Genomic DNA, 53,914 nt, shown 5'->3' on the forward strand with positions numbered 1-53,914 from the left:
CCTCAAGGGTGCCGTCGGCGTGCTGCGATTCCGGGTCCGCGTCCGTGGCGTCGGCGGCTGTGAAGCCCTGCCAGCCCTCCGGGACGAAGTGGTGGACGTCGACCCGGTCGGCCCGCTGGCCGTGGCGGTCGATGCGGCCGTTGCGCTGCTCCAGGCGGTTGGGGTTCCACGGGATCTCCCAGTGGAGGAGCCGGTGGCAGTGGGCCTGGAGATTGATGCCCTCGCTGGCGGCATCGGTGGCGAGCAGGATGCGGACGGGAGAGAGGTCCGGGTGCTCCTGGAACACCGTCTTGATGTGCTCGCGCTCCTCCGGCTTCTGGCCGCCGTACAGCTCGGAGATGCGCTCTTTCGGATACCCGGCGGTGATCAGCCGGTCGTACAGCCAGCGCTGGGTGTCGCGGTACTCAGTGAAGACGATCACCCGGTCCGGCTCCCAGTCACCCGCCGGGCCCTTCTTGCACACGATGGGATCCAGCCAGGCGCGGAACGCCGAGAACTTCGCGTCGGGCCGCCGGGCCGCCTCCCGCGCCCACGCGGACAGCTCCTTCAGCTGTGTGTGCTCCTCGGCGGTGAGGGTCCGCGACGCCTGCCGTACGGCGGTCAGGGCGCGCTCCGCGGCCTCCGCGTGCGTCTCGTCGCTCTCCGAGGTCTCCTCGACCCGGTCGATGAGCGGACGAAGTACCTTCTCGCTCGGAGCCTGCTCCGCGACAGGCCCCTTGGTCATCGTCGCCAGGTGGACGTCGATGGTCTCCGCGAATGCCTTGGGGGAGGACAGGAACCGCTTCTTCAGCAGCGTCGTGACGAAGTCGGAGGCGGTCCGCGCGGCGTTGTTCCCGCCGCCCTCGCGCCGGGAGCGGGCGTACGCCGACAGCTTTCCGTACGCCGCGCGGGCCTCGTCGGCGTACCGGACCTCCAGCGCGTGGGGCACCCGCCTGGGGAAGCGCGGCTTGCCGTCCCACGTCGGCGGCAGTTCGGACTTGAGGCGGCGCACCATCACGCGGCGCAGCTGCTCGTCGGACGGCTTCACGCCGCGCGCGAAGCGGTGATCGTCCAGCAGTTCGAGCAGTGCGGTGAAGGACTCGAGGAAGCCGTTGTGAGGCGTCGCCGAGAGGAAGAGCCGGTGCTCGCAATGCGGAGCGAGGGCGCGGATGGCCTTGGTGCGCTGCGAATCGACGGCGTACTTTCCCGTGCCGGAAGGCGCGCAGGTGTGCACCTCGTCGACGACGAGCAGGTCGAACTTCCTCGGGTACTCCGGGATTTCGGGGAGGAGATCGCGGAGCATCCGCATCGGCCGCTCGCGCTTCAGCCAGTCCACGGAGACGATCAGGCGCGGGTAGTGCGTCCACGGATTGGTGTACAGGCCGCGGGAGCGGCGCAGCTCGCGCAGCAGAGTGCTGTTCACGATCCGGAAGTCCAGGCCGAACTTGTCCCGCATCTCGTCCTGCCACTGGAGCGTGAGCCCGGCGGGGCAGACGATCAGCATCGTGCGGGCGCGGTGGCGGAGCATGAGCTCTTGCATGACCAGGCCGGCCTCGACGGTCTTGCCCAGACCGACGTCGTCGGCGATCAGCAGGTTCGTACGGGGCATGGACAGGGCCCGTACGACCGGGTCGAGCTGGTACTCCTGGATCTCCACGCCGGAACGGAACGGTGCCTGCAGGGCGGTCTTGTCGGCGGAGGCGATGGCGCCCCAGCGGACCGCGTCCAGGAAGGCGTCCAACCTGTCGGGGGCGTCGATTCCCGCGGTGGGGGAGGGCAGCGTGTACTGGTTGTGGACGACCGCTCCCTGCTCCAGCTCCCACACCACCCGCAGCTCCTCGTCGCGGGCGTCGTCCTCGACGGAGACGAGCGCGACGAGATGCGGGGCAGAGGTGTCGGCGATACGGGCGGGGTCTTCCCCGGCGACCGACGAGCGGGTGACCTCTGTCACTACCCATTGGCGGTTGCGTACGGTCACGAGCTGGCCGTGAGCCGGGACCGCCGGCTCGATCCGGGCCTCGGCCTCCGCCGCCTCGGGCTCGGTTCCGGACCGGTCAGTCCGTAAGGTCACGTCCGTCATCAGCCGCACACCCGCTCTCATCGGCGGCGGACCACCCGTGCGCCGCACTGTCACACCGTCCGGGAAGCTTACGGGCGCGGGCGCGACCAATGTGCTTAATGGTGCAGATCTTGTGAGCGACTCATGCGGTAGTGTCTCCGGCTTGATTGGCGCGCGGTGTGCCCCATATGGCAGACTGTCGGGGTTGCTCGGTTGAGTGCCGATGCTGCGCGCCTCCCGTCGGGAGGACCGGAAGCGAGTCCCACAGTACTCGTCGCCCTAACTGCCCCTCCGGGCAGCGCTGGGGCGGACGTACGGGAATCTTTCGGGAAGCGTGAGCGGGGCTGATACCAGGCACCCGGTGGGTGTTCTGCCCTCGGCTTGCGGTCGCGGACCGCATCCCCTACTGCAGGGAAAATCTTCACGGATTTCTATGTGGCGAGGATGCGACACGCCCGACCGCGTGGGTCGGAGAAGAACCGTGCTGACACAGGCAGCCCCCGGGTCCCAGAGCGTTACGAGAGAACAGGACTACTAGGTAGCCATGGCGGGACAGAAGATCCGCATCCGGCTCAAGGCCTACGACCACGAGGTCATCGACTCTTCGGCGAAGAAGATCGTCGAGACGGTGACTCGCACTGGTGCGTCGGTCGCGGGCCCGGTGCCGCTGCCCACAGAGAAGAACGTGTACTGCGTCATCAAGTCGCCGCACAAGTACAAGGATTCTCGCGAGCACTTCGAGATGCGCACGCACAAGCGCCTCATCGACATCCTCGACCCCACCCCCAAGACCGTTGACTCGCTGATGCGCCTGGACCTTCCGGCCGGCGTTGACATCGAGATCAAGCTCTGAGGGGCGCGGAGATGGCTAAGCAGATTAAGGGAATCCTGGGCGAGAAGCTCGGCATGACCCAGGTCTGGGACGAGAACAACCGGGTTGTCCCGGTGACCGTCGTCAAGGCCGGGCCGAATGTCGTGACCCAGGTCCGCACGAATGACTCTGACGGCTACGAGTCGGTCCAGATCGCCTTCGGCGAGATCGACCCTCGCAAGGTGAACAAGCCCCTCAAGGGCCACTTCGCCAAGGCCGACGTGACCCCGCGCCGCCACCTGGTGGAGCTCCGTACCTCCGACGCCAGCGAGTACACGCTCGGCCAGGAGATCACTGCCGAGGTGTTCGAGTCCGGCGTCAAGGTTGACGTCACGGGCAAGAGCAAGGGCAAGGGCTTCGCCGGTGTCATGAAGCGTCACAACTTCGCCGGTGGCAAGGCTTCGCACGGTGCCCACCGCGTGCACCGCAAGCCTGGTTCCATCGGTGGCTGTGCCACCCCCGGCCGTGTCTTCAAGGGCATGCGCATGGCGGGTCGTATGGGCAACGAGCGGGTCACCACCCAGAACCTGACCGTCCACGCCGTTGACGCCGAGAAGGGTCTGCTGCTCATCAAGGGCGCCGTCCCCGGCCCCAACGGTGGCCTCGTCCTGGTCCGCACCGCGGCCAAGGGGGTTTGAGGAACCGATGAGCACCATTGACATCCTTACGCCGGCAGGCGACAAGGCCGGTACCGTCGAGCTCCCCGCGGAGATCTTCGATGCCAAGGTCAGCATCCCGCTGATCCACCAGGTCGTTGTCGCACAGCTGGCCGCTGCCCGTCAGGGCACGCACAAGACCAAGCGTCGCGGCGAAGTCCGTGGTGGCGGCAGGAAGCCCTACCGCCAGAAGGGCACCGGCCGCGCCCGTCAGGGTTCGACCCGCGCCCCGCAGTTCGCCGGTGGTGGCGTCGTCCACGGCCCGCAGCCGCGCGACTACTCGCAGCGCACGCCCAAGAAGATGAAGGCCGCCGCTCTGCGTGGCGCCCTCACCGACCGGGCCCGCAACGCTCGCATCCACGTCGTCTCCGACGTGGTCGAGGGTGCGGTTTCCACGAAGGCCGCGAAGAACCTGCTGGGCAAGGTCAGCGAGCGCAAGCACGTGCTCCTGGTCGCCGAGCGTTCGGACGAGGCCGCGTGGCTGTCCGCCCGCAACCTGCCCCAGGTGCACCTCCTGGAGCCGGGCCAGCTCAACACGTACGACGTGCTCGTCTCTGACGACGTGGTCTTCACCAAGGCCGCTTTCGAGTCCTTCGTGTCTGGCCCCAAGGCCGATGAGACCGAAGGGAGCGACGTCTGATGGCTGAGACGACCGTAACCAGCAAGACCTTCACGGACCCGCGTGACGTCCTCGTCAAGCCGGTTGTATCCGAGAAGAGCTACGCGCTGCTCGACGAGAACAAGTACACGTTCATCGTCGCGCCCGGCTCCAACAAGACCCAGATCAAGCAGGCCGTCCAGGCGGTCTTCGGGGTCAAGGTCACCGGGGTCAACACGATCAACCGGCAGGGTAAGCGCAAGCGCACCAAGACCGGCTTCGGCAAGCGCTCCGACACGAAGCGCGCCATCGTGACCCTCGCCGAGGGCGACCGTATCGACATCTTCGGCGGCCCGACCTCCTGACGGAGGTCGAGTCGTCCGGAATCGGACGAGGACTGAGAAATGGGAATCCGCAAGTACAAGCCGACGACGCCGGGCCGCCGTGGCTCCTCCGTCGCCGACTTTGTCGAGATCACGCGGTCCACGCCGGAGAAGTCGCTGGTCCGCCCCCTGCACAGCAAGGGCGGCCGTAACAACGCCGGTCGGATCACCGTTCGCCACCAGGGTGGCGGACACAAGCGCGCCTACCGCGTGATCGACTTCCGTCGTCACGACAAGGACGGCGTGCCGGCCAAGGTCGCGCACATCGAGTACGACCCGAACCGCACCGCGCGCATCGCGCTCCTGCACTACGCAGACGGCGAGAAGCGCTACATCATCGCACCGCGTGGCCTCACGCAGGGTGACCGGATTGAGAACGGCCCTGGCGCCGACATCAAGCCCGGCAACAACCTGGCGCTGCGCAACATCCCGGTCGGTACGACCATCCACGCCATCGAGCTTCGGCCCGGCGGCGGCGCGAAGTTCGCCCGTTCCGCGGGTGCCTCCGTGCAGCTGCTGGCGAAGGAGGGCACGATGGCCCACCTTCGTATGCCTTCCGGTGAGATCCGCCTGGTCGACGCCCGCTGCCGCGCCACGATTGGCGAGGTCGGCAACGCCGAGCAGTCGAACATCAACTGGGGCAAGGCCGGCCGTATGCGCTGGAAGGGCGTACGCCCGACCGTCCGCGGTGTCGCGATGAACCCCGTTGACCACCCGCACGGTGGTGGTGAGGGCAAGACCTCCGGTGGTCGCCACCCGGTCAGCCCGTGGGGTCAGAAGGAGGGTCGTACTCGCTCGCCGAAGAAGGCATCGAGCAAGTACATCGTCCGCCGCCGCAAGTCGAACAAGAAGCGCTAGGAGCGGGTTTAGATGCCGCGTAGTCTCAAGAAGGGGCCCTTCGTCGACGGACACCTCGTAAAGAAGGTGGACGTCCAGAACGAAGCTGGCACCAAGAACGTCATCAAGACCTGGTCCCGGCGCTCGATGATCATTCCCAGCATGCTGGGTCACACCATCGCGGTGCACAACGGCAAGATTCACGTCCCGGTGTTCGTCACCGAGTCGATGGTCGGCCACAAGCTCGGCGAGTTTGCGCCGACCCGCACCTTCCGCGGCCACGTCAAGGACGACCGCAAGTCGAAGCGCCGCTAAGGCGGGGTGCGATGACTATGAACGACACCGAAGGGACAACCATGGAAGCCAGGGCCCAGGCGCGGTACATCCGCGTCACGCCCATGAAGGCCCGCCGCGTGGTGGACCTTATCCGTGGCATGGATGCCACGGAGGCTCAGGCGGTCCTGCGTTTCGCCGCGCAGGCCGCGAGCGTGCCGGTAGGCAAGGTGCTTGACAGCGCCATTGCCAACGCTGCGCACAACTACGACCACACGGACGCCTCCTCGCTGGTCATCAGCGAGGCGTACGTCGACGAGGGCCCGACCCTGAAGCGGTTCCGTCCGCGTGCTCAGGGCCGTGCCTACCGGATCCGCAAGCGGACCAGCCACATCACCGTGGTCGTCAGCAGCAAGGAAGGTTCCCGGTAATGGGCCAGAAGGTAAACCCGCACGGGTTCCGGCTCGGCATCACCACGGACTTCAAGTCCCGTTGGTACGCCGACAAGCTGTACAAGGACTACGTCAAGGAAGACGTCGCCATCCGCAGGATGATGACGTCCGGCATGGAGCGCGCCGGCATCTCGAAGGTAGAGATCGAGCGCACCCGTGACCGCGTGCGTGTGGACATCCACACCGCTCGTCCGGGCATCGTCATCGGCCGCCGTGGCGCCGAGGCCGACCGCATCCGCGGTGACCTCGAGAAGCTCACGGGCAAGCAGGTCCAGCTGAACATCCTCGAGGTCAAGAACCCCGAGATGGACGCTCAGCTGGTTGCTCAGGCCGTTGCCGAGCAGCTCTCCTCCCGCGTCTCCTTCCGTCGCGCCATGCGTAAGAGCATGCAGGGCACGATGAAGGCCGGCGCCAAGGGCATCAAGATCCAGTGTGGTGGCCGTCTCGGCGGCGCCGAGATGTCCCGGTCCGAGTTCTACCGCGAGGGTCGTGTGCCGCTGCACACGCTGCGCGCGAACGTGGACTACGGCTTCTTCGAGGCCAAGACCACCTTCGGCCGTATCGGCGTGAAGGTCTGGATCTACAAGGGCGACGTCAAGAACATCGCCGAGGTCCGTGCCGAGAACGCCGCGGCCCGTGCGGGTAACCGCCCGGCCCGTGGTGGCGGCGCGGCCGACCGTCCGGCCGGTGGCCGTGGCGGACGTGGTGGCGAGCGTGGCGGCCGCGGCCGCAAGCCGCAGCAGGGCGCACCGGCAGCAGAGGCCCCCAAGGCCGACGCTCCCGCCGCCGCTGCTCCGGCTGAGAGCACCGGAACGGAGGCCTGACCGAAATGCTGATCCCTCGTAGGGTCAAGCACCGCAAGCAGCACCACCCCAAGCGCCGCGGTATGGCGAAGGGTGGCACTGAGGTCGCATTCGGCGAGTACGGCATCCAGGCGCTGACCCCGGCCTACGTGACGAACCGCCAGATCGAGGCTGCTCGTATCGCGATGACCCGCCACATCAAGCGTGGCGGCAAGGTCTGGATCAACATCTACCCGGACCGTCCGCTGACGAAGAAGCCTGCCGAGACCCGCATGGGTTCCGGTAAGGGTTCTCCCGAGTGGTGGATCGCGAACGTGCACCCGGGTCGGGTCATGTTCGAGCTGTCCTACCCGAACGAGAAGATTGCTCGTGAGGCGCTCACCCGCGCTGCTCACAAGCTTCCGATGAAGTGCCGGATTGTTCGGCGCGAGGCAGGTGAGTCGTGATGGTGGCCGGTACGAAGGCGACTGAGCTGCGCGAGCTGAACGACGAGGACCTCGTCGCGAAGCTTCGTGAGGCCAAGGAAGAACTGTTCAACCTCCGCTTCCAGGCGGCGACCGGACAGCTCGAAAATCACGGCCGGCTCAAGTCCGTCCGTAAGGACATCGCCCGGATCTACACCCTGATGCGCGAGCGCGAGCTGGGCATCGAGACGGTGGCGAGCGCCTGATGAGCGAGAAGAATGTGACTGAGACGACTGAGCAGCGCGGATTCCGCAAGACCCGTGAGGGTCTTGTCGTCAGCGACAAGATGGACAAGACCGTCGTCGTCGCTGTCGAGGATCGCGTCAAGCACGCCCTGTACGGCAAGGTCATCCGCCGTACGAACAAGCTCAAGGCTCACGACGAGCAGAACGCTGCCGGCGTCGGCGACCGCGTCATCATCATGGAGACGCGTCCGCTGTCGGCGAGCAAGCGCTGGCGCATCGTCGAGATCCTCGAGAAGGCCAAGTAATTCCTAGCGGGATTCTCCCCACTAGGCAGTTCCGCCAGGCTCGGTGAGGGGCCTCCGCAAGGAGCCCCTCGCCGGGAACCGGCAGACGATCAGGAGATAGACGTGATCCAGCAGGAGTCGCGACTGCGTGTCGCCGACAACACGGGTGCGAAGGAAATTCTCACCATCCGTGTTCTCGGTGGCTCGGGTCGCCGCTACGCGGGCATCGGCGACGTCATCGTCGCCACCGTCAAGGACGCGATCCCCGGCGGCAACGTGAAGAAGGGTGACGTCGTCAAGGCTGTCATCGTTCGCACCGTCAAGGAGCGCCGCCGCCAGGACGGCTCGTACATCCGCTTCGACGAGAACGCCGCTGTCATTCTCAAGAACGACGGCGACCCTCGTGGCACCCGTATCTTCGGCCCGGTGGGCCGTGAGCTGCGCGAGAAGAAGTTCATGAAGATCATCTCGCTCGCGCCGGAGGTGCTGTAAGCATGAAGATCAAGAAGGGCGACCTGGTTCAGGTCATCACCGGTAAGGACAAGGGCAAGCAGGGCAAGGTCATCGTGGCCTTCCCCCGCGAGAACCGCGTCCTCGTCGAGGGTGTCAACCGGGTCAAGAAGCACACCAAGGCCGGACAGACCGCTCGCGGTTCGCAGACCGGTGGCATTGTGACGACCGAGGCTCCGGTCCACGTCAGCAACGTGCAGCTGGTTGTTGAGAAGGACGGCAAGAAGGTCGTTACCCGCGTCGGCTACCGCTTTGACGACGAGGGCAACAAGATCCGCGTTGCCAAGCGGACTGGTGAGGACATCTGATGACTACCACCACCGCACCGCGCCTCAAGCTGCGCTACCGCGAGGAGATCGCGGGCAAGCTGCGTGAAGAGTTCTCGTACGAGAACGTCATGCAGATCCCCGGTCTCGTCAAGATCGTGGTCAACATGGGTGTGGGCGACGCCGCCCGCGACTCCAAGCTGATCGACGGCGCTATCCGCGACCTCACCACGATCACGGGCCAGAAGCCGGCCGTCACCAAGGCCCGGAAGTCCATCGCGCAGTTCAAGCTGCGCGAGGGTCAGCCGATCGGCTGCCACGTCACCCTCCGTGGTGACCGCATGTGGGAGTTCCTGGACCGTACGCTGTCGCTCGCGCTGCCGCGTATCCGTGACTTCCGTGGTCTGTCGCCGAAGCAGTTCGACGGCCGTGGCAACTACACCTTCGGTCTCACGGAGCAGGTCATGTTCCACGAGATCGACCAGGACAAGATCGACCGGGTCCGGGGCATGGACATCACCGTGGTCACCACGGCGACCAACGACGACGAGGGTCGTGCCCTCCTTCGTCACCTCGGCTTCCCGTTCAAGGAGAACTGACCGTGGCGAAGAAGGCCCTGATCGCTAAGGCGGCCCGCAAGCCGAAGTTCGCTGTGCGCGCGTACACGCGTTGCCAGCGCTGCGGCCGGCCGCACTCCGTCTACCGCAAGTTCGGCCTGTGCCGCGTGTGCCTTCGTGAGATGGCTCACCGTGGCGAGCTGCCGGGCGTGACCAAGAGCTCCTGGTAGTACGGGACTTCCCGTACTCCGGATGCTCTCGGTAAGTATCTGGTCGGCAGGAGCCCAACCCCGCATGCCGTAGGCTTGAAGGGTTGGGCGCCTGCCGCCCTGACCGACTTACTACGCCGTAGGTCCCCGCACCGCACCCGTCCCGCCACTGAGTGGGGAGAGGGATGGCGCATACAGGAAACCCCGGCGAGAGAGGCCGAAGGCCAATTCATGACCATGACTGATCCGATCGCGGACATGCTGACTCGTCTGCGTAACGCGAACTCGGCGTACCACGACACCGTGGCTATGCCGCACAGCAAGATCAAGTCGCACATCGCGGAGATCCTCCAGCAGGAGGGCTTCATCACCGGCTGGAAGGTCGAGGACGCCGAAGTTGGCAAGTCCCTCGTCCTGGAGCTGAAGTTCGGCCCGAACCGTGAGCGCTCCATTGCGGGCATCAAGCGGATCTCGAAGCCGGGTCTGCGCGTGTACGCGAAGTCCACCAACCTGCCGAAGGTTCTCGGCGGCCTGGGCGTGGCGATCATCTCCACGTCCCACGGTCTCCTGACCGGCCAGCAGGCAGGCAAGAAGGGCGTAGGTGGGGAAGTCCTCGCCTACGTCTGGTAGTCGGGAACGGAGGAAAAGCTAATGTCGCGAATCGGCAAGCTCCCCATCCAGGTTCCCGCCGGTGTGGACGTCACCATCGATGGCCGCACGGTCGCGGTGAAGGGCCCCAAGGGTTCCCTCTCGCACACCGTCGCCGCGCCGATCGAGGTCACCAAGGGTGAGGACGGCGTGCTCAGCGTCACCCGCCCGAACGACGAGCGTCAGAACAAGGCCCTCCACGGCCTGTCCCGCACGCTGGTGGCGAACATGATCACCGGCGTGACCGCGGGTTACAGCAAGGCGCTCGAGATCAGCGGTGTCGGTTACCGCGTCCAGGCGAAGGGCTCCAACCTGGAGTTCGCCCTGGGCTACAGCCACCCGATCGTCGTTGAGGCCCCCGAGGGCATCACCTTCAAGGTCGAGTCGCCCACGAAGCTCAGCGTCGAGGGCATCGACAAGCAGAAGGTCGGCGAGGTCGCCGCTAACATCCGCAAGCTGCGGAAGCCCGACCCGTACAAGGCCAAGGGCGTCAAGTACGCCGGCGAGGTTATCCGCCGCAAGGTTGGAAAGGCGGGTAAGTAAGCCATGGCATACGGTGTAAAGATCGCCAAGGGTGACGCGTACAAGCGCGCTGCCATCAAGCGCCGCCACATCCGCGTCCGCAAGCACGTCTCCGGTACGCCGGAGCGTCCTCGCCTGGTCGTGACGCGCTCCAACCGCAACATCATCGCGCAGGTCATCGACGACATCGCGGGCCACACGCTCGCGTCGGCGTCGACCCTGGACGCTTCGATCCGCGGTGGCGAGGCCGACAAGAGCGCCCAGGCCCAGCAGGTCGGCGCGCTTGTCGCCGAGCGTGCCAAGGCTGCCGGCGTCGAGGCCGTCGTGTTCGACCGTGGTGGCAACAGGTACGCCGGGCGCATTGCCGCTCTGGCTGACGCCGCCCGCGAAGCCGGGCTGAAGTTCTAAGCCCCGGTTCCGGGACTAACGGACGTAACAGAGAGAGGTAAATCCAATGGCTGGACCCCAGCGCCGCGGAAGCGGTGCCGGTGGCGGCGAGCGGCGGGACCGGAAGGGTCGCGACGGTGGCGCTGCCGCCGAGAAGACCGCTTACGTTGAGCGCGTTGTCGCGATCAACCGTGTCGCCAAGGTTGTCAAGGGTGGTCGCCGCTTCAGCTTCACCGCGCTGGTCGTGGTGGGCGACGGTGACGGCACTGTAGGCGTCGGATACGGCAAGGCCAAGGAAGTTCCCGCGGCCATTGCCAAGGGCGTTGAAGAGGCCAAGAAGTCCTTCTTCAAGGTTCCGCGCATCCAGGGCACCATCCCTCACCCGATTCAGGGCGAGAAGGCTGCGGGCGTCGTCCTGCTCAAGCCGGCTTCCCCCGGTACCGGCGTTATCGCCGGTGGCCCGGTGCGTGCCGTGCTCGAGTGCGCAGGCGTTCACGACATCCTGTCGAAGTCGCTCGGCTCGTCGAACCCCATCAACATCGTCCACGCGACTGTGACGGCCCTCAAGGGTCTGCAGCGTCCCGAGGAGATCGCGGCTCGCCGTGGTCTGCCCCTCGAGGACGTGGCCCCCGCGGCCCTGCTCCGTGCTCGTGCTGCGGGAGCGGGTGCGTAATGGCCCGTCTCCAGATCACGCAGACGAAGTCGTACATCGGCAGCAAGCAGAACCACCGCGACACCCTGCGTTCGCTCGGGCTCAAGCGCCTGAACGACGTGGTTGTCAAGGAGGACCGCCCCGAGTTCCGCGGAATGGTTCACACCGTCCGCCACCTCGTGACGGTTGAGGAGGTCGACTGACATGGCGGAGAACAACCCGCTGAAGGTCCACAACCTCCGGCCCGCCCCGGGCGCCAAGACCGCCAAGACCCGTGTGGGTCGTGGCGAGGCGTCCAAGGGTAAGACCGCAGGTCGTGGTACCAAGGGCACCAAGGCCCGTTACCAGGTTCCGCAGCGCTTCGAGGGCGGGCAGATGCCCCTCCACATGCGTCTGCCGAAGCTCAAGGGCTTCAAGAACCCGTTCCGCACCGAGTACCAGGTCGTGAACCTGGACAAGCTCGCCGACCTCTACCCGCAGGGTGGAGAGGTCACGGTGGCCGACCTGGTCGCCAAGGGTGCGGTTCGTAAGAACCAGCTCGTCAAGGTGCTCGGCGCCGGCGAGGTCTCCGTGGCGCTGACGGTGACGGTTGACGCCGTTTCCGCCTCCGCCAAGGAGAAGATCGCTGCCGCTGGCGGCACCGTCACCGAGCTCGTCTGAGAGACGAGCCCGATGGCTTGAACACCGACCGGGGATGCCTCCCAAAAGGGGCATCCCCGGTCGGTCGTTCCAAGGGGGGCATGGTCGCCGGTATGGTGGCGTGCACCGTTAACTTCCGTGCGGTGCGTCCGCACGGCTTTTGACTGCTTTGTATTAGTTGCAACTCGTTGTTCTGTCGGATTCGTCGATCCTCAATACCGTCACCTCTGACGCAGTAGCGCGGGGGTCGCAGGAGGCACCGTGCTCACCGCGTTCGCCCGGGCGTTCAAGACGCCCGACCTGCGCAAGAAGCTGCTCTTCACACTGGGCATCATCGTGCTGTACAGGCTCGGGGCCCATGTTCCGGTTCCCGGCGTCAACTACAAGAACGTGCAGATCTGTGTCGACCAAGCGCAGACGGGCGGGCTCTTCGGACTCGTCAACCTGTTCAGTGGTGGTGCGCTGCTGCAAATCACGATCTTCGCGCTCGGCATCATGCCGTACATCACGGCGAGCATCATCCTGCAGCTGCTGACCGTGGTGATTCCGCGACTGGAGGCCCTCAAGAAGGAGGGACAGTCCGGTACGGCCAAGATCACGCAGTACACGCGTTATCTGACGGTCGCCCTCGCCGTGCTGCAGGGCACCGGCCTGGTGGCCACCGCCCGTAACGGCGCGATCTTCCAGGGCTGCCCGGTCGCGAGCCAGATCGTCCCCGACAAGTCCATCTTCGTGACCATCACGATGGTCATCACGATGACGGCGGGCACCGCGGCCGTCATGTGGCTCGGTGAGCTCGTCACCGACCGCGGCATCGGCAACGGCATGTCGATCCTGATGTTCATCTCGATCGCCGCCGGCTTCCCGGGCGCGCTGTGGGCCATCAAGAAGTCCGGAGAGCTGGCCAACGGCTGGATCGAGTTCGGCATCGTGATCCTGGTCGGCTTCGCCATGGTGGGTCTGGTGGTCTTCGTCGAACAGGCGCAGCGCAGGATTCCCGTGCAGTACGCGAAGCGCATGATCGGCCGGAAGTCCTACGGCGGTACGTCGACGTACATCCCGCTGAAGGTGAACCAGGCCGGTGTGATTCCGGTCATCTTCGCCTCGTCCCTGCTCTACATCCCCATGCTCATCGTTCAGTTCAGCGGTGGGGGAGCAAACTCCAGCTGGGGCACGTGGATTCAGGCGAACTTCGTGGATGGCAAGCCCATCTACATCGCCACGTACTTCCTGTTGATCGTGTTCTTCGCCTTCTTCTATGTGGCGATCTCGTTCAACCCCGAGGAAGTCGCCGACAACATGAAGAAGTATGGTGGCTTCATCCCGGGTATCCGGGCAGGTCGGCCTACCGCCGAGTACCTGAGCTACGTGCTCAACCGGATCACTTGGCCGGGCTCGCTGTATCTGGGTCTGATCGCTCTTGTGCCGACGATGGCGTTGGCGGGCTTCGGCGCGAACCAGGACTTCCCCTTCGGTGGAACAAGCATCCTCATCATCGTGGGTGTGGGTCTGGAGACCGTGAAGCAGATCGAGAGCCAGCTCCAGCAGCGCAATTACGAAGGGTTCCTCCGTTGATGCGAATCGTCCTCGTCGGACCGCCCGGTGCCGGCAAGGGAACGCAGGCCGCGTTCCTTGCCAAGAACCTGTCGATCCCGCACATCTCCACGGGCGACCTCTTCCGCGCCAACATCAGCCAGGGCACTGCCCTCGGCAAGCAGGCGAAGGCGTTCATGGACGCCGGCAACCTGGTGCCGGACGAGGTCACCATCGGGATGGCCAAGGACCGCATGGGCCAGGCCGACGCGGTGGGCGGCTTCCTGCTCGACGGCTTCCCGCGCAACGTCTCGCAGGCGGCCGCGCTGGACGAGGCGCTGAAGGCCGACGGCCAGAAGCTGGACGCCGTACTGGACCTGGAAGTCCCCGAGGACGAGGTCGTGAAGCGGATCGCGGGCCGCCGTATCTGCCGCAACGATTCGAGCCACGTCTTCCACGTGACGTACAGCCCGCCCGAGCAGGACGGCGTCTGTGACGTCTGCGGCGGCGAGCTCTACCAGCGCGGCGACGACACCGAGGAAACGGTGCGCCGCCGGCTGGAGGTCTACCACAGTGAGACCGAGCCGATCATCGACCACTACAAGGCTCAGGGCCTGGTGGTCACCATCTCCGCGCTGGGCAAGGTCGACGAAGTGACCCGGCGGGCGATGGAAGCCCTGAAGAAGCCCGCCGGCAAGGGCTGATCGAACGAGCAGTGCCAACGGTTGCGGCCGCGGTGTCCGAGAGGCGCCGCGGCCGTACTGTTGGGCGGGTAGTACGTGGGACGTAGTACGTAGTGACAGCGAAGGTGGAAGGCACACTCATGGTGGAGATCAAGACCCCCGAGCAGATCGCGAAGATGCGCGAGGCGGGGCTGGTCGTCGCCGCCGTCCACGCGGCCACGCGCGAGGCGGCCGTACCCGGCGCCACCACCAGGGACCTGGACGAGGTGTCCCGCAAGGTGCTCGCCGAGCACGGTGCGAAGTCGAACTTTCTCGGGTACGGCGGTTTTCCCGCCACGATCTGCACCTCGGTCAACGAGGTCGTCGTCCACGGCATCCCGGACGAGAAGACGGTCCTGAAGGACGGCGACATCATCTCGATCGACGCCGGCGCGATCATCGACGGCTGGCACGGCGACGCGGCGTACACCGCCTTCGTCGGTACGGGGCACGCGCCCGAGCTGATCGAGCTCTCGCGGGTGACCGAGGAGTCGATGTGGGCCGGCCTCGCCGCCATGAAGCTGGGCAACCGGCTCGTGGACATCTCCAAGGCGATCGAGTCGTACATCCGCCGCCAGCCGCGCCCGGCGACGGGCAAGTACGGGATCATCGAGGACTACGGCGGCCACGGCATCGGCTCCGAGATGCACATGGACCCGCACCTGCTGAACTACGTCACGCGCAAGCGCGGCAAGGGCCCCAAGCTGGTGCCCGGCTTCTGCCTGGCGATCGAGCCGATGGTGAGCCTCGGTACGGCGCAGACGGATGTCCTGGAGGACAACTGGACCGTCGTCACGACCGACGGGTCCTGGTCCTCGCACTGGGAGCACTCGGTGGCGCTGACGGAGGAGGGACCGCTGGTCCTGACCGCCGTCGACGGCGGCAAGGCGAAGCTGGCGGAGTACGGGATCACCGCTGCGCCCGATCCCCTCGGCTGAACAGCGTAATGATCTTGACTGTTGGGCACACTTGCCGGATTCGTCTTTTCCGGGTGCCTGACGTAGACTGACTCGTCGGCTCGCGTGTACCCGTATGCCTGCATACGGATGCGTGAGTCGATCAAGGTAGTCGATTCGAAGGGCGAAGCGTGGCCAAGAAGCAAGGTGCCATCGAAATCGAGGGCACCGTGATCGAGTCCCTCCCGAACGCAATGTTCAAGGTGGAACTTCAGAACGGTCACAAAGTCCTAGCGCACATCAGCGGCAAGATGCGTATGCACTACATCCGCATCCTCCCGGATGACCGGGTCGTGGTGGAGCTGTCTCCGTACGACCTGACGCGTGGCCGGATCGTCTACCGGTACAAGTAGATCTTGCCCACGCCCCGTGTCAGCGGGGCGGCGGCACTGACCCGGAGAACCTCACTTTCATGAAGGTCAAGCCGAGCGTCAAGAAGATCTGCGACAAGTGCAAGGTGATCCGCCGTCACGGCCGGGTCATGGTCATTTGCGAAAACCTGCGCCACAAGCAGCGCCAGGGCTGACGCACGACCCCCTGCATCTCGCAGAACTTCGCGCGACGCACGTAAATACGTACATACGCAGAACCCGACGCCTGCGGGCGTTGACACCTCCGGCGGGGGCCGGGGACCTGGAACGTACCTCGTACGGCGGCCAGGGGCGGTTCTGCGGAAGACCTCCGAAATCAACAGGAGCCATGCATGGCACGCCTTGAAGGCGTTGACCTCCCGCGCGAAAAGCGTATCGAGGTCGCCCTCACCTACGTCTTCGGCATCGGTCGCACCCGTGCCCAGGAGACTCTCGCCGCTACCGGCGTGAACCCCGACACGCGCGTTCGTGACCTCGCCGAGGAAGACCTCGTCAAGATCCGCGAGTACGTGGACGTGAACTTCAAGACCGAGGGTGACCTTCGTCGCGAGGTGCAGGCCGACATCCGCCGCAAGGTCGAGATCGGCTGCTACCAGGGTCTGCGTCACCGCCGCGGCCTGCCGGTCCACGGCCAGCGCACCAGCACGAACGCTCGTACCCGCAAGGGCCCGCGTCGCGCGATCGCCGGCAAGAAGAAGCCGGGCAAGAAGTAGTCCTCAGCCGGACGCTCATCAGCGGTCTTCGCTGTAGGACCGACCACCTCCCGTAGGAGATATAGATGCCCCCCAAGGGTCGTCAGGGCGCCGCCAAGAAGGTGCGCCGCAAGGAAAAGAAGAACGTCGCTCACGGGCACGCTCACATCAAGAGCACGTTCAACAACACGATCGTCTCGATCACCGACCCCACGGGCAACGTGATCTCCTGGGCCTCCGCCGGCCACGTCGGCTTCAAGGGCTCGCGCAAGTCCACCCCCTTCGCCGCGCAGATGGCCGCCGAGTCGGCCGCCCGCCGCGCGCAGGAGCACGGCATGCGCAAGGTCGACGTCTTCGTCAAGGGTCCCGGCTCCGGCCGTGAGACCGCGATCCGCTCCCTCCAGGCCACTGGCCTCGAGGTCGGCTCGATCCAGGACGTCACCCCCACCCCGCACAACGGCTGCCGCCCTCCCAAGCGCCGCCGCGTCTGACGCTTTCGCGTCCGACTCTGGTTGTTGCAGTGCGTGACGAGTGAAGACCGACCTTCACCTCTGAACGCGTTGTACTCGGGCGGTACGGTCCTTCGGGCCGTGCCGCCCGTACCCTTGTAACAGTTGGCATCAAATAGTGGGTGCCAAGACTGGAGGCATTTCTCATGCTTATCGCTCAGCGTCCGTCGCTGACCGAAGAGGTCGTCGACGAGTACCGCTCGCGGTTCGTGATCGAGCCCCTCGAGCCGGGCTTCGGTTACACCCTCGGCAACTCTCTGCGTCGTACGCTCCTCTCCTCGATCCCCGGTGCCGCTGTCACCAGCATCCGGATCGACGGCGTCCTGCACGAGTTCACCACCGTGCCGGGTGTCAAGGAGGACGTCACCGACCTCATCCTCAACATCAAGCAGCTGGTCGTTTCCAGCGAGCACGACGAGCCCGTCGTGATGTACCTGCGCAAGCAGGGCCCGGGCCTGGTCACCGCTGCTGACATCGCCCCGCCGGCCGGCGTCGAGGTCCACAACCCGGACCTCGTTCTCGCGACGCTGAACGGCAAGGGCAAGCTGGAGATGGAGCTGACCGTCGAGCGCGGTCGCGGCTACGTCTCCGCAGTCCAGAACAAGCAGGTGGGCCAGGAGATCGGCCGTATCCCGGTCGACTCCATCTACTCGCCGGTGCTCAAGGTCACGTACAAGGTCGAGGCGACCCGTGTCGAGCAGCGCACCGACTTCGACAAGCTGATCGTCGACGTCGAGACCAAGCAGGCCATGCGGCCGCGCGACGCCATGGCGTCCGCCGGTAAGACGCTGGTCGAGCTGTTCGGTCTGGCGCGCGAGCTCAACATCGACGCCGAGGGCATCGACATGGGCCCGTCCCCCACGGATGCCGCCCTTGCCGCCGACCTGGCGCTGCCGATCGAGGAGCTCGAGCTCACCGTTCGTTCGTACAACTGCCTCAAGCGCGAGGGCATCCACTCCGTGGGTGAGCTCGTGGCGCGCTCCGAGGCCGACCTGCTCGACATCCGCAACTTCGGTGCGAAGTCGATCGACGAGGTCAAGGCGAAGCTGGCCGGCATGGGCCTGGCCCTCAAGGACAGCCCGCCCGGATTCGACCCGACCGCCGCCGCCGACGCCTTCGGCGCCGACGACGACGCGGACGCGGGTTTCGTCGAGACCGAGCAGTACTAGAAACTTCCGGCGGGCAGCAGCTCGCCGGTAACTGACACCGGTACCTGATACGGCCGGTGCAGACACAAGGAGAAACACCATGCCGCGTCCCGCAAAGGGTGCCCGTCTGGGCGGCAGCGCCGCGCACGAGCGTCTGCTCCTCGCCAACCTGGCGAAGTCGCTGTTCGAGCACGGCCGCATCACGACGACCGAGGCCAAGGCCCGCCGCCTGCGCCCCGTCGCCGAGCGCCTGGTCACCAAGGCGAAGAAGGGCGACATCCACAACCGTCGCCTGGTGCTGCAGACGATCACGGACAAGAGCGTCGTCCACACGCTCTTCACCGAGATCGCCCCGCGGTACGAGAACCGCCCCGGTGGTTACACCCGCATCACGAAGATCGGCAACCGTCGTGGCGACAACGCCCCGATGGCGGTCATCGAGCTGGTCGAGGCCCTGACCGTGGCCCAGCAGGCCACCGGTGAGGCCGAGGCCGCGACGAAGCGCGCGGTGAAGGAAGACGCAGCCAAGAAGGACGAGGCTGCCCAGGACGACGCTCCGGCCGCCGAGGCTGCCGAGGGCGAGTCCAAGGACGCCTGAGCGTTCTGACTCCACCGGGCGGGCCCGCATCACCCTTCGGGGCGGTGCGGGCCCGCCTGTTTTTGCTGCTTTGAGAGGATGCGCTGGTGAGCGAGGACATTGAGGGTGCGGCGCCGGGGTTCGTGCGGGTGCGGCTGGATCTTTCGTACGACGGGAAGGACTTTTCCGGGTGGGCGAAGCAGACGGCCCGGCGCACGGTCCAGGGTGAGATCGAGGACGCGCTGCGGACCGTGACGCGGTCCTCGGTGACGTACGAGCTGACGGTCGCCGGGCGTACGGACTCGGGCGTGCACGCGCGCGGGCAGGTCGCGCACGTCGACCTGCCGGAGGATGTCTGGGCCGAGCACCACGACAAGCTGCTGCGGCGGCTCGCGGGACGGCTGGCGCACGATGTGCGGGTCTGGAAGGTGGCTGAGGCCCCTGCGGGGTTCAACGCCAGGTTCGCGGCCGTCTGGAGGCGCTACGCGTACCGCGTGACGGACAATCCGGGGGGCGTGGACCCGCTGCTGCGCGGACATGTGCTGTGGCACGACTGGCCGTTGGACGTCGACGCCATGAACCGGGCGGCCGAAAAGCTGGTCGGGGAGCACGACTTCGCGGCGTACTGCAGGAGGCGCGAAGGCGCCACGACCATCCGGACCCTCCAGGAACTGAGCTGGGAGCGGGGAGCGGACGGTGTGATCACGGCCACCGTGCGCGCCGATGCCTTCTGCCACAACATGGTGCGCTCGCTCGTCGGCGCGATGCTGTTCGTCGGCGACGGGCACCGGGACGCGGACTGGCCGGGGAAGGTGCTGGCGGCGGGCGTACGGGACTCGGCTGTCCATGTCGTACGCCCGCACGGCCTCACGTTGGAAGAAGTGGGGTATCCGGCTGACGACCTGCTCGCCGAGCGAGCCCGGCAGGCCCGCAACATGCGGACACTGCCGGGGTCACCGGCCGGTTCACTGCCCGGCGGTGGCTGCTGCTGACGCCTGGGTCTTTCCGCGCTGGTGGATCTGACGGAACGTGAACTCCGCGAGGTCGTCGCCGGTCGTGTAGACGTCCTTGTCGGTCGTGACGACGTTCTTGCCGCTGGTGAAGCCGCCCACGGTGAAGTAGGCGTAGCGGCCGTAGGCGTTGGCGGTCTTGCGGCAGATCGAACCGCCCCGGCAGAAGGTGGGGACGCCGGCGCCGGGCAGGGACGCGAGGCCGCCGCTCGCCTGCTCCTTGGCCTTCTGGGCCTGGGCGGCCGTGTCGAAGACCGCGACGCCCACGGTGACGGCCACGCCGCCCGTGGAGTACGTCGCGCGGATGACCTGGTCGCAGCCGTTGTTGGCGAGTACGGAGCCCAGCGCGCCCTGGGTCGCGGCGGAGCAGCTGGTCGTGCGGTTCGTCGCGCCCTTGGCGTACGCGCGCTCGCCCATCTTCAGCTTCTTGCCTGGGAAGAGGCTGTCGGCGCTCAGCGGCAGCCTGTCCTTCTGCGCGCTGGAGATGAAGTCCCTGGGGTTCGGCGGGGGCGGGGGCGCCTGGGAGGAGAAGGAGGGGCCGGGCTGCGCGGACCCGGTCGGCAGGACCTCGGGGGTCGGCAGCCCGGTCGCGGAGCCGTTGGTGCCGGGCTTGCCGTTCGTCGTGACGACCGCTGTGGCCACGATCGCGCCGACCACGGCGGTCGCGAGGACGCCGCCGCCGATGTACATCCACCGCTTGCGGCGGGCGCGTGCGGCAGAGGCGTCGGCGAGTGCCGCCCAGTCCGGTGTGTCGGGTGCTGTGTTCGTTCCGTACGGATCCTGAGGGCTCTGCTGTCCCTCGGGGCCACCCCAGGAGGGCCCCCCTTGCCCAAAGCTCATGCCGCGCATCCTAATCCGGTTGGGTGATGCGGCGGACGGCGGCGAGAATGCGGAGCATGGGACATCTTGAGGCCGCACACGTCGAGTACTACCTGCCGGACGGGCGGCCGCTGCTCGGCGACGTCTCCTTCCGGGTCGGCGAGGGCGCTGTCGTGGCCCTGGTCGGGCCCAACGGAGCGGGCAAGACGACCCTGCTCCGGCTGATCTCCCGGGAGCTGCAGCCGCACGGCGGTTCGGTGACGGTGAGCGGCGGGCTCGGGGTGATGGGGCAGTTCGTGGGGTCCGTGCAGGACGAGCGGACGGTGCGGGACCTGCTGGTCTCGGTGTCCCAGGAGCGGATCCGGGAGGCGGCCGCCGCCGTCGACCGGGCCGAGCACGGGATCCTGACCGTGGACGACGAGAAGGCGCAGATGGCTTATGCGCAGGCGTTGTCCGACTGGGCGGAGGTCGGCGGGTACGACGCCGAGACCGTGTGGGACATGTGCTCCATGGCGGCGCTGGGGATTGAGTACGACAAGGCGCAGTTCCGCGAGGTGCGGACGCTCAGCGGAGGCGAGCAGAAGCGGCTCGTGCTGGAGGCGTTGCTGCGGGGGCCCGATGAAGTGCTGCTGCTCGATGAGCCTGACAACTATCTGGACGTGCCGGGCAAGCGGTGGCTGGAGGAGCGCCTGAAGGAGACCCGCAAGACGGTCTTCTTCGTCTCCCACGACCGTGAGCTGCTTTCGCGGTCCGCGGACAAGATCGTGAGCCTGGAGCCGGGGGCGACGGGGGCCGACGCGTGGGTGCACGGCGCCGGGTTCGACACCTTCCACGAGGCGCGGGCCGAGCGGTTCGCCCGGTTCGAGGAGCTCCTGCGCCGGTGGGAGGAGGAGCACGCGCGGCTCAAGGCACTGGTGCTGAGGCTGCGGGGGCAGGCCGCGAGCAGCCCCGACATGGCGTCGCGGTACCGGGCCATGCGGACGCGGTTCGAGAAGTTCGAGGAGGCGGGGCCGCCGCCGGAACCGCCGCGGAAGCAGGACATCCGGATGCGGCTGCGGGGTGGGCGCACGGGGGTGCGGGCCGTGGTGTGCAAGGGGCTGGAGCTCACCGGGCTGATGAAGCCGTTCGACCTGGAGGTCTATTACGGGGAACGGGTCGCCGTGCTCGGGTCGAACGGATCCGGCAAGTCGCACTTCCTGCGGCTGCTCGCCGGGGAGGACGTCAGGCACACGGGGGAGTGGAAGCTGGGCGCGCGGGTGGTGGCCGGGCACTTCGCCCAGACGCACGCGCATCCCGAGCTGGTCGGGCGGACGCTCGTCGACATCCTGTGGTCGGAACATTCCAAGGACCGGGGCGGGGCGATGGGCGCGCTGCGGCGGTACGAGCTGGAGCGCCAGGGGGATCAGGCGTTCGACCGGCTGTCGGGCGGGCAGCAGGCGCGCTTCCAGATCCTGCTGATGGAGCTGGAGGGGACGACCGCGCTGCTGCTCGACGAGCCGACGGACAACCTTGACCTGGAGTCCGCCGAGGCGCTGCAGGAGGGGCTGGAGGCGTACGACGGGACGGTGCTGGCCGTGACGCACGACCGGTGGTTCGCGAAGAGCTTCGACCGGTATCTGGTCTTCGGGTCGGACGGGGTCGTACGGGAGACGGCGGAGCCGGTGTGGGACGAGCGGCGGGTGGAGCGGGCGCGGTAGGGGGCTGGCGCCGCGGGGATCGCTGGGCGCGGGCTGCGGGCTGCGGGCTGTGGTGCGGCGGGGGTGCTTGCCGGAGGCCCGGGCTCTGGGGTCGGTGCCGCGTCGGGGCGTCTCCTCGGGCGCCGAACGTTCGGGTACGGGGTTTGTTCGGGCGTGTTGCGTTCGACGCCCTGCGGGGAGCGCCCCGACACGTCCCCTCCTGGCACCGTGGGGGGGCGGGCCGGGGCCCGGCGGGGCCGTTTTGACCCGTACGGGGGCAGGCGGGTAAGCTTCCAGTTTGTTATGCGTATTGGCTTGGTCGTTCTCACGCGAGGGGCCCTTACGCCGGTCCACCGGGCCGATGACCAGCGGCAGGCAGACGGGTTGCGTCCCCGGATGCCGCCACGGCTGTCGTGATCGTCCCAGTGGCCTTGTCAGGACCCACTCACTGAAGAAGCGAAGGCTACGACCGTGCGTACGTACAGCCCCAAGCCCGGCGATGTCACGCGCCAGTGGCACATCATCGACGCGCAGGACATCGTCCTGGGCCGTCTGGCGACGACTGCCGCCAACCTCCTGCGGGGCAAGCACAAGGCGATTTACGCCCCGCACATGGACATGGGCGACTTCGTCATCATTGTCAACGCCGAGAAGGTTCACCTCTCCGGCAACAAGAAGACCCAGAAGATGGCGTACCGCCACTCCGGTTTCCCGGGCGGTCTCCGTTCGGTGCGCTACGACGAGCTGCTGGCGAAGAGCCCCGAGAAGGCCGTCGAGAAGGCCATCAAGGGCATGATCCCCAAGAACACCCTGGGTCGTCAGATGCTTTCGAAGCTGAAGGTCTACGCAGGTCCCGAGCACCCGCACGCTGCCCAGCAGCCGGTGCCGTTCGAGATCACCCAGGTCGCGCAGTAGTTCCGGCCACACCCCCTAAGAACGAAAGAAATCTGAGGAGAATCGTGGCCGAGACCACTGTTGAGACGCCCGTCGAGGGTTCCGAGGCCGAAGAGACCTTCGCCGAGGTGACCACCTTCGAGTCCGAGGTTCCCGTCGAGGGCGAGTACACCAGCGAGTCCCTCGCGGGCCGTTTCGGTGACCCGCAGCCCGCGGCCGGCCTTGGCCGTCGCAAGAACGCCATCGCCCGCGTCCGGATCGTTCCGGGCACCGGCAAGTGGAAGATCAACGGGCGTACGCTCGAGGACTACTTCCCGAACAAGGTCCACCAGCAGGAAGTCAACGAGCCCTTCAAGGTGCTCGAGCTCGACGGCCGCTACGACGTCATCGCCCGCATCGCGGGTGGCGGTGTCTCCGGTCAGGCCGGTGCGCTCCGTCTCGGTGTCGCCCGTGCGCTGAACGAGGCGGACGTGGACAACAACCGCGCCACGCTGAAGAAGGCCGGCTTCCTCTCCCGCGACGACCGTGCGGTCGAGCGCAAGAAGGCCGGTCTCAAGAAGGCCCGTAAGGCGCCGCAGTACAGCAAGCGCTAATCCGCCTGCTCGCCTGCATCAGACGTTCGCCCCGGCGGCACATTGTGTGCTGCCGGGGCGAACGTTTATGGCTTTGTAGCCACCTTGCATTTTCGGAGCATTTTCGGAGGACACCAGTGGGACGACTCTTCGGCACTGACGGTGTGCGCGGTGTCGCCAACGCGGATCTGACGGCCGAGCTCGCGCTCGGTCTGTCGGTCGCGGCGGCGCATGTGCTCGCCGAGGCGGGCACCTTTGAGGGGCATCGGCCGACCGCCGTGGTCGGACGTGATCCGCGTGCGTCGGGGGAGTTTCTGGAGGCCGCCGTCGTGGCGGGCCTGGCGAGCGCGGGCGTGGATGTCTTGAGGGTGGGCGTGCTGCCCACCCCCGCGGTGGCGTATCTGACGGGCGCGCTCGGTGCCGACCTCGGCGTCATGCTCTCCGCGAGCCACAACGCGATGCCGGACAACGGTGTCAAGTTCTTCGCGCGCGGCGGTCACAAGCTCGCCGACGAGCTGGAGCACCGGATCGAGGCCGTGTACGAGCAGCACCGGACCGGTGAGCCGTGGGCCCGGCCGACGGGCGCCGGTGTCGGACGGGTGTCCGACTACGACGCGGGCTTCGACCAGTACATCGCGCACTTGATCGGCGTACTGCCGAATCGGCTCGACGGGGTCAAGGTCGTGCTGGACGAGGCGCACGGTGCCGCCTCTCGCGTCTCTCCCGAGGCCTTCGCCCGGGCCGGCGCCGAGATCATCACCATCGGTGCCGATCCCGACGGGCTGAACATCAACGACGGGTGCGGGTCCACGCACCTGGAGATGCTCCAGGCCGCTGTGGTTGAGCACGGTGCCGATCTCGGGATCGCCCATGACGGGGATGCCGACCGGTGCCTCGCTGTCGATGCCGAGGGGCGCGAGGTCGACGGGGACCAGATCCTCGCCGTGCTCGCCCTCGCCATGCGCGAGGCCGGTCAGCTGCGCAAGGACACCGTCGTCGGCACCGTCATGTCGAACCTGGGCTTCAAGCTGGCCATGGAGCGCGAGGGCATTGAACTCGTCCAGACCGGGGTGGGCGACCGGTACGTACTGGAGGCCATGAAGGCCGAGGGGTACGCGCTCGGCGGTGAGCAGTCCGGGCATGTGATCGTGCTGGACCATGCGACCACCGGCGACGGAACCCTGACCGGGCTGATGCTGGCAGCGCGGGTGGCCGCCACCGGGCGTACGCTCGCGGACCTCGCCGGGGTCATGAGCCGGCTTCCGCAGATCCTCATCAACGTGCCCGACGTCGACAAGTCGCGCGTCACCACCTCCGCCGAGCTGGCGGCCGCCGTCGCCGACGCCGAGCGTGAGCTGGGCGCCACGGGACGGGTACTGCTGCGCTCCTCGGGCACCGAGCCGCTCGTGCGGGTCATGGTCGAGGCGGCCGACATCGAGCAGGCGAAGGCGGTCGCGGGGCGGCTCGCCGATGTGGTGAAGTCCGCGCTGGGTTAGGCGTTGTTGCGCGCGGTACGTTCGCGCTGCTTCGCCCAGAGGTACTTCTGGGCGAGCAGCGTGAGCGTACCGGCGACGATGATGCCGAGCAGGTTCAGCAGGAGCTGCTCGGTGGAGCCCCAGGTTTGTTTTACGTCGCCGTAGCTCAGCGCCACGGCGGCGTTGGCCGCGGCCGGGACCGTCGTCACCGAGATGGCGACGCCGACCAGGGCGCCGGACTTGGCCGACGTGAGGGACAGCATGCCGGCCGCGCCCGCCAGTACCGCCACTACGAACGACAGCCGGTCCGGGGCGTAGATGAAGCCCGTGTTGGGGCGGTCGGCGTCCAGCATTTCCTCGGTGAACAGGTTCGTCGCGTTCATGAAGAGGCTGAACACGACCGTCACCGCCATCGCCGCCGCGAAGCCGACGATCAGCGCGGTGAACGAGCGCCACGCCAGCTTCGGGGCGCGCTGCACCAGCGCCGTGCAGAAGCCCGCCAGCGGGCCGAACTCCGGGCCCACCGCCATCGCGCCCACGATCAGGATCGCGTTGTCGAGCACCACACCGCAGGCCGCGATCATCGTCGCCAGCGACAGGAACGCGATGTAGGTGACGGAGAGAGTCGACTCCTCGTGGGTCGCGTCCGACAACTGCTCCCACAGCACCGCGTCCGCGGCCTCGCCCGGCGCGTCCTTCTCCGCCTTGTCGGCGCGGGAGGAGAGGGAGAGATCGATGTTCTCGACCGCGATCGAACCGCATTCGTCGATACCGAGGGCGCGGAGCGTGTTGATGAGGTCGTCGCCCGCCTCGCGCGCCACGTCGCACATGATCAGGTCGCCCGCCGGGTCGCGGGCCGCCCCGGGGACGACGGCGAGGTGTGTCGTGCCGACCGTCCTCTCCATCGTGCGTACGACCTCGTCGGTGCGGTCGGCGGGCACGATCAGGCGAAGGTGAAGCACAGTGTCTGTCCCTCAGAGTTTGCGGAGTGAGAGGCGCTTGACCTTGTGGTCGGGGCCCTTGCGGACAACCAGCGTGGCACGGCCGCGCGTTGGCGCCACGTTCTCCAGCAGGTTGGGCTTGTTGATGGTCCGCCACATCGTACGGGCGTAGTCCAGGGCCTCTTCCTCGGAGACCTGGGTGTACTTCCTGAAGTAGGAGGACGGGTCCTGGAAGGCCGTCGCGCGCAGTTTGCGGAAGCGGCCCAGGTACCAGGTCTCGATGTCCTCGGCGCGGGCGTCGACGTACACGCTGAAGTCGAAGTAGTCGGCGAGACCGACCCGCGTGCGGCCGTCCTTGCCGGGGAGCGCGGGCTGCAGGACGTTCAGGCCCTCGACGATCAGGATGTCCGGGCGGCGGACCGTGAGGCGCTCGCCCGGCACGATGTCGTAGATCAGGTGCGAGTAGACGGGCGCGGTGACCTCGTCCTTGCCCGCCTTGATGTCGGCGACGAAGCGGGTCAGGGCGCGCCGGTCGTACGACTCGGGGAAGCCCTTGCGCGCCAGGAGGCCGCGGCGCTCCAGCTCCTCCATGGGGTAGAGGAAGCCGTCGGTGGTGAGCAGCTCGACATGGGGGTGCTCCGGCCAGCGGGCCAGCAGTGCCTGGAGCAGCCGGGCGACCGTTGACTTGCCCACGGCCACGCTGCCCGCCACTCCTATGACGAACGGGGTGCCGCGCTGGGCGCCGTGGCCGTTGGGCGCGTCGCCGAGGAAGGTGTTCAGGGCGCCGCGCAGGCCCGAGGTCGCCTGCACGTAGAGGTTGAGCAGGCGGGAGAGGGGGAGGTAGACGTCCCGTACCTCGTCGAGGTCGATGACGTCGCCCAGGCCGCGGAGCTTTTCGAGCTCCTCCGCCGTGAGAGGAAGCGGCGTCTTGTCGCGCAGCGCGCTCCACTCCGCACGGGTCAGGTCCAGGTACGGCGAAGCGTCTGCCCGGCGCTGGGCGCCTCGCTGGGTGGTGCCTGGCGGCGAAGTGATCACATGAACATTGTCGGGTGTGCGGGGCCGCCGTGGGTGGTGTGCTCGGTCACGTGGGGGCGTCGGCCGTAGGGTGCGGACATGTGCGGAATCGTGGGGTACGTCGGCGGGCAGTCGGCGCTTGATGTTGTCGTCGCGGGACTGAAGCGGCTCGAATACCGGGGTTACGACTCGTCAGGCGTGGCCGTCCTCGCCGACGGTGGGCTGGCCGCCGGGAAGAAGGCGGGCAAGCTCGTCAACCTGGAGAAGGAGCTCGTGGGACGGCCGCTGCCGGCCGGGGCCACGGGGATCGGACACACCCGGTGGGCCACGCACGGGGGGCCGACCGATGCCAACGCGCATCCGCATCTGGACAACGCGGGCCGGGTCGCCGTCGTACACAACGGGATCATCGAGAACTTCGCCGTGCTGCGGGCCGAGCTCGCCGAGCGCGGTCACGATCTGGTGTCGGAGACCGACACCGAGGTCGTGGCGCATCTGCTGGCCGAGTCGTTCTCCTCGTGCGGGGACCTGGCGGAGTCGATGCGGCTGGTGTGCCGGCGGCTCGAAGGCGCGTTCACGCTGGTCGCGGTGCACGCGGACGAGCCCGACGTGGTGGTGGGCGCGCGGCGGAACTCGCCGCTGGTGGTGGGTGTGGGGGAGGGGGAAGCCTTCCTCGCCTCCGATGTCGCCGCGTTCATCGCGCACACGCGCTCCGCGATCGAGCTGGGACAGGACCAGGTCGTCGAACTGCGGCGGGACGAGGGCGGGAGCGGGGGCGTGGGTGGCGCTGCCGGGGTGTCGGTCACAGTCACTGATTTCCACGGCGCGCCCGCGGAAGTGCGGTCGTACCGCATCGACTGGGACGCCTCCGCCGCCGAGAAGGGCGGCTACGACTACTTCATGCTCAAGGAGATCGCCGAGCAGCCGAAGGCCGTCGCCGACACGCTGCTGGGGCGGATCGACTCGGCTGGGTCCCTGACCCTGGACGAGGTGCGGATTCCCGATTCCGTACTGCGGGAAGTCGACAAGGTCGTGGTGGTCGCCTGTGGAACCGCCTTTCACGCGGGGATGATCGCGAAGCTGGCCATTGAGCACTGGACGCGCATTCCCTGTGAGACCGAGCTGGCGAGTGAATTCCGGTACCGCGATCCCATTCTTGACTCGCGGACGCTGGTGATCGCGATTTCGCAGTCCGGCGAGACCATGGACACGCTGATGGCGCTGCGGCACGCGCGGGAACAGGGCGCGAAGGTTCTGGCCATCTGCAATACGAACGGGTCGACCATTTCGCGTGAATCGGACGCGGTGCTTTATACGCATGCCGGGCCGGAAGTCGCCGTTGCTTCCACCAAGGCGTTCCTGACGCAGCTGGTCGCCTGTTATCTGGTCGCGCTCTATCTGGCGCAGGTGCGCGGGTCCAAGTGGGGGGACGAGGTGCGGGGCGTGGTGCGCGAGCTGTCCGCGATCTCGGGTGAGGTGGAGCGGGTCCTGGAGACCATGGAGCCGGTGCGGGAGCTGGCCCGGTCGCTGGCGGGGAAGAACACGGTGCTTTTCCTGGGGCGGCATGTGGGGTATCCGGTCGCCCTGGAGGGTGCGCTCAAGCTGAAGGAACTCGCCTATATGCATGCGGAGGGGTTCGCCGCGGGTGAGCTGAAGCATGGGCCGATTGCTCTGATCGAGGATGATTTGCCGGTTGTGGTGGTTGTTCCTTCGCCTCGGGGGCGGTCCATTCTGCACGACAAGATCGTGTCGAACATGCAGGAGATCCGGGCTCGGGGGGCCCGGACGATTGTGATTGCTGAGGAAGGTGACGAGGCGGTTGTTCCGTACGCCGATCATCTGATCCGGATTCCGGCTACGCCGACGCTTTTGCAGCCGCTGGTCTCCACCGTGCCTTTGCAGGTTTTCGCTTGTGAGCTGGCTACGGCTCGGGGCAATGAGGTCGATCAGCCCCGGAATCTGGCCAAGTCCGTGACGGTGGAGTGAGCGCGTGATCATTGGTGTGGGGATCGACGTCGCCGAGATCGAGCGCTTCCGGGCGTCGATGGAGCGTACGCCGCAGATGGCCGAACGGCTTTTCCTGAGTAGTGAGTTGAACCTGCCCAGCGGTGACCGGCGCGGCATCGCCTCGCTCGCGGCGCGGTTCGCGGCGAAGGAGGCCCTCGCGAAGGCGCTGGGCGCGCCGGCCGGGCTGCACTGGACGGACGCGGAGGTGTACGTCGAGGACAGCGGGCAGCCGAGGCTGCGGGTGAGCGGGACGGTGCTGGCGCGGGCGGAGGCGCTCGGGGTGCGGTCCTGGCATGTCTCGCTCAGTCACGACGCGGGGATCGCTTCCGCGGTGGTCATTGCCGAAGGGTGAGGTGTTTTTCTGATGCGTGCTGCTTATGGCGTGGAGACCGTGCGGACCGCCGAGCGGGAGCTGATGGCCCGGCTCCCTGAGGGCGCGCTCATGCAGCGGGCCGCGGCCGGGCTCGCCGCGGTGTGTGCGGGGCTGCTGGGGCGGGTGTACGGGGCGCGGGTCGTGCTGCTGGTGGGAAGCGGGGACAACGGGGGCGACGCGCTGTACGCGGGGGCGCGGCTGGCCCGGCGGGGGGCGGGGGTGACCGCCGTGCTGCTCGACGCGGAGCGGGCGCATGGGGGTGGGCTGGCGGCGTTGCGGCGGGCCGGGGGGGTGGTCGCTGGTGGTGCGGGTGGTGCGGGTGGCGCCGGTGCGGGTGCGGGTGCGGGTGCGGATCTGGTGATCGACGGGATCACTGGGATCGGCGGGCGGGGTGGTCTGCGGGAGGCCGCTGTGCCGCTGGCGCGGGCCGCGCGGGCCGCGCGGGACTCCGGGGCGATTGTTGTGGCCGTGGATCTGCCCAGCGGCGTCGAGGCGGACAGTGGGGAGGTGCGCGGGGAGTGCGTGCGCGCTGACGCGACGGTGACCTTTGGTACGTACAAGCCCGGGCTGCTGATCGACCCCGCACGGGAGTACGTCGGGGCCGTGCGGCTGGTTGAGCTGGGGCTCGATCTCGGGGCGGCGGAGGCCGATGTCGAGGCGCTGCAGCACGCGGATGTGGCCGCGCTGCTGCCGGTTCCCGGGGCGGAGAGTGACAAGTACCGGCGCGGGGTGGTGGGCGTCGTGGCCGGGTCGGAGCGGTATCCGGGGGCGGCGGTGCTCGCCGTCGCGGGGGCGCTGCGGGGTGGGGCCGGGGCTGTGCGGTACGTCGGGCACGGGGCGGACGCGGTCATCGCGCGCTACCCCGAGGCGCTGGTGCACGCGGGGCCGCCGTCGAAGGCGGGGCGGGTTCAGGCGTGGGTGGTCGGGCCGGGGCTGGGGGAGGACGCGGGCCGGGCGCTGGGGGATGTGCTGGCGAGTGATGTGCCGGTGCTGGTGGACGCGGACGGGCTGCGACCGTTGGAGCCCGAGATGGTGCGGGGGCGGGACGCGCCGACGCTGCTTACGCCGCACGCCGGGGAGGCGGCTGCGCTGCTCGGGGTGTCACGGGAGGAAGTGGAGGCGGGGCGGCTGGTCGCGGTGCGGGAGCTGGCCGCGCTGTATGGGGCGACTGTGCTGCTGAAGGGGTCTACGACGCTGGTGGCGCCGGCGGGGGGCGCGGGTGCGGGGTTTGTGCGGCGGCCTGTGCGGGTGAATCCGACGGGGACGCCCTGGCTGGCCACGGCGGGCAGTGGGGATGTGCTGTCGGGGCTTGCGGGGGCGTTGCTCGCGGCGGGGCTGGGGGCGGTGGACGCGGGGTCGGTGGCGGCGTACGTGCACGGTCTTGCGGGGCGGCTGGCGGCGGGCGGGGCGGGGGTGGGCGCGGCGCCGGTGGGGGCGCACGACGTTGCGGACGCGGTGTCGGGGGCCTGGCGGGGGGTTGTGGGGCGGGGGCGGGCCGCTCCGGGGGCGCCGTTCGGGACTGCATGATTTAGGCGCGGTGCGGTGTTGAGGTGCGAAGCCCGCGTCCTGCCCACAAATCACGCTTTACGTCCCGAACAGCACCCCCTGCGCGTCCCGCCCCCTCGCGCCGTCTCGCTCCTGGCCCGCCGGTTGGTGGATACGCATCGACCGTGGCCGGTTGAACGGGGCTGTCGTACGGCTCTGAGACACTTGGCGCGATGACCGCGATGACCCATACCCCCATGCGAGCCCGCGCCGAGATCGACCTGGCGGCCCTGCGAGCCAACGTGCGGGCTTTGCGTGCTCGCGCGGCGGGGGCCCAGTTGATGGCCGTGGTGAAGTCGGACGCGTACGGACATGGCGCCGTGCGCTGTGCCCGCGCGGCCCTCGACGCCGGGGCGACCTGGCTCGGGACCGCCACCCCCGAAGAGGCGCTGGCGCTGCGCGCCGCCGGGTTCGACGGGCCGCTGTTGTGCTGGCTGTGGACCCCCGGCGGGCCCTGGCGCGAGGCGGTCGAGGCGGGCATCGACGTGTCCGTGAGCGGGATGTGGGCGCTGGAGGAAGTCGTTGCGGCTGCGCGTGCGGTGGGGCGAGTCGCGCGCGTACAGCTCAAGGCCGACACCGGGCTCGGGCGCAACGGGTGCCAGCCGGCCGACTGGCCCGAGTTGGTGCGGCATGCCCTGGAGGCGCGGGACGCTGTCAGGGTTACCGGGCTCTGGTCGCACCTGGCCTGTGCGGACGAGCCCGGGCATCCCTCGATCGCTGTTCAGCTGGCCGTTTTCCGGGACCTGGTCGAGTACGCCGAGAAGGCCGGCGTTGAGCCCGAGGTCCGGCACCTCGCCAACTCGCCCGCGACGCTGACCCTGCCCGCGACGCACTTCGATCTCGTACGGACCGGCATCGCCATGTACGGCGTCTCGCCGAGCCCCGAGCTCGGCACACCCGCCGACTTCGGGCTGCGGCCCGTGATGACGCTCGCTGCCTCTGTGGCGCTGGTCAAGCGGGTGCCGGAGGGCCACGGCGTCAGTTACGGGCATCACTACGTGACGGGCGGGGAGACGAACCTCGGGCTCATCCCGGTCGGGTACGCCGACGGCATTCCGCGCCACGCGTCCGGTACCGGGCCCGTGCTGGTGGGTGGCAAGTGGCGGCGGGTCGCCGGGCGGGTCGCCATGGATCAGTTCGTGGTCGACCTGGGGGCTGATGTGGTTGAGGCGGGGGACGAGGCCGTGCTGTTCGGGCCCGGCGACCGGGGAGAGCCGACGGCCGAGGACTGGGCGCAGGCCGCGGGCACCATCGCGTACGAAATTGTCACCCGCATCGGATCGCGGGTACCACGCGTCTATGTGAATGAGGACCCCGACAGCTAGGAGAGCGGCACCGTGAGCGAGAGCAGCGCGCCCGGCGTGGCGGAGGTGGCGGCGGAGGCCGCGACCGCCGCCGTCGGCAACTGGCGCCGGGCGGGTGTGGCCGGTGCCGCGATAGGTGTGGTCGCGGCGGGCGCGGCCGCCGGCGTCGCCCTTGAGCGGCTGACCGTCGGCCGCGGCATGCGGAGGAAGGCGCGGCTCGCGCTGGACGCCTCCGGCCCGTACGGCGCTCTGCGCGGGATGCCGGGACAGGCCCTGGCGGACGACGGAACCCGGATCTACTACGAAGTGGACGAGGTGGACGCGGACGGTGCGTCTTCCGGTCCGCGGCGGCGCCGGCTCTTCGGGCGTAAGAACCCGGCCCCTGTCACCGTCGTTTTCAGTCATGGCTTCTGTCTGAGTCAGGACTCCTGGCATTTCCAGCGGGCGGCCCTGCGGGGTGTTGTCCGGACTGTGCACTGGGACCAGCGCAGTCACGGCCGCTCGGGGCGCGGGGCGGCCCAGGGGCGTGGTGTCGCGGTCGACATCGAGCAGCTGGGGCGGGACCTGAAGGCCGTCATCGACGCCGCCGCGCCCGAGGGGCCGCTGGTGCTGGTGGGGCACTCGATGGGCGGCATGACCGTCATGGCCCTGGCGGACCAGTTCCCTGAGATCGTCCGCGAGCGGGTGGTGGGTGCTGTTTTCGTCGGTACGTCGTCGGGGAAGCTCGGCGAGGTCAATTTCGGGCTTCCGGTGGCGGGCGTGAACGCCGTACGCCGTGTCCTGCCGCGTGTGCTGCGCGCGCTGGGAACGCAGGCGGAGATCGTCGAGCGTGGGCGGCGGGCGACTGCTGATCTCTTCGCCGGGCTGATCAAGCGCTATTCGTTCGGTTCGAAGGACGTGGACCCGGCGGTCGCGCGGTTCGCGGAGCGGCTGATCGAGGGGACGCCGATCGATGTCGTTGCCGAGTTCTATCCGGCGTTCACGGATCATGACAAGGCGGATGCGCTGGAGATCTTCGCCGAGGTGCCGGTGCTTGTGCTCGCGGGGGACAGGGACCTGGTGACGCCCAGCGAGCACAGCGAGGGCATCGCGCGTCTGCTGCCGGACGCCGAGCTGGTGATAGTCCCGGACGCCGGTCACCTGGTCATGCTGGAGCACCCCGAGGTGGTCACCGACCGGCTCGCGGACCTGCTGGCCAGGGTGGGCGCCGTCCCGGCAGCCGCTAACGTTGGGACGTATGGAAGCACCGCACAGCCCGGCGGCTGATGTCACCTCCGCCGTCCTCGTTGTTCACTCGCCCGACCTGATGCAGGAGTTCGGGCGCCGGCTCGCCAAAGTGCTGCGGCCCGGCGATCTCGTGATGCTCTCCGGCGAGCTCGGCGCCGGCAAGACGACGCTGACGCGCGGGCTCGGCGAAGGGCTCGGGGTGCGCGGCGCCGTGACGTCGCCCACGTTCGTCATCGCGCGCGTCCACCCCTCCCTGACCGGCGGCCCCGCGCTGGTGCACGTCGACGCGTACCGGCTCGGCGGCGGGCTCGACGAGATGGAAGACCTTGATCTCGACGTCTCGCTGCCGGACTCCGTGGTGGTCGTCGAGTGGGGCGACGGGAAGGTCGAGGAACTGTCCGACGACCGGCTCCATGTGGTCATCCACCGGGCTGTGGGCGACTCCGACGACGAGGTGCGTCACGTGACGGTGAACGGGATCGGGGCGCGCTGGGCCGGGGAGGACCTGGCCGCGCTGGGCGCCTGACGTCCGTACGTTCCGACAAGACGTCGGCAAGATGTTGCGCCGGTGCGGCCGGGCATGGTCACATGGGTACCGAGACTGGTTAGGTCTACCTAACCACGCCTGCTCAACCGGAGCCCAGGAGGCATCCATGCCGGCTTCAGAGAACGAAGCGCCTCAGCCTCTCTCCATGCGCGACCTGCTGGCCTCGTGCGCGGCGGCCACGGCGGTCTCCACGCCGCCCAGAGAGCAGCCGCAGGAGGACGAGGCGCCCGTCGAGGAGCGCGCGGAACAGCGCGACGCCGCCTAGCCCTGTCCCTCGTGCGGGCGTATTTACGGGACGACTACGACCTTCACGCCGACCGTCGCGAAGCTCCACATCGCGTCGCCGTCGGCGCGTGGCATGCGTACGCCCCCGGTCTTGCTCTTCGGGTCCGGGCTCGGCATCGACCCGTCGACCGCGGCGCTGAAGCCGATCGATACGCCCTCGACCGACGTGAACCGCACGACGTGCTCGACCTGCACCCCGTCCGAGCCGGTGATGCTCCCCGAGCGCGAGCTCACCGCGTACGTACCGGGCGGCGGGCTCACCGTGCTCGGCGCGACCTGGAAGGTCCTGCTCGCCCTGCCCTTCCCGTCCACCAGCCACACCCGCCGCTCGGCCAGCGAGTAGACCACGCGGGTCCCCGTGCCCGACCGGGCCGGCACCGCGAGCGCGTCCTTCTCCTTGGCCGGCCCCTTGGGCGGGTGCGAGGCGTGCGCCGCGGGGGCCTTGCCGGCGCGGGGTTCGGCGAGCTGCTCGGGGGAAGGGGCACTCGCCGACGCCTGGTAGGCGAGGAAAGCGACCGCCGCCACGGCTGCCGCGGTGAGCCCGGCCACGATTCCCGAGCTGCTCCTTGCCACCTTGGTCCACCTCATGTTCGTGCTGGGGCGCATGTGGTGGCGACGGTAGCAGCAGGTGCCGGGAAGGACGGGGGACGCCGTGCACGCCGTGCGCGGGCCGTAGGCTGTTTGTGTGCTCCTGCTCGCCGTTGATACCGCCACCCCAGCCGTCACCGTCGCCCTCCACGACGGGGATTCCGTCGTCGCCGAGGCCGGCCAGGTCGACGCACGCCGTCATGGGGAGCTGCTGCTGCCCACCATCGACCGGGTCCTCGCCGAAGCCGGTCTGAAACTCGACGCCGTCACCGGGGTCGTTGTGGGCGTCGGCCCCGGCCCGTACACCGGGCTGCGCGTCGGGCTCGCGACCGCCGAGACCTTCGGCCTCGTGCTCGGGGTGCCGGTGCACGGGCTGTGCACCCTGGACGGTCTCGCGTACGCCGCCGGGATCGCCGGGCCCTTCGCCGTGGCCACCGACGCGCGCCGCAAGGAGGTCTACTGGGCGCGGTACGCCGATGCCCGTACGCGCGTCGGCGAGCCCTCCGTCGACCGGCCCGCCGACATAGCGGAGCAGCTCGCGGGCCTGCCCGTGGTCGGCTCCGGCGCGCTGCTCTACCCCGAGGCCTTCCCCGACGCGCGCGGACCCGAGCACCAGTCGGCGGGCGCCCTGGCGTCGCTGGCCGCCGAGAAGCTCGCGGCGGGGGATGCCGGGGGCTTTCTGGCGCCGCTGCCGCTGTATCTGCGCCGGCCCGACGCGCAGGTCCCGAAGAACTACAAGGTGGTCACTCCGAAGTGACCGCGGTGCTGAGAGAGATGCGCTGGTGGGACATCGACCCGGTGCTTGAGCTGGAGCGGGAGCTGTTCCCCGAGGACGCCTGGTCGGCCGGGATGTTCTGGTCGGAGCTTGCTCACGCGCGCGGGCCGCGGGCCACCCGCCGCTATGTGGTGGCCGAGGAGGACGGCGAGATCGTCGGGTACGCCGGCCTCGCCGCGGCCGACGGCCTCGGCGACGTACAGACCATCGCCGCCGCCCGCGACCAGTGGGGGACCGGGCTCGGATCCCGGCTGCTCACCGACCTGCTGGGGTACGCGACCGCTTTCGAATGCACCGAGGTGCTGCTCGAAGTGCGTGTCGACAACACGCGCGCGCAGAAGCTGTACGAGCGGTTCGGCTTCGAGCCGATCGGCTTCCGGCGCGGCTACTACCAGCCCGGCAATATCGACGCGCTCGTGATGCGGCTGACGACGACGACCGACCCGGCAAACCCAGCGACCTCCGTACAAGAAACCGAGATTCACCATGGCTGACGAACCGCTCGTCCTCGGCATCGAGACCTCCTGCGACGAGACCGGCGTCGGCGTCGTGCGCGGTACGACCCTGCTCGCCGACGCCATCGCCTCAAGCGTCGACGAGCACGCCCGCTTCGGCGGTGTGGTGCCGGAGGTCGCGTCGCGCGCGCACCTGGAGGCGATGGTTCCGACCATCGAGCGCGCGCTGAAGGAGGCCGGGGTCGCCGCCTCCGACCTGGACGGCATCGCGGTGACGGCGGGTCCGGGGCTCGCGGGTGCGCTGCTGGTGGGCGTATCGGCGGCGAAGGCGTACGCCTACGCGCTCGGGAAGCCGCTGTACGGCGTCAACCACCTGGCCTCGCACATCTGCGTCGACCAGCTGGAGCACGGGCCGCTGCCCGAGCCCACGATGGCGCTGCTGGTGAGCGGCGGCCATTCGTCGCTGCTGCTCGCCCCCGACATCACGAGCGACGTACGGCCGATGGGCGCGACCATCGACGACGCGGCGGGCGAGGCGTTCGACAAGATCGCGCGGGTGCTGGATCTGGGCTTTCCGGGTGGGCCGGTCATCGACCGGCTCGCGCGGGAGGGCGACCCGAAGGCGATCGCCTTCCCGCGCGGTCTGACCGGGCCGCGCGACGCGGCGTACGACTTCTCCTTCTCGGGGCTGAAGACGTCGGTGGCGCGGTGGATCGAGGCCAAGCGCAGTGCGGGCGAGGACGTGCCCGTGCGGGATGTGGCGGCTTCCTTCCAGGAGGCGGTCGTCGACGTACTGACGCGCAAGGCGGTCCGGGCGTGCAAGGACGAGGGCGTCGACCACCTGATGATCGGCGGCGGTGTGGCGGCCAACTCGCGGCTGCGGGCGCTGGCGGCGGAGCGGTGCGAGCGGGCCGGCATCCGGCTGCGGGTGCCGCGGCCTGGGCTGTGCACGGACAACGGGGCGATGGTGGCGGCGCTCGGCGCGGAGATGGTGGCGCGGGGCCGGGCGGCGTCGGACTGGGACCTGTCGGCGGACTCCTCGCTGCCGGTCACCGAGCCGCACGTACCGGGTGCTGACCACGGTCGTGGTCACGGTCACGATCACGACCACGTGCATGAGATCAGCAAGGACAACCTCTACTCATGACCGTCGCGCTGATGTGGGAGGCCCGCGCCGTCGAGGGCAGGGGCGCGGAGCTGCTGGAGTGGGCGAGGGCGCAGGCCGAGGTCCTGGCGGGTGAGCCGGTGCGCAGGGAGATTCTGCGGGCGCCGCAGGACCGGGTGCTCGTGATGACCTGGTGGGACGCGGAGTACGACGCCGAGCTGCCGGAACTCCCGGAGCCGGAGGCGGGGTTGATCACGCGGGCGGTTCATCGCTGGCGCTTCGAGTCGGTCGACGGGGCCTGAGCCTGCAGGCTGGGGCACTGGGTAGTGTCGTGCGCATGTCTCGTCGTACGCCGCTTCCTCCGCCCCCGCCGCCCGAGCACATACGGGCCTGGCCCGGCCCCGAGGCGATGCTCGCCGACCGGGCACGGGCCATGGCCGAGCTGATCGCGCGCGATCTCGGGCCCGGGCGGCTGGTGCGGTTCTGGCTGCTGGTGGGCGGCGCGGCGCTCGGGTGGGGGATCGTCGGGGCGGCCCTTCGGGCGTTCGAGGGGCCGGGCGACCCGCTCGTCGCCGTCTTCGGCGCGGGCTTCGGCGCGCTCGGGCTCGCGGGCCTCGTGACGTGCGGGATCTTCCTCGGGATGGGCGTGCGCCGCGACCGTACGGTCCGTCGGCTGCTGGTGCGGTGGGCGGAGGTGGGGCGCGACGAGGGTTTCTCCGCCGCCCAGTGGCGTGTCCCCGGACTCAGCCTGGCGTGGCTGCTGTCGTCGCTGGTGGTGTGCGGGCTCGGGCTGTGGTCGTCGCTGGGGTTCGCGGTGAGGGCGCGGCCGGGCTCGGAGACGTACGTGGACGCGGTCGTCTTCATCGGGCTCGGGGCGGTCCTGTGGGTGGCCGGGCTGATCGGCACGGCGAAGGCGGTGGGGCACTACCGGTGGGCGGTGCGGGTGGGTGCGGCGGGTGCGGTGGGCGCGGCGGAGGGTGGCGTGCGCGGCTGAGGCGGGTGCGGGTGCGGGTGCGGTGCGGTGCCGCTGCGCGGGGCTTGCCCCCACCCCACCCCGCCCCTTCCCGAACTGGGGGCAAGCCCCCAGGCCCCCGGACGCCCTTCGGGCGTGTCCTCAAACGCCGGACGGGCTGGATGGTTGCCGCGCCCACCCAGCAGGAAACGCCCCGCAGGGTTCGGGTCAGGGTTCGTTACGGTGCCGGGTGGCCGATCAGTACCGTGGGGGCGCCCGCCACTCGGGTGAGGAAGACCGTGGCCGAGTGCGGCCCGGACAGCTTCATCTTGCGGCGCAGCTCCTCCGGCTCGATCGCCGAGCCGCGCTTCTTCACCGTCAGTACGCCGACGCCCCGCTCCCGCAGCAGCGCCTTCAGCTTCTTCAGGCCGAAGGGGAGCTGGTCCGTGATCTCGTACGCGGTGGCGTACGGCGTCCGGTGGAGCTCGTCCGCCGTGACGTACGCGATCGTCTCGTCGATCAGGCGGCCGCCCACCCGCTCAGCGACCTCGGCCACCAGATGCGAGCGGATGACCGCGCCGTCCGGCTCGTAGAGGTAACGGCCGACCTTGCCGGGCCCGGGGTCCGGCAGCCCGGTGCCGACCAGGGTGTGCGGGCCGGGGAGCAGGGTGGCGCGGACCGCCTTCGGGGCCGTACCGAACCAGAACACCGCCTCCTTCACGTCACCGCCGTCCGAGATCCACTCCGCCTCGGCGTCGGCCGGGACCGCCTCGTGCGGGACGCCCGGCGCGATCTTGAGTGCGGCGTGCGCGGTCGTACGGGCAGTCTCGATCGCCCAGGACAGGGGCGGGGAGTAGGCCTCCGGGTCGAAGATCCGGCCGCGTCCGCCGCGCCGCGCGGGGTCGACGAAGACCGCGTCGTACGGCGAGGTGTCGATGGTCGTGACGTCGGCGCAGCGGACCTCGATGAGGGCGGCCAGGCCGAGCGCGTCCGCGTTCGCGCGGGCCACCTCTGCCGTCAGCGGGTCGCGGTCGACCGCCAGGACCCGGATCCCGGCGCGGGCCAGCGCGATCGCGTCGCCCCCGATGCCGCAGCACAGGTCCGCGACGCTCCGTACGCCCAGCGCGGCGAAGCGCTCGGCGCGGTACGTCGCCACCGCCGTGCGGGTGGCCTGCTCGACGCCGTTCGGGGTGAAGAACATCCGGTACGCGTCCTCGGCGCCGAACTTCGCCACCGCCCGCTGCCGCAGCCGCGCCTGCCCGAGCGCCGCCGAGACCAGCGCGGCGGGGTGGTCACGGCGCAGCCGGGTCGCCGTCGCCAGCTCGTCCGCGGGGTTGTGGTCGCGGAGCGCGGCGAGGAGGTCGCGGCCCTCTTCGGTGCGCAGGGCGGCGAAGGATTCCAGGGCGTCAGGGGCATCGAGGTCGTTCACCCGGTCAATTGTGGGCCAGCCGGGGGACCGTGCGCGCCCGGTCGCGGTGTCGCCCCGAAGACGGTGCCGTGCGCTGACAGGATCCGACACCATGCAGCTAGTACGACAAAAGGAAGAAACTAGGAGGAAGAGTCGCAGGCAGGTCCGTATGGTCCTGGCCGTGCTCCTTGCCTCCGCGATCGGGTCCGGATGTGCCGGCGGGCCCGCCGACACGCCGGAGCAGGGCGGGCAGCCCGCGCCCGCCGCCGGCCAGCAACAGGAGTACCGGCCAGGGGCGGACCAGGATCTGGCCGGATACGCCGAACGGCTACGGCGGGCCCAGGCCCTGCGCGCCGCCGCCGCCAAGAAGTGGGGCCTCGCGCGGCCCCCGCTCGCCGCGCCCCCACCACCCGCCGTGAAACCGAAGATCACCACACGCAAGGGATTCAGCGCGGGTCCGGGGCTGCCGCCCGTCTTCACCACCGTCCCGGTCAAGGAGCGGGTCGTCTTCCTGACGATGGACGACGGCGCGGAGAAGGACCCGGAGCTGCTGCGGATGATGACCGAACTGGGCATCCCCTACAGCGCGTTCCTCAGCGATTACCTGGTGCGCGAGAACTACGGCTACTTCGAGAGGATGCAGGGCCGCGGCGTAGCGCTGCACAACCACACCCTCAACCACCGCTACATGCCCGGACTCTCGTACAAGCAGCAGAGGCGCGAGATCTGCGGGATGCAGGACGTCATCGAGCAGCGGTACGGCAAACGGCCCCGGCTCTTCAGGCCGCCGTACGGCAACTACAACGCCGACACCCTGCGCGCCGCCCGCTCCTGCGGCATCGAGGCCGTGCCGTTGTGGGCAGCCGAGGCGTTCCCCGACCGGATGGAGTGGCGCGAGTGGGACCGCGACCTGCATCCCGGCGACATCATCCTCACGCACTTCCGCGGCAAGGAGGACTGGAAGGGCACCATGCCGGACATGATCCGGCGGGTCATGAAGACGGTCACCGCCAAGGGGTACGCCGTCGCCAGGCTGGAGGACTACCTGTGAGGCGCGCGCACCGGCTGGCGGCCGGGCTGCTGGCGGTCGGTGCGCTGACGCTCACCGGCTGCGCGCAGTCCGTGGACCCGATCGAGCGGCTGGGGAGGAAGGCGGTGCGCAGCGTCGCCCCCAAGGTGCGCGACGTGGGGGCCGCGGGCGCCGGGGGGCTCCGGGCGCACGCCCCGTCGGCCCCGCGCGCCGGGGCGTACGCGCGCTGGGGACTGCGGGCGCCGCTCCGTGCGGCGCCGGCGCCGCCGGCCCGTAAACCGGAGCGCCCCTTCGTCGTGCACCGCGTACCGACCCGCGACAAGGTCGTCTTCCTCACCTTCGACGACGGAGCGGAGCGCGATCCGGAGTTCGTACGGATGGTGGACGAGCTCAAGCTGCCGATCAGCATGTTCCTGACGGACAGCGTGGCCTCGCCCGGGTACGACCACTTCGACCGGCTGAGGCGGGCGGGCGGCGGGCTCAGCGCCGTGCAGAACCACACCGTCGACCATGCCTACCTGCCCGGTCTCCCGTACGCCGGACAGCGCGCCCAGATCTGCGGCCAGCAGGACCGCCTGGAGGCCCGCTTCGGGACGCGACCGCGGCTCTTCCGGCCGCCGTACGGGGCGTACAACAACCAGACGCTGCGGGCGGCGGGCGACTGCGGGGCCGAGGCGGTGGTGCTGTGGGGGGCTTCGGTGCAGATCAACGACCTGCGGTACGCGCACGGCGACCGGCTGCGGCCGGGCGACATCGTGCTGGCGCACTTCCGCGGTCCCGGCGAGCTCAAGGGCGCCACGATCACCGAGATGACATCGCGGATGCTGCGGCGTATCCAGGAGCAGGGGTTCGCCGTGGCGCGGCTGGAGGACTACCTCTGACGCCTGCCGGCCGGCCCGCGCGGGCCCGTCCGTCAACACGTGAGGCGGCGCAGGATTGGCACTCCGCTTGACCGAGTGCTAACCGCGTCATAGTCTCGGCGTTGGCACTCTCCACTGGGGAGTGCCAACAGTAGCGACGGGCAGGTCCGGCACCCGCGACGACGGATCCACCTGGTCGCCACCCCACATCAGTTAACCCCGTGAGATCTCCGAAGGGGGAGACCGGACCGTGACGACCACCAGCTCCAAGGTTGCCATCAAGCCGCTCGAGGACCGCATTGTGGTCCAGCCGCTCGACGCCGAGCAGACCACGGCCTCTGGCCTGGTCATTCCGGACACCGCCAAGGAGAAGCCCCAGGAGGGCGTCGTCCTGGCCGTGGGCCCGGGCCGCTTCGAGAACGGCGAGCGCCTGCCGCTCGACGTATCCGTCGGCGATGTCGTGCTGTACAGCAAGTACGGCGGCACCGAGGTGAAGTACAGCGGCGAGGAGTACCTCGTCCTCTCGGCTCGCGACGTGCTCGCGATCATCGAGAAGTAATTCGCCCGAAGATTGCTTTTGATTTGCGCCCCTGGCCCCCAGCGAATGCCGGGTGGCCCGGGGCGCATTTCGTTTGAGAGGACAGAGAAGCTCCATGGCGAAGATTCTGAAGTTCGACGAGGACGCCCGTCGCGCCCTCGAGCGCGGCGTCAACAAGCTTGCCGACACGGTGAAGGTGACGATCGGCCCCAAGGGCCGCAACGTCGTCATCGACAAGAAGTTCGGCGCCCCCACCATCACCAACGACGGTGTCACGATCGCGCGTGAGGTCGAGCTCGACGACCCGTACGAGAACCTGGGCGCCCAGCTGGTGAAGGAGGTGGCGACCAAGACCAACGACATCGCGGGTGACGGCACCACCACCGCCACCGTGCTGGCCCAGGCCCTGGTTCGCGAGGGTCTGCGCAACGTCGCCGCCGGTGCTTCCCCGGCCGCCCTGAAGAAGGGCATCGACGCCGCGGTCAAGGCGATCTCCGAGGACCTCCTCGCGAACGCCCGTCCGATCGACGACAAGTCCGACATCGCCGCCGTGGCCGGGCTTTCCGCCCAGGACTCGCAGGTCGGCGAGCTCATCGCCGAGGCGATGGACAAGGTCGGCAAGGACGGTGTCATCACCGTCGAGGAGTCCAACACCTTCGGTCTGGAGCTCGACTTCACCGAGGGCATGGCCTTCGACAAGGGCTACCTCTCGCCGTACATGGTGACCGACCAGGAGCGTATGGAGGCCGTCCTCGACGACCCGTACATCCTGATCCACCAGGGCAAGATCGGCTCGATCCAGGACCTGCTGCCGCTCCTGGAGAAGGTCATCCAGGCCGGCGCCTCCAAGCCGCTGCTGATCATCGCCGAGGACGTCGAGGGCGAGGCCCTGTCGACCCTGGTCGTCAACAAGATCCGTGGCACCTTCAACGCCGTCGCGGTGAAGGCTCCCGGCTTCGGTGACCGCCGCAAGGCCATGCTCGGCGACATCGCCACCCTCACCGGTGCGACCGTCATCGCCGAAGAGGTCGGCCTCAAGCTCGACCAGGCCGGTCTCGACGTGCTGGGCTCCGCCCGCCGCGTGACCGTCACGAAGGACGACACGACGATCGTCGACGGCGGCGGCGACTCCGCCGAGGTGACCGGCCGCGTCAACCAGATCAAGGCCGAGATCGAGTCCACGGACTCCGACTGGGACCGCGAGAAGCTCCAGGAGCGCCTCGCGAAGCTGGCCGGCGGCGTGTGCGTGATCAAGGTCGGCGCCGCCACCGAGGTGGAGCTCAAGGAGAAGAAGCACCGTCTGGAGGACGCCATCTCCGCGACCCGCGCCGCGGTCGAGGAGGGCATCGTCTCCGGTGGTGGTTCCGCTCTGGTCCACGCCGCCAAGGTGCTCGAGGGCGGCCTGGGCAAGACCGGTGACGAGGCCACGGGTGTCGCGGTCGTCCGCCGCGCCGTCGTCGAGCCGCTGCGCTGGATCGCCGAGAACGCGGGCCTCGAGGGCTACGTCATCACCGCCAAGGTGAGCGAGCTCGACAAGGGCCACGGCTTCAACGCCGCGACCGGCGAGTACGGCGACCTGGTCAAGGCCGGCGTCATCGACCCGGTCAAGGTCACCCGCTCCGCGCTGGAGAACGCCGCGTCCATCGCGTCGCTGCTGCTCACGACCGAGACCCTGGTCGTCGAGAAGCCGGCCGAGGACGAGGCGGACGCCGGTCACGGCCACGGTCACGGCCACAGCCACTGACGTCGTACGACGCCAGAAGGCCCCTGTTTCCACCGCTCAGCGGTGGGGACGGGGGCCCCGCTGCTTTCTGTCCGGGTTTTCTGTCTAGCGCATCGCGCCGAGCTGCCGCATCAGGCTCATGGCGTCCATGTGCCACCAGCCTTCCTGGATCTTCCCGTCGTGGCAGCTGAAGACCGTGGTGCCGGTCATGGTGCACTTCTTGCCCGTGGGGGCGACGCCCATGAATTCACCCTTGTGGGTGCCGGTCCAGGTCCACAGCGTGACAACTTCGTCGCCCTCGGCCACCTGCTTGTCGATCGTGAAGCGGAAGTCGAAGCCGTCGCGCCAGCCGGTCAGGTCACTGCGGATGACGTCGGCGCCGACCGTGCTTTCCTCTTCCTTGAAGATGTCGTGGTCCCGGTAATCGGCCGCGAACACCTCGTCGATGGCGTCGAGGTTGCCCGCGACGGCGATCTCGTCGAAGAAGCGGTTGCAGAGGTCCTTGTTCAGCTGCTCGTCGCGGACCACGTCGAGGTCCGTGAACGACGGCATCCCGTCACAGAGCGCCACCATCTCCTGGAAGGTGCGGTCGGTCTCCGGTAGCTGGGAGTTCTTCATCGCCTCTTCGTACGACGGGAACTCGACGATCTCGACGTAGTGGTTCTTCTCGGACCGGTCATTGCCGACGATGTTGTGCGTGGCGGTCCGCTTGCCCTTGGTCTGCTCGGCCCACCTGTCCAGGAGCTGGTTCATGTCTTCGGACCGCTCGGTCTTGTAGTCGATGATCTGTACGAATTTCACGACATCTCCCGGGCCTGCGAGTGGTGGATGGGACACGTCCAGTCTAGTGAAATGTGCGATTTGCGCCGCATTAGGCCGAGCGCCGCAAGGCCGCCGGGTGGACCGGGTCGGCGAAGGGCCGGCCAGTGGCGTATCGCTCCAGTTCGTCCAGGGACCGGTCGGCCATGCGGTGCAGTTCGTTGCCGAGCGAGCCCGCGATGTGGGGGGTCAGGAGAACGTTCGGGAGGTCGTAGAGCGGCGAGTCCGGTGGCGGCAATTCCGGGTCCGTCACGTCGAGTACGGCGTTCAGGCGGCCGGAGGCCAGCTCGGGGAGCAGTGCGGCCTCGTCGATGAGTGAGCCGCGCGCGGTGTTGATCAGCGTCGCGCCGGTGGGCATCGCGGCCAGCCGGCGGGCGTCGATCATGTGGTGGGTCGCCGGGAGCTGGGGGGCGTGGACCGAGACGACGGAGCTGCGGGCGCACAGCTCGTCGAGGGGCGCGAGCTCGACGCCGAGCGCGGCGGCTTCGCGCGGGTCGACGTACGGGTCGTACAGCAGGACGTCCAGGTCGAAGGGGCGCAGCAGTTCGATGACGCGGCGCCCGATGCGCGAGGCGCCGACGATGCCGACGGTGCGGCGGTGGTTTCCGGCGCCGTCGAGTTCCGCGCGCCAGTCGTGGTCGGCGCGCAGGGCGCGGTAGCGGGCGGCTGCGTGCAGGACGCGTTTGCCGGCGAAGAGGATCGCGGCGAGCGTGTACTCCGCCACGGGCAGCGCGTTCGCGGCTGCTGCCGAGGTCACGGCGATGCCGCGGTCCCAGCAGGCCGGGGTGATGTGGTGCTTGACGGAACCCGCCGCGTGGATGACGGCGCGCAGGTTCGGGGCGGCGTCGAGGACTTCGGCGGTGAGCGGGGTGGCGCCCCAGCAGGTGAAGAGGACCTCCGCCTCGGCGAGGGCCGCCGCGATGTGCGGTGCGGGGGTGGTGAGGTCGTGCGCGACGAGGTGCGGGTCGGTGCGCGACAGCTCGGCCAGGCGGGCGCGGTGGCGCTCAGTGAACAGGCGTTCCGCGATGCCGGGGGCCATGGCGAGAAGCAGGGACGGCTGATTGTCAGTGGTGTGGTGCATGGTGGAACTCGGGCTCCTCTTCGGTCGCGTGACGGGCGCGTGACGGTCGCTCGCGTGCGTCACTTGACGCTTCCGGCGGTGAGCCCGGCCTTCCAGTGCCGCTGGAGGGAGACGAAGGCGACGATCAGGGGGACGACGGCGAGGAGGGAGCCGGTGACGACGAGCGGGTAGAACTCGGGCTCGCCGTGGGCGTTGCTGTTCCACGCGTACAGACCGAGGCTCAGCGGGAAGAGCTTCTGGTCCGAGAGCATCACCAGGGGGAGGAAGAAGTTGTTCCAGATCACGGTGAACTGGAAGAGGAAGACGGTCACGAAGCCCGGCATGATCAGGCGCATACCGATGGACCAGAAGGTGCGCAGCTCGCCGGCCCCGTCGATACGGGCGGCTTCGAGGGCCTCGTCGGGGATGTAGCCGGCGCTGAAGACCCGGGCGAGATAGACGCCGAAGGGGTGGACCAGTACGGGGACGAGCACGGCCCAGTAGGTGTTGACGATGCCCACCTCGCTGGCGAGCAGGTACATGGGCAGGGCGAGCGCGGTGGTCGGGACCAGCACGCCGAGCAGGACGACGCCGAAGAGCTTCTCCTTGCAGGCGAAGTGGTACTTGTCGAAGGCGTAGCCCGCGGCGACGCTGATCAGCGAGCTGACCACGGCCCCGCCGCCCGCGTACAGAAGGCTGTTGAGGTACCAGCGGAAGTAGACACCGTCGCTGTACGTCGCCAGTGCGGACAGGTTCGCGCCGAGGTTGAAGTCCTCGAAGGAGAAGGCGTTTCCGGCGAGCAGGCCGCCGGTGTCCTTGGTGGCGGCGGTGACCAGCCAGACGAGGGGGAGAAGCATGTAGAGCATGGCGAGGACGAGCGCGCCGTTGACGGCGGTCTTCGAAAGCCAGCGACTGGTCGGGGTGGGAGAGCCTTTAGCGGGAGAGCTCATGCCTTCTTCCCCTTCCGCCCGGTGAAGCGGGTGACCGCGAAGGAGAGCAGCGCGGCGGTGAGCGCGAGGAGTACGGAGGCGGCAGCCGCGAGCCCGTAGTCGTTACGGTCGAAGGCCGCGGTGTACGCGTACATGTTCGGCGTCCAGGTGGAGGTGACGGATGATCCGGTGCCCTTGTTGATGATCAGCGGCTCGGTGAACAGCTGCAGCGAGCCGATGACCGTGAACAGCGCGACCATCACGACCGAGGCGCGGATCAGCGGGACCTTGATGCTGAGCGCGATGCGCCAGGCGCCCGCCCCGTCCACCGTGGCCGCTTCGAGCACGGAGCGGTCCACGGCCTGGAGGGCGGCGTAGAAGATCACCATGTTGTAGCCGAGCCATTCCCACAGCGCGATGTTGATGACGGAGGGGAGGGCGCCTTCGGGTGCGAAGAAGTCGAAGCCGATGCCGCCGGCCTCCATGGCGTCGACGACCGGGCTGAGCTGGGGCGTATAGAGATAGACCCAGATCAGCGCGGCGATGATGCCCGGGACGGCGTGTGGCAGGAAGAGCGCGAGCTGGAAGAAGCGGCGGGCGCGGGCGAGCGTGGAGTCGAGGAGCAGGGCGAGTGCGAGGGCTCCGCCGATCATCAGCGGGATGTAGAAGGCGCAGTACCCGAGGAGTACGACGAAGCCCTCGCGGAAGGCCGGATCACCCAGCGCCGCCGTGTAGTTGGCGAGGCCGCTGAAGACGGTCTCCTTTCCTCCGAAGCCCAGTCCCGACTGCTTCTCGGTGAACAGGCTCAGCCAGACCGCGTATCCGATCGGCACCACCATCACCAGGATGAAGAGGACGAAGAAGGGAGTCAGCAGTACGCCGGCGGCGGCATGGGTGCGGGTGCGGGCCTTCACGTTCTTCTCAGCCCTCCACCTTCAGGCCGCGCTTCTTCAGCTCGGAGACGGTCGCGTCGTGCCCGGCCCTGACCGCGTCGGCGATCGTCGCGCCGCCGTTCGCGACCTTGCCGAACCCGTCCTTGATGACCGTGTTGGTGGTACCGGTGCTCGGGCCCCAGGCCCAGTTGGGGCCGATGGAGGCGCCGGCGTCCTCGAAGACCTGGTAGATGTCCTGGCCGCCGTAGTACGTCGCGTCGAAGGCCTGCTTCGCGGCTGGGCGCAGCTCTGCCGCGGCGGGGAAGGCACTCGACGTACCGGAGGCGATCCGGGCCTTGATGCCGTCCTCCGTGGTCGTCATCCACTTCGCGAACTCGACCGCCGCCTCGGTCTTGTCGCTGTCCTTGGTCACCGCGAAGGTCGAGCCGCCCAGCATGCCGCTGGCCGGCTTGCCGTCCCACGACGGCATCGGTGCGACGGCCCACTTGCCGCTCTGCTCGGGCAGGGTGCCTGTCAGAACGCCCGCGCCCCAGGAGGCGCCGAGGTAGCCGATGGTGCCGCCGCTCTTGAGGGAGTTGGTCCACTCCGGGCTGAAGGAGGCGTTGTTGCGGACCAGGTCGTCGTCGAGCAGCCCCTGCCAGTACGCCGCCACCTTCGTCGTCGCGGCGTCGCTCGTGTCGACCTTCCAGGTGTCGCCCTCGGCCTTGAACCACTGGGCGCCTGCCTGCCAGGCCATCGCCTGGAAGGTGGTCGGGTCGTCGGGGAAGAAGGTGCCGATGCGCGCCTTCCTGTCGGCCTTCTTGACCTTCTCGGCGGCCTTGCGGAACTCGTCCCACGTCTTGGGGACTTCGACGCCGTACTTCGTGAACAGGTCCTTGCGGTAGTAGAAGGCCTGCGGCGAGGCGTCGAAGGGGACGGCCCAGTTCTTGCCGCCCAGGGTGGTCAGCTCGACCGCCTGCGGCAGGAACTTCTTCTTCACGTCGTCGGTGAGGTGGCCGCTGATGTCCTGGACCGAGCCCTGGCTGACGAACTCCGGGAGCATCGGGTACTCGATGGAGACCAGGTCGGGGGCGTTGCCGGCCTTCACGGCGTTGGAGATCTTGGCGTAACCACCGGCGTTGCCGGAGGGGATCTCCTCGTACTTCACCCGGATGTTCTTGTGCGAGGCGTTGAAGGCGTCGACCACCTCCTTCGAGCCCTTGGCCCAGCCCCAGAAGGTGATCGAGACGGGCTTCGTTCCGTCGGTGCTGTCGTTGCTGCCGTCACCGCTGCCGCCGCAGGCCGTGAGAACGGCGAGGGCGGTGACGGCGCCGACTATGGCAGAGGACGTTCTGTTCCAACTGGGGCTCACGGCACGGCTCCTGAACGGGCGGCGACATTGCGTTGGCCGTGATCCTTGAGCCAGCACTGAGCGAAGTCAAGAGCGAAAGATTGATTGATCGAAAAAAGAACAGATGGTTCAGGCTCCGCAGGACGCCCGTACGCGCAACTGCGGAAGCAGCGTCAGATGCCGTTGCGGCGCCTCTCCGTCCGACCCCCGCTCCTGCCCGAGCCGCTCCACCAGCAGCCCGGTCGCATGCCGTCCCACCTCGTGCTTGGGCGGTGCCACCGCCGTCAGCGGGGTGTCCGCGAGCGCCGCCACCTCGTCGTCGTACGCGATGAGCGCGAGATCCCGCGGCACCCGCACACCAAGCTCCGCGAGCCGCTGCACCACCTGGATCGCGTCCACGTCGTTGTGGATCAGCGCAGCCGTCGCCGCCCCCGAGGCGACCGCCGCCCGCAGTGCCTGCACCGCCGCTTCGAACCGGTCCGGATGCACCTCCGCCGGTACGGAGTCGATCACCTCCTGCGGCGCCCGCACCCCCAGCACGCCGAGCGCCTCTGCGTACCCCGAACGCACCGCGAGAGCCGTCGGCGAGTCGTCACGGGCCATCAGAAGCGGCGGCCCGTGCCCCAGCTCCATCAGGTGGCGCACGGCCAGCAGCACCCCGTGCCGGTGGTCCGAGCAGACCCGGTCGAGCCCGTCCAGCGGCGACCCCGGCACCGGCTGCCGCTCCAGCAGCACGGTCGGCACGGGCAGCGAGGTGATCCAGTCGCCGTACGCCGCCGGGTCGCCCGGCCGTCGCCACCCCGGCGCCACCAGCAGCCCCTCGGCCCCGGCCGCGAGCAGGCCTTCGGTGCGTGCCTGGTCCTCCTCCGGGCGGTAGTCGGAGATCCGCAGGATCAGCCGGGCGCCGGCCCGCGCCGCGGCCTCGTGCGCACCCCGGATGACCTCCGCGAAGTAGTACGTCGCCGAGGGGGCCAGCATGCCGAGCACCAGGCCGCCGCCGACCCCGGCCGGCGCCGCCGGACCGCCCTTCTCCCGCGGCCACGACACCGACCCGTGCACCCGGTCGAGCAGCCCGCGCCCCGCCAGCTCCTCGACGTCCCGGCGCACCGTGACGGCCGAGACGCCCAGCCGCCCGGCGAGCTCCGAGACGCGGGCCGAGCCCCGTTCCCGTACCAGGCCGAGCAGTCGGTCATGACGTTCAGCAGCACTCTCGCGCACGGCGGCAGTCCCCCTCGCAGTGTGTGGCACAGAAACCAGCGTGATCGAACGATAGGAGTTTCGATCATTCAACCGTAATCCACTGACGTTCGAGCAGTCCGGGTTCTGCAATTCCGGCGTCGCACCCACGACGAGCGCCACCCCGTGCCGAGGACTCGACTACTGGGGCCCGTACTTGCGGCCAGTCTTGGAGGTGATTCCTCCAAGCAGGCCGCGAGGCGCCAGCTTCACCGCGCCCATCAGCGCCTTGTACCGGGGGTCCGGAACCGACACCGTCTTCCCGCGCGCCAGATCGCCCATCGCCGCCGCCACCAGCTTGTCCGCGTCCAGCCACATCCACGCCGGGATGTTGTCCGTTCCCATCCCGGCCCGCTCATGGAACTCCGTACGCACGAAGCCGGGGCACAGCGCCATCAGCCGTACCCCGCTGCCCGCCAGGTCCCGCGCCGCGCCCTGCGTGAACTGCACGACCCACGCCTTCGAGGCGCCGTACGTCCCGCGCGGTACGAAGGCCGCGACCGACGCGACGTTGACGACACCGCCGCGCCCCCGCTCCTTCATCCCCGCCGTGGCCGCCGCCGTCAGCCGCAGAACCGCCTCGCAGTGCACCTTCAGCATGGTCAGTTCGTCGGCCATGGACACTTCGAGGAAGCGCCCCTTGTTGCCGAACCCGGCGTTGTTGACAAGCAGATCCACCGGATGTCTGCGGTCCGACAACCGCGCCTCGGCCGACGCGATCCCCGCCTCCGTCGACAGGTCCGCGGTCAGCACCTCCGCCTCGATGCCGTGCAGGTCGTGCAGTTCTGTCGCCTGCTCCTGGAGCCGCTCGGTGTCGCGGGCCACCAGCACCAGGTTGTGCCCGTCCGTGGCGAGGCGTCGCGCGAAGGCGGCGCCGATGCCTGCTGTCGCCCCTGTGATGAGTGCAGTCGTCATGCGGGGCACGTTAGTGCCCCGGATACCCCGCCTGCCCTTCAGGCTTTCGTGCCGAGGACTGTCGGGTGACGTACTTGCGCGCGGCCTCCAGCGCCTCGGGGTGCAGTGCGTCACCGGCCGCCAGGGTGCGCGGCAGCAGCTCGCGTTCCGTCGTCTCCGCCCTGAACTGCACGCTCACCGTGACGTCGTGGGCGGGGCGGTGCACGACCTCGATGGCGTCGCCCGCCCGTATCTCGCCGGGCTCGATCACCCGCAGGTACGCACCGGGCGCGGCCTGCCGCGTGAAGCGCCTGACCCACCCCTTCTCGCCGAGACTGGCGGCGAACGTACTGCACGGAATGCGGCCGCAGGTCACCTCCAGAACCAAGTCGGCGCCGATGCGCCAGCGTTCGCCGATCAGCGCGCCGTTCACGTCGAGCCCGAGGGTGGTGAGGTTCTCGCCGAACGAGCCGTTGACCAGGGTGCGTCCGAGCTCGCGCTCCCAGCCGTCGAGGTCCTCGCGCGCGAAGGCGTACACCGCCTGGTCGTTCCCACCGTGGTGGCGTGTGTCGCACACCGCGTCCCCCACCAGGCCGCTCGCCCCGACACCCTTCGGTCCGGGCGCCACCACCCGTACGGGTCCATCGGCGGGCTGCTTGTGAATGCCGGTCCTGCCACTCGGGGCATCGGTGTAGTCCACTGCCTCCGGCCGACCGAGATTCACTGTCAGAAGCTTCATGGCCGAACGCTAACCGGCCGTGACTCAAAGTTGCTCGCCATTATTCTGCAACAAACCCAAGAGTCGCTTATGCTTGAAGAGTGATCGAAGCCCGTCATCTCCGTGTCCTGCGCGCCGTGGCCGCCACCGGCTCGTTCTCCGCCGCCGCGCGCGAACTCGGCTGCACACAGCCCGCCGTGAGCCAGCAGATGAAGGCCCTCGAACACTCCGCGGGGACCACGCTCCTCATCCGTACGGGCCGCGAGATGCGCCTCACCCAGGCGGGCGAGGTTCTCGTCCGGCACGCCGTCGGCATCCTCGCCGGGCTGACCGCCGCCGAGGAGGAGGTCGCCGCCATCGCCGGCCTGCGCGCCGGACGCGTACGCCTGGTGTCGTTCCCCAGTGGCAGCTCCACCCTCGTCCCCACCGCGCTGGCCGCCCTGCGCGCCGCCCACCCCGGCACCCGCGTCTCACTGGTCGACGCGGAGCCTCCGCGCTCGGTCGAGATGCTGCGCGAGGGCGACTGCGACGTGGCGCTGGCGTTCCGGTACGGGCCCGGCGGCGCCACCGAGGACTGGAACGACCTGGTCGTACGCCCGCTGCTCACCGACCGCCTCGTCGGCCTGGTCCCGGAGGGGCACCGGCTCGCGGACGCCGGCGAGGTCGGCATCGGCGAACTGGCCGACGAGCCGTGGATCGCGGGCTGCCCGCGCTGCCGCAGGCAGTTGGTCGAGGTGTGCGAAAGCGCGGGCTTCGCGCCCCGGATCGATTTCGCGACCGACGACTATCCGGCAGTGATCGGCCTGGTCGGCGCCGGCTTGGGGGTCGCGGTCCTGCCAGAGCTGGCGATGGAGTCGGTACGCCCGAAGGGGGCGCGCACCGTGGCGGTGGAGCCCGCCGTGCGGCGCGAGATCGTGGCGCTCACGCTGCCCGACCTGGCTCAGGTGCCGGCGGTGGCGGCCACGCTCGACCAGCTGGCGCTGGCTGCGGCTCGCTGAGCGGGGTCGTGCGGTCGTCTGTCTGGGTTCGCGACGGGTGCGGGTGCGGGTTTGCTCGCGGGCTCGGGCTCCGGCTTGGGCTCCGGCGAGTTGCAGAAACGTTCCTTCAGGGAGATGGCGTACCGGTGGGCCCTGTTGAGGCCACGATGAGGCGGGTGCGCGCGCGGCCCATCAGCTCTTCGCGCTCGTCCTCGGTCAGTCCGCCCCATACGCCGTAGGGCTCACGCACCGCGAGGGCGTGTGCCGCACATTCCGCGCGTACCGGGCACCTCATGCAGACCTCCTTAGCCGAGTTCTCACGCGCACTCCGTGCCGCGCCCCGTTCTCCCTCCGGATGAAAGAAGAGCGAGCTGTCCACCCCGCGGCACGCTGCGAGCAGCTGCCAGTCCCACAGGTCGGCGTTGGGTCCGGGAAGGCGGGAGAAATCTGCCATTGCTTGTCCCCTTGCATCGATGCATCGAGAGTGCGTCTGGACCGTGAGGTGGCATCTACTTGTGCAAGTAGATGTAAATATGACTCATTGCGAATCTAGCCACAGACACCAGCAAAACGGAAGAAAAGCCGCTAAATGGGGCATAGCTTTACTTAGGGGGCATGGCGACCCCCAATGCGCTTCTGTGCGACCGAGCCCTCACGTAGAGTGTTGATGGCGCCCGTCCGACCCGTAACTCTTTCGAGTGACCGTCGTTGAGAGTGCGAGGCGGTTGAGAGAACAAGCGATCGGGCAAGTGTCCGAGAGCGTCAATCGCACAGGTGACGAGATATGTACCAGCCTGGAGGCTCAAGGTGACGCGCAGCAGCTGTGAGAGCCGCGGAGGACCGTCATGACATCCGTCCTCGTCTGCGACGACTCCCCGCTTGCCCGAGAGGCGCTCCGCCGCGCGGTCGCGACCGTGCCCGGTGTGGAGCGCGTGACGACAGCGGCCAACGGCGAGGAAGTCCTCCGCCGCTGGGGCGCCGACCGCTCGGATTTGATTCTGATGGACGTACGCATGCCTGGTCTGGGCGGCGTCGAGACGGTGCGCCGGCTGCTCTCCGCGGACCCCGGCGCCCGGATCATCATGCTCACGGTGGCCGAGGACCTCGACGGGGTCGCGCTCGCGGTCGCCGCCGGCGCCCGCGGCTACCTGCACAAGGACGCCTCGCGCGCCGAACTGCGGGCGACCGTCACC

Annotated in this window: 68 protein-coding genes (2 of these 68 only partly in view); 53 read left to right on the top strand and 15 right to left on the bottom strand. The window is 68.9% G+C overall.

Annotated features, from left to right (window positions below; all coding sequences use genetic code 11):
* Window positions 1–2,059, bottom strand: partial view of a DISARM system SNF2-like helicase DrmD gene (drmD, locus tag J7E91_RS03715; protein WP_214899088.1) — the 5' portion only. 1,220 nt of this gene lie to the left of the window's left edge; the window shows 2,059 of its 3,279 coding nt (coding positions 1–2,059); it begins with the start codon at window positions 2,057–2,059; the stop codon falls past the left edge of the window.
* Window positions 2,060–2,582: 523 nt separating this feature from the next.
* On the opposite strand from drmD, the gene rpsJ reads away from it, so the two are divergent.
* From rpsJ to truA, 31 genes are all read left to right on the top strand, one after another.
* Complete coding sequence (rpsJ, locus tag J7E91_RS03720) at window positions 2,583–2,891, top strand: 30S ribosomal protein S10 (protein WP_003948644.1); 309 nt, start codon at window positions 2,583–2,585, stop codon at window positions 2,889–2,891.
* An 11-nt stretch (window positions 2,892–2,902) separates the two neighbouring features.
* Complete coding sequence (rplC, locus tag J7E91_RS03725) at window positions 2,903–3,547, top strand: 50S ribosomal protein L3 (RefSeq protein WP_028812377.1); 645 nt, start codon at window positions 2,903–2,905, stop codon at window positions 3,545–3,547.
* A 7-nt stretch (window positions 3,548–3,554) separates the two neighbouring features.
* Window positions 3,555–4,205 carry a 50S ribosomal protein L4 gene (gene rplD, locus J7E91_RS03730; protein WP_214899090.1) on the top strand — a complete coding sequence of 217 codons (651 nt, stop codon included), beginning with the start codon at window positions 3,555–3,557 and terminating at the stop codon, window positions 4,203–4,205.
* Window positions 4,205–4,528, top strand: a complete 324-nt coding sequence (gene rplW, locus J7E91_RS03735; RefSeq protein ID WP_214899092.1) for a 50S ribosomal protein L23 — start codon at window positions 4,205–4,207, stop codon at window positions 4,526–4,528. Before rplD ends, rplW begins: the two co-directional genes overlap by 1 nt.
* A 39-nt stretch (window positions 4,529–4,567) precedes the next feature.
* Window positions 4,568–5,404 carry a 50S ribosomal protein L2 gene (gene rplB / locus J7E91_RS03740; protein ID WP_069927446.1) on the top strand — a complete coding sequence of 279 codons (837 nt, stop codon included), beginning with the start codon at window positions 4,568–4,570 and terminating at the stop codon, window positions 5,402–5,404.
* 12 nt (window positions 5,405–5,416) lie between these two features.
* Entirely contained in the window at window positions 5,417–5,698 is a 282-nt protein-coding gene (rpsS, locus tag J7E91_RS03745; protein WP_138894198.1) for a 30S ribosomal protein S19, read from the top strand.
* Between the two features lie 41 nt (window positions 5,699–5,739).
* Window positions 5,740–6,087, top strand: a complete 348-nt coding sequence (gene rplV, locus J7E91_RS03750; protein ID WP_069927445.1) for a 50S ribosomal protein L22 — start codon at window positions 5,740–5,742, stop codon at window positions 6,085–6,087.
* Window positions 6,087–6,932 carry a 30S ribosomal protein S3 gene (gene rpsC / locus J7E91_RS03755; RefSeq protein WP_028812371.1) on the top strand — a complete coding sequence of 282 codons (846 nt, stop codon included), beginning with the start codon at window positions 6,087–6,089 and terminating at the stop codon, window positions 6,930–6,932. Before rplV ends, rpsC begins: the two co-directional genes overlap by 1 nt.
* 5 nt (window positions 6,933–6,937) lie before the next feature.
* Window positions 6,938–7,357 carry a 50S ribosomal protein L16 gene (gene rplP, locus J7E91_RS03760; RefSeq protein WP_028812370.1) on the top strand — a complete coding sequence of 140 codons (420 nt, stop codon included), beginning with the start codon at window positions 6,938–6,940 and terminating at the stop codon, window positions 7,355–7,357.
* Window positions 7,357–7,581 (top strand): 50S ribosomal protein L29, encoded by a 225-nt coding sequence (gene rpmC, locus J7E91_RS03765; protein WP_214899095.1) that lies wholly within the window; start codon window positions 7,357–7,359, stop codon window positions 7,579–7,581. The genes rplP and rpmC overlap by 1 nt, the downstream gene beginning before the upstream one ends.
* The gene (gene rpsQ, locus J7E91_RS03770) at window positions 7,581–7,865 is read left to right on the top strand and encodes a 30S ribosomal protein S17 (protein WP_214899098.1); all 285 of its coding nucleotides are present in this window, start codon (window positions 7,581–7,583) and stop codon (window positions 7,863–7,865) included. Before rpmC ends, rpsQ begins: the two co-directional genes overlap by 1 nt.
* Window positions 7,866–7,967: 102 nt before the next feature.
* Window positions 7,968–8,336 (top strand): 50S ribosomal protein L14, encoded by a 369-nt coding sequence (gene rplN, locus J7E91_RS03775; protein ID WP_003966950.1) that lies wholly within the window; start codon window positions 7,968–7,970, stop codon window positions 8,334–8,336.
* Between the two features lie 2 nt (window positions 8,337–8,338).
* Complete coding sequence (rplX, locus tag J7E91_RS03780; RefSeq protein WP_028812367.1) at window positions 8,339–8,662, top strand: 50S ribosomal protein L24; 324 nt, start codon at window positions 8,339–8,341, stop codon at window positions 8,660–8,662.
* Window positions 8,662–9,219 carry a 50S ribosomal protein L5 gene (gene rplE, locus J7E91_RS03785; RefSeq protein WP_028812366.1) on the top strand — a complete coding sequence of 186 codons (558 nt, stop codon included), beginning with the start codon at window positions 8,662–8,664 and terminating at the stop codon, window positions 9,217–9,219. Before rplX ends, rplE begins: the two co-directional genes overlap by 1 nt.
* 2 nt (window positions 9,220–9,221) lie before the next feature.
* The gene (locus J7E91_RS03790) at window positions 9,222–9,407 is read left to right on the top strand and encodes a type Z 30S ribosomal protein S14 (protein ID WP_004571834.1); all 186 of its coding nucleotides are present in this window, start codon (window positions 9,222–9,224) and stop codon (window positions 9,405–9,407) included.
* A gap of 210 nt (window positions 9,408–9,617) precedes the next feature.
* Window positions 9,618–10,016 (top strand): 30S ribosomal protein S8, encoded by a 399-nt coding sequence (gene rpsH / locus J7E91_RS03795; protein ID WP_028812365.1) that lies wholly within the window; start codon window positions 9,618–9,620, stop codon window positions 10,014–10,016.
* A 21-nt stretch (window positions 10,017–10,037) separates the two neighbouring features.
* Window positions 10,038–10,577, top strand: coding sequence for a 50S ribosomal protein L6 (rplF, locus tag J7E91_RS03800; protein ID WP_028812364.1), 540 nt, complete (start codon window positions 10,038–10,040; stop codon window positions 10,575–10,577).
* A 3-nt stretch (window positions 10,578–10,580) separates the two neighbouring features.
* Complete coding sequence (rplR, locus tag J7E91_RS03805) at window positions 10,581–10,964, top strand: 50S ribosomal protein L18 (RefSeq protein WP_214899099.1); 384 nt, start codon at window positions 10,581–10,583, stop codon at window positions 10,962–10,964.
* A 46-nt stretch (window positions 10,965–11,010) separates the two neighbouring features.
* Window positions 11,011–11,616 (top strand): 30S ribosomal protein S5, encoded by a 606-nt coding sequence (rpsE, locus tag J7E91_RS03810; RefSeq protein WP_214899101.1) that lies wholly within the window; start codon window positions 11,011–11,013, stop codon window positions 11,614–11,616.
* Window positions 11,616–11,798 carry a 50S ribosomal protein L30 gene (gene rpmD / locus J7E91_RS03815; protein WP_028812361.1) on the top strand — a complete coding sequence of 61 codons (183 nt, stop codon included), beginning with the start codon at window positions 11,616–11,618 and terminating at the stop codon, window positions 11,796–11,798. The genes rpsE and rpmD overlap by 1 nt, the downstream gene beginning before the upstream one ends.
* 1 nt (window position 11,799) lies before the next feature.
* Window positions 11,800–12,255, top strand: coding sequence for a 50S ribosomal protein L15 (gene rplO, locus J7E91_RS03820; RefSeq protein WP_069927442.1), 456 nt, complete (start codon window positions 11,800–11,802; stop codon window positions 12,253–12,255).
* A 240-nt stretch (window positions 12,256–12,495) separates the two neighbouring features.
* Window positions 12,496–13,809, top strand: a complete 1,314-nt coding sequence (gene secY / locus J7E91_RS03825) for a preprotein translocase subunit SecY (protein WP_214899103.1) — start codon at window positions 12,496–12,498, stop codon at window positions 13,807–13,809.
* Window positions 13,809–14,471: an adenylate kinase gene (locus tag J7E91_RS03830; RefSeq protein ID WP_214899105.1), complete on the top strand. Its 663-nt coding sequence runs from the start codon at window positions 13,809–13,811 to the stop codon at window positions 14,469–14,471. Before secY ends, J7E91_RS03830 begins: the two co-directional genes overlap by 1 nt.
* A gap of 119 nt (window positions 14,472–14,590) precedes the next feature.
* Window positions 14,591–15,427, top strand: a complete 837-nt coding sequence (gene map / locus J7E91_RS03835; protein ID WP_214899209.1) for a type I methionyl aminopeptidase — start codon at window positions 14,591–14,593, stop codon at window positions 15,425–15,427.
* A 149-nt stretch (window positions 15,428–15,576) separates the two neighbouring features.
* A complete protein-coding gene (gene infA, locus J7E91_RS03840) occupies window positions 15,577–15,798 on the top strand; it encodes a translation initiation factor IF-1 (protein WP_003956442.1) in 222 nt (73 codons plus the stop codon).
* A gap of 59 nt (window positions 15,799–15,857) precedes the next feature.
* The gene (rpmJ, locus tag J7E91_RS03845; protein ID WP_009740505.1) at window positions 15,858–15,971 is read left to right on the top strand and encodes a 50S ribosomal protein L36; all 114 of its coding nucleotides are present in this window, start codon (window positions 15,858–15,860) and stop codon (window positions 15,969–15,971) included.
* Window positions 15,972–16,148: 177 nt separating this feature from the next.
* The gene (gene rpsM, locus J7E91_RS03850) at window positions 16,149–16,529 is read left to right on the top strand and encodes a 30S ribosomal protein S13 (RefSeq protein ID WP_028812356.1); all 381 of its coding nucleotides are present in this window, start codon (window positions 16,149–16,151) and stop codon (window positions 16,527–16,529) included.
* A gap of 65 nt (window positions 16,530–16,594) precedes the next feature.
* The gene (gene rpsK, locus J7E91_RS03855) at window positions 16,595–16,999 is read left to right on the top strand and encodes a 30S ribosomal protein S11 (RefSeq protein ID WP_003948617.1); all 405 of its coding nucleotides are present in this window, start codon (window positions 16,595–16,597) and stop codon (window positions 16,997–16,999) included.
* Between the two features lie 164 nt (window positions 17,000–17,163).
* Window positions 17,164–18,186 (top strand): DNA-directed RNA polymerase subunit alpha, encoded by a 1,023-nt coding sequence (locus J7E91_RS03860; protein WP_003956430.1) that lies wholly within the window; start codon window positions 17,164–17,166, stop codon window positions 18,184–18,186.
* Between the two features lie 79 nt (window positions 18,187–18,265).
* Window positions 18,266–18,763 carry a 50S ribosomal protein L17 gene (gene rplQ / locus J7E91_RS03865; protein WP_028812355.1) on the top strand — a complete coding sequence of 166 codons (498 nt, stop codon included), beginning with the start codon at window positions 18,266–18,268 and terminating at the stop codon, window positions 18,761–18,763.
* Window positions 18,764–18,849: 86 nt separating this feature from the next.
* A complete protein-coding gene (gene truA, locus J7E91_RS03870; protein WP_214899107.1) occupies window positions 18,850–19,734 on the top strand; it encodes a tRNA pseudouridine(38-40) synthase TruA in 885 nt (294 codons plus the stop codon).
* Here the strand turns inward: truA and J7E91_RS03875 are convergent.
* Complete coding sequence (locus J7E91_RS03875) at window positions 19,708–20,592, bottom strand: hypothetical protein (RefSeq protein ID WP_214899109.1); 885 nt, start codon at window positions 20,590–20,592, stop codon at window positions 19,708–19,710. The two genes, truA and J7E91_RS03875, sit on opposite strands and share 27 nt — an antisense overlap.
* Window positions 20,593–20,639: 47 nt before the next feature.
* Here J7E91_RS03875 and J7E91_RS03880 point away from each other — a divergent pair, with 47 nt between their 5' ends.
* The 4 genes from J7E91_RS03880 to glmM all read left to right on the top strand — a co-directional run bounded on the left by J7E91_RS03880 (window position 20,640) and on the right by glmM (window position 25,209).
* A complete protein-coding gene (locus J7E91_RS03880; protein ID WP_214899111.1) occupies window positions 20,640–22,268 on the top strand; it encodes an ABC-F family ATP-binding cassette domain-containing protein in 1,629 nt (542 codons plus the stop codon).
* Window positions 22,269–22,718: 450 nt separating this feature from the next.
* Window positions 22,719–23,162, top strand: a complete 444-nt coding sequence (rplM, locus tag J7E91_RS03885; protein ID WP_028812351.1) for a 50S ribosomal protein L13 — start codon at window positions 22,719–22,721, stop codon at window positions 23,160–23,162.
* Window positions 23,163–23,206: 44 nt separating this feature from the next.
* Window positions 23,207–23,734, top strand: coding sequence for a 30S ribosomal protein S9 (rpsI, locus tag J7E91_RS03890; protein ID WP_028812350.1), 528 nt, complete (start codon window positions 23,207–23,209; stop codon window positions 23,732–23,734).
* A 116-nt stretch (window positions 23,735–23,850) separates the two neighbouring features.
* Window positions 23,851–25,209, top strand: coding sequence for a phosphoglucosamine mutase (gene glmM / locus J7E91_RS03895; RefSeq protein WP_214899113.1), 1,359 nt, complete (start codon window positions 23,851–23,853; stop codon window positions 25,207–25,209).
* On the opposite strand, the gene J7E91_RS03900 is transcribed toward glmM, so the two are convergent.
* Both J7E91_RS03900 and coaA read right to left on the bottom strand, forming a co-directional pair.
* Window positions 25,206–26,150 carry a DUF389 domain-containing protein gene (locus tag J7E91_RS03900; protein WP_214899114.1) on the bottom strand — a complete coding sequence of 315 codons (945 nt, stop codon included), beginning with the start codon at window positions 26,148–26,150 and terminating at the stop codon, window positions 25,206–25,208. The two genes, glmM and J7E91_RS03900, sit on opposite strands and share 4 nt — an antisense overlap.
* A gap of 12 nt (window positions 26,151–26,162) precedes the next feature.
* Entirely contained in the window at window positions 26,163–27,164 is a 1,002-nt protein-coding gene (gene coaA / locus J7E91_RS03905; RefSeq protein WP_308376011.1) for a type I pantothenate kinase, read from the bottom strand.
* Between the two features lie 78 nt (window positions 27,165–27,242).
* Here coaA and glmS point away from each other — a divergent pair, with 78 nt between their 5' ends.
* The 7 genes from glmS (at window position 27,243) to J7E91_RS03940 (ending at window position 34,411) form a co-directional block, all read left to right on the top strand.
* The gene (gene glmS, locus J7E91_RS03910; RefSeq protein WP_214899115.1) at window positions 27,243–29,129 is read left to right on the top strand and encodes a glutamine--fructose-6-phosphate transaminase (isomerizing); all 1,887 of its coding nucleotides are present in this window, start codon (window positions 27,243–27,245) and stop codon (window positions 29,127–29,129) included.
* Between the two features lie 4 nt (window positions 29,130–29,133).
* Window positions 29,134–29,502 carry a holo-ACP synthase gene (locus tag J7E91_RS03915; protein WP_214899116.1) on the top strand — a complete coding sequence of 123 codons (369 nt, stop codon included), beginning with the start codon at window positions 29,134–29,136 and terminating at the stop codon, window positions 29,500–29,502.
* 12 nt (window positions 29,503–29,514) lie between these two features.
* Window positions 29,515–31,050, top strand: a complete 1,536-nt coding sequence (locus J7E91_RS03920; protein WP_214899117.1) for an NAD(P)H-hydrate dehydratase — start codon at window positions 29,515–29,517, stop codon at window positions 31,048–31,050.
* Between the two features lie 200 nt (window positions 31,051–31,250).
* A complete protein-coding gene (alr, locus tag J7E91_RS03925) occupies window positions 31,251–32,393 on the top strand; it encodes an alanine racemase (protein WP_214899213.1) in 1,143 nt (380 codons plus the stop codon).
* A gap of 12 nt (window positions 32,394–32,405) precedes the next feature.
* Window positions 32,406–33,638 (top strand): alpha/beta fold hydrolase, encoded by a 1,233-nt coding sequence (locus J7E91_RS03930; RefSeq protein WP_214899118.1) that lies wholly within the window; start codon window positions 32,406–32,408, stop codon window positions 33,636–33,638.
* Window positions 33,610–34,125, top strand: a complete 516-nt coding sequence (gene tsaE, locus J7E91_RS03935; protein WP_214899119.1) for a tRNA (adenosine(37)-N6)-threonylcarbamoyltransferase complex ATPase subunit type 1 TsaE — start codon at window positions 33,610–33,612, stop codon at window positions 34,123–34,125. The genes J7E91_RS03930 and tsaE overlap by 29 nt, the downstream gene beginning before the upstream one ends.
* 127 nt (window positions 34,126–34,252) lie before the next feature.
* Window positions 34,253–34,411 (top strand): hypothetical protein, encoded by a 159-nt coding sequence (locus J7E91_RS03940; RefSeq protein ID WP_214899121.1) that lies wholly within the window; start codon window positions 34,253–34,255, stop codon window positions 34,409–34,411.
* A gap of 23 nt (window positions 34,412–34,434) precedes the next feature.
* Here the strand turns inward: J7E91_RS03940 and J7E91_RS03945 are convergent, their stop codons facing one another.
* Window positions 34,435–35,004 (bottom strand): hypothetical protein, encoded by a 570-nt coding sequence (locus J7E91_RS03945; RefSeq protein WP_308376013.1) that lies wholly within the window; start codon window positions 35,002–35,004, stop codon window positions 34,435–34,437.
* A gap of 112 nt (window positions 35,005–35,116) precedes the next feature.
* Here J7E91_RS03945 and tsaB point away from each other — a divergent pair, with 112 nt between their 5' ends.
* The 5 genes from tsaB to J7E91_RS03970 are packed head-to-tail and all read left to right on the top strand — an operon-like array spanning window position 35,117 to window position 38,348.
* A complete protein-coding gene (tsaB, locus tag J7E91_RS03950; RefSeq protein ID WP_214899123.1) occupies window positions 35,117–35,776 on the top strand; it encodes a tRNA (adenosine(37)-N6)-threonylcarbamoyltransferase complex dimerization subunit type 1 TsaB in 660 nt (219 codons plus the stop codon).
* A 17-nt stretch (window positions 35,777–35,793) separates the two neighbouring features.
* Window positions 35,794–36,288 carry a ribosomal protein S18-alanine N-acetyltransferase gene (gene rimI / locus J7E91_RS03955; RefSeq protein ID WP_214899216.1) on the top strand — a complete coding sequence of 165 codons (495 nt, stop codon included), beginning with the start codon at window positions 35,794–35,796 and terminating at the stop codon, window positions 36,286–36,288.
* Window positions 36,281–37,396, top strand: coding sequence for a tRNA (adenosine(37)-N6)-threonylcarbamoyltransferase complex transferase subunit TsaD (gene tsaD, locus J7E91_RS03960; RefSeq protein WP_214899125.1), 1,116 nt, complete (start codon window positions 36,281–36,283; stop codon window positions 37,394–37,396). Before rimI ends, tsaD begins: the two co-directional genes overlap by 8 nt.
* Window positions 37,393–37,656 carry a hypothetical protein gene (locus J7E91_RS03965; RefSeq protein ID WP_214899127.1) on the top strand — a complete coding sequence of 88 codons (264 nt, stop codon included), beginning with the start codon at window positions 37,393–37,395 and terminating at the stop codon, window positions 37,654–37,656. The genes tsaD and J7E91_RS03965 overlap by 4 nt, the downstream gene beginning before the upstream one ends.
* Window positions 37,657–37,691: 35 nt before the next feature.
* Entirely contained in the window at window positions 37,692–38,348 is a 657-nt protein-coding gene (locus tag J7E91_RS03970; RefSeq protein WP_251015138.1) for a hypothetical protein, read from the top strand.
* 196 nt (window positions 38,349–38,544) lie between these two features.
* Here J7E91_RS03970 and J7E91_RS03975 read toward each other — a convergent pair whose 3' ends face one another.
* Window positions 38,545–39,744, bottom strand: a complete 1,200-nt coding sequence (locus tag J7E91_RS03975; protein ID WP_374224617.1) for a methyltransferase domain-containing protein — start codon at window positions 39,742–39,744, stop codon at window positions 38,545–38,547.
* Between the two features lie 82 nt (window positions 39,745–39,826).
* On the opposite strand from J7E91_RS03975, the gene J7E91_RS03980 reads away from it, so the two are divergent.
* From J7E91_RS03980 to groL, 4 genes are all read left to right on the top strand, one after another.
* Window positions 39,827–40,765: a polysaccharide deacetylase family protein gene (locus tag J7E91_RS03980; RefSeq protein ID WP_214899133.1), complete on the top strand. Its 939-nt coding sequence runs from the start codon at window positions 39,827–39,829 to the stop codon at window positions 40,763–40,765.
* Window positions 40,762–41,625, top strand: coding sequence for a polysaccharide deacetylase family protein (locus J7E91_RS03985; protein ID WP_214899135.1), 864 nt, complete (start codon window positions 40,762–40,764; stop codon window positions 41,623–41,625). Before J7E91_RS03980 ends, J7E91_RS03985 begins: the two co-directional genes overlap by 4 nt.
* A gap of 229 nt (window positions 41,626–41,854) precedes the next feature.
* Window positions 41,855–42,163 carry a co-chaperone GroES gene (gene groES, locus J7E91_RS03990; RefSeq protein WP_028812332.1) on the top strand — a complete coding sequence of 103 codons (309 nt, stop codon included), beginning with the start codon at window positions 41,855–41,857 and terminating at the stop codon, window positions 42,161–42,163.
* A 94-nt stretch (window positions 42,164–42,257) separates the two neighbouring features.
* Complete coding sequence (gene groL, locus J7E91_RS03995; protein WP_214899136.1) at window positions 42,258–43,886, top strand: chaperonin GroEL; 1,629 nt, start codon at window positions 42,258–42,260, stop codon at window positions 43,884–43,886.
* Window positions 43,887–43,970: 84 nt separating this feature from the next.
* Here the strand turns inward: groL and J7E91_RS04000 are convergent, their stop codons facing one another.
* From J7E91_RS04000 to J7E91_RS04035, 8 genes are all read right to left on the bottom strand, one after another.
* The gene (locus J7E91_RS04000) at window positions 43,971–44,666 is read right to left on the bottom strand and encodes an ester cyclase (RefSeq protein WP_214899137.1); all 696 of its coding nucleotides are present in this window, start codon (window positions 44,664–44,666) and stop codon (window positions 43,971–43,973) included.
* A 70-nt stretch (window positions 44,667–44,736) separates the two neighbouring features.
* Window positions 44,737–45,765 carry a hydroxyacid dehydrogenase gene (locus tag J7E91_RS04005; RefSeq protein ID WP_214899138.1) on the bottom strand — a complete coding sequence of 343 codons (1,029 nt, stop codon included), beginning with the start codon at window positions 45,763–45,765 and terminating at the stop codon, window positions 44,737–44,739.
* A gap of 59 nt (window positions 45,766–45,824) precedes the next feature.
* Window positions 45,825–46,694 (bottom strand): carbohydrate ABC transporter permease, encoded by an 870-nt coding sequence (locus tag J7E91_RS04010; RefSeq protein ID WP_214899139.1) that lies wholly within the window; start codon window positions 46,692–46,694, stop codon window positions 45,825–45,827.
* Window positions 46,691–47,587 (bottom strand): carbohydrate ABC transporter permease, encoded by an 897-nt coding sequence (locus J7E91_RS04015; RefSeq protein ID WP_214899140.1) that lies wholly within the window; start codon window positions 47,585–47,587, stop codon window positions 46,691–46,693. The genes J7E91_RS04010 and J7E91_RS04015 overlap by 4 nt, the downstream gene beginning before the upstream one ends.
* Window positions 47,588–47,594: 7 nt before the next feature.
* A complete protein-coding gene (locus J7E91_RS04020; RefSeq protein ID WP_214899141.1) occupies window positions 47,595–48,917 on the bottom strand; it encodes an ABC transporter substrate-binding protein in 1,323 nt (440 codons plus the stop codon).
* Window positions 48,918–49,025: 108 nt separating this feature from the next.
* Window positions 49,026–50,114: a substrate-binding domain-containing protein gene (locus J7E91_RS04025; RefSeq protein ID WP_214899143.1), complete on the bottom strand. Its 1,089-nt coding sequence runs from the start codon at window positions 50,112–50,114 to the stop codon at window positions 49,026–49,028.
* Between the two features lie 159 nt (window positions 50,115–50,273).
* A complete protein-coding gene (locus J7E91_RS04030; protein WP_214899145.1) occupies window positions 50,274–51,047 on the bottom strand; it encodes an SDR family oxidoreductase in 774 nt (257 codons plus the stop codon).
* A gap of 10 nt (window positions 51,048–51,057) precedes the next feature.
* The gene (locus tag J7E91_RS04035; RefSeq protein ID WP_214899148.1) at window positions 51,058–51,765 is read right to left on the bottom strand and encodes an MOSC domain-containing protein; all 708 of its coding nucleotides are present in this window, start codon (window positions 51,763–51,765) and stop codon (window positions 51,058–51,060) included.
* A gap of 80 nt (window positions 51,766–51,845) precedes the next feature.
* Here J7E91_RS04035 and J7E91_RS04040 point away from each other — a divergent pair, with 80 nt between their 5' ends.
* Entirely contained in the window at window positions 51,846–52,742 is an 897-nt protein-coding gene (locus tag J7E91_RS04040; RefSeq protein WP_214899150.1) for a LysR family transcriptional regulator, read from the top strand.
* Between the two features lie 106 nt (window positions 52,743–52,848).
* Here the strand turns inward: J7E91_RS04040 and J7E91_RS04045 are convergent, their stop codons facing one another.
* The gene (locus J7E91_RS04045) at window positions 52,849–53,175 is read right to left on the bottom strand and encodes a WhiB family transcriptional regulator (RefSeq protein WP_214899152.1); all 327 of its coding nucleotides are present in this window, start codon (window positions 53,173–53,175) and stop codon (window positions 52,849–52,851) included.
* Window positions 53,176–53,566: 391 nt separating this feature from the next.
* On the opposite strand from J7E91_RS04045, the gene J7E91_RS04050 reads away from it, so the two are divergent.
* Window positions 53,567–53,914, top strand: the 5' portion of a protein-coding gene (locus J7E91_RS04050; protein ID WP_003948568.1) for a response regulator transcription factor. It continues 264 nt past the right edge of the window; 348 of the gene's 612 nt are visible here — the first part of the coding sequence; it begins with the start codon at window positions 53,567–53,569; its stop codon lies beyond the right edge, outside the window.

Source organism: Streptomyces sp. ISL-99 (assembly GCF_018614005.1).
Taxonomy (GTDB): domain Bacteria; phylum Actinomycetota; class Actinomycetes; order Streptomycetales; family Streptomycetaceae; genus Streptomyces; species Streptomyces flavidovirens.

Coding starts and splice junctions, on each gene's coding strand:
- rpsJ (WP_003948644.1), top strand. CDS start 2,583: ATGGCGGGACAGAAGATCCGCATCCGGCTCAAGGCCTACGACCACGAG.
- rplC (WP_028812377.1), top strand. CDS start 2,903: ATGGCTAAGCAGATTAAGGGAATCCTGGGCGAGAAGCTCGGCATGACC.
- rplD (WP_214899090.1), top strand. CDS start 3,555: ATGAGCACCATTGACATCCTTACGCCGGCAGGCGACAAGGCCGGTACC.
- rplW (WP_214899092.1), top strand. CDS start 4,205: ATGGCTGAGACGACCGTAACCAGCAAGACCTTCACGGACCCGCGTGAC.
- rplB (WP_069927446.1), top strand. CDS start 4,568: ATGGGAATCCGCAAGTACAAGCCGACGACGCCGGGCCGCCGTGGCTCC.
- rpsS (WP_138894198.1), top strand. CDS start 5,417: ATGCCGCGTAGTCTCAAGAAGGGGCCCTTCGTCGACGGACACCTCGTA.
- rplV (WP_069927445.1), top strand. CDS start 5,740: ATGGAAGCCAGGGCCCAGGCGCGGTACATCCGCGTCACGCCCATGAAG.
- rpsC (WP_028812371.1), top strand. CDS start 6,087: ATGGGCCAGAAGGTAAACCCGCACGGGTTCCGGCTCGGCATCACCACG.
- rplP (WP_028812370.1), top strand. CDS start 6,938: ATGCTGATCCCTCGTAGGGTCAAGCACCGCAAGCAGCACCACCCCAAG.
- rpmC (WP_214899095.1), top strand. CDS start 7,357: ATGGTGGCCGGTACGAAGGCGACTGAGCTGCGCGAGCTGAACGACGAG.
- rpsQ (WP_214899098.1), top strand. CDS start 7,581: ATGAGCGAGAAGAATGTGACTGAGACGACTGAGCAGCGCGGATTCCGC.
- rplX (WP_028812367.1), top strand. CDS start 8,339: ATGAAGATCAAGAAGGGCGACCTGGTTCAGGTCATCACCGGTAAGGAC.
- rplE (WP_028812366.1), top strand. CDS start 8,662: ATGACTACCACCACCGCACCGCGCCTCAAGCTGCGCTACCGCGAGGAG.
- rpsH (WP_028812365.1), top strand. CDS start 9,618: ATGACCATGACTGATCCGATCGCGGACATGCTGACTCGTCTGCGTAAC.
- rplF (WP_028812364.1), top strand. CDS start 10,038: ATGTCGCGAATCGGCAAGCTCCCCATCCAGGTTCCCGCCGGTGTGGAC.
- rplR (WP_214899099.1), top strand. CDS start 10,581: ATGGCATACGGTGTAAAGATCGCCAAGGGTGACGCGTACAAGCGCGCT.
- rpsE (WP_214899101.1), top strand. CDS start 11,011: ATGGCTGGACCCCAGCGCCGCGGAAGCGGTGCCGGTGGCGGCGAGCGG.
- rpmD (WP_028812361.1), top strand. CDS start 11,616: ATGGCCCGTCTCCAGATCACGCAGACGAAGTCGTACATCGGCAGCAAG.
- rplO (WP_069927442.1), top strand. CDS start 11,800: ATGGCGGAGAACAACCCGCTGAAGGTCCACAACCTCCGGCCCGCCCCG.
- J7E91_RS03830 (WP_214899105.1), top strand. CDS start 13,809: ATGCGAATCGTCCTCGTCGGACCGCCCGGTGCCGGCAAGGGAACGCAG.
- map (WP_214899209.1), top strand. CDS start 14,591: ATGGTGGAGATCAAGACCCCCGAGCAGATCGCGAAGATGCGCGAGGCG.
- rpmJ (WP_009740505.1), top strand. CDS start 15,858: ATGAAGGTCAAGCCGAGCGTCAAGAAGATCTGCGACAAGTGCAAGGTG.
- rpsM (WP_028812356.1), top strand. CDS start 16,149: ATGGCACGCCTTGAAGGCGTTGACCTCCCGCGCGAAAAGCGTATCGAG.
- rpsK (WP_003948617.1), top strand. CDS start 16,595: ATGCCCCCCAAGGGTCGTCAGGGCGCCGCCAAGAAGGTGCGCCGCAAG.
- J7E91_RS03860 (WP_003956430.1), top strand. CDS start 17,164: ATGCTTATCGCTCAGCGTCCGTCGCTGACCGAAGAGGTCGTCGACGAG.
- rplQ (WP_028812355.1), top strand. CDS start 18,266: ATGCCGCGTCCCGCAAAGGGTGCCCGTCTGGGCGGCAGCGCCGCGCAC.
- J7E91_RS03875 (WP_214899109.1), bottom strand. CDS start 20,592: ATGAGCTTTGGGCAAGGGGGGCCCTCCTGGGGTGGCCCCGAGGGACAG.
- J7E91_RS03880 (WP_214899111.1), top strand. CDS start 20,640: ATGCGGAGCATGGGACATCTTGAGGCCGCACACGTCGAGTACTACCTG.
- glmS (WP_214899115.1), top strand. CDS start 27,243: ATGTGCGGAATCGTGGGGTACGTCGGCGGGCAGTCGGCGCTTGATGTT.
- J7E91_RS03920 (WP_214899117.1), top strand. CDS start 29,515: ATGCGTGCTGCTTATGGCGTGGAGACCGTGCGGACCGCCGAGCGGGAG.
- alr (WP_214899213.1), top strand. CDS start 31,251: ATGACCCATACCCCCATGCGAGCCCGCGCCGAGATCGACCTGGCGGCC.
- tsaE (WP_214899119.1), top strand. CDS start 33,610: ATGGAAGCACCGCACAGCCCGGCGGCTGATGTCACCTCCGCCGTCCTC.
- J7E91_RS03940 (WP_214899121.1), top strand. CDS start 34,253: ATGCCGGCTTCAGAGAACGAAGCGCCTCAGCCTCTCTCCATGCGCGAC.
- rimI (WP_214899216.1), top strand. CDS start 35,794: ATGCGCTGGTGGGACATCGACCCGGTGCTTGAGCTGGAGCGGGAGCTG.
- tsaD (WP_214899125.1), top strand. CDS start 36,281: ATGGCTGACGAACCGCTCGTCCTCGGCATCGAGACCTCCTGCGACGAG.
- J7E91_RS03965 (WP_214899127.1), top strand. CDS start 37,393: ATGACCGTCGCGCTGATGTGGGAGGCCCGCGCCGTCGAGGGCAGGGGC.
- J7E91_RS03970 (WP_251015138.1), top strand. CDS start 37,692: ATGTCTCGTCGTACGCCGCTTCCTCCGCCCCCGCCGCCCGAGCACATA.
- J7E91_RS03980 (WP_214899133.1), top strand. CDS start 39,827: ATGCAGCTAGTACGACAAAAGGAAGAAACTAGGAGGAAGAGTCGCAGG.
- groL (WP_214899136.1), top strand. CDS start 42,258: ATGGCGAAGATTCTGAAGTTCGACGAGGACGCCCGTCGCGCCCTCGAG.
- J7E91_RS04005 (WP_214899138.1), bottom strand. CDS start 45,765: ATGCACCACACCACTGACAATCAGCCGTCCCTGCTTCTCGCCATGGCC.
- J7E91_RS04010 (WP_214899139.1), bottom strand. CDS start 46,694: ATGAGCTCTCCCGCTAAAGGCTCTCCCACCCCGACCAGTCGCTGGCTT.
- J7E91_RS04030 (WP_214899145.1), bottom strand. CDS start 51,047: ATGACGACTGCACTCATCACAGGGGCGACAGCAGGCATCGGCGCCGCC.
- J7E91_RS04035 (WP_214899148.1), bottom strand. CDS start 51,765: ATGAAGCTTCTGACAGTGAATCTCGGTCGGCCGGAGGCAGTGGACTAC.
- J7E91_RS04045 (WP_214899152.1), bottom strand. CDS start 53,175: ATGGCAGATTTCTCCCGCCTTCCCGGACCCAACGCCGACCTGTGGGAC.